Here is a 57671-nt window from a genome sequence, read left to right on the forward strand (position 1 = left end):
CCGCCGCCGCGTCGACGGTGATTTCCGCGGCCAGCCCCGGCGCGCCGTCGGGTTGCTGCTCGCCGCGCACCAGCATCGCGGCGCCGCGGACGTTGAGCTCGGCGACGGTGGTCGCGACGGTGTTGCGGGGGCTGCCGTGCGGCTGGTCGCGGTAGACGGACACCGCCGTCGGCGCGAAGACCGCGACGGTGCGCTGCCCCGGGGTCACCGGGCCCGGAGCGGCCGCGTGCCAGCGCTCGCCGGTCGAGGTGTGTAGCGCGCCGTCGTCGCCGAGGGTGCCCTGCACCAGGTTGACGCCGGCGATGCGCGCGCCGAACGGACTGCGCGGGGCGCTCAGGACGTCGGCGACCGGGCCGATCTCGGCGATGGACCCGGACTCGAGGATCAACACCCGGTCGGCCAGCGTCAACACGTCGAGGAGGTCGTGGGTGACGAGGATGACCGCGCAGCCGGTGTGGGCGACGACGCGGCGCAGCACCGCCCGGATTCCCGCCGCGGCGGCCACGTCGAGCCCGGCCAGCGGTTCGTCGAGCAGCAGCACGTCCGGTTCGGCGGCCAGCGCGCGCGCGATCGCCACCCGCTGGGCCTGACCGCCCGAGAGCTGCCGCGGCCGGCGACCGGCGAACTGCTCGGCGTCGACCTCTTTCAACCAGCGCAGCGACGCCTGAGACGAGGCGCGGGCGCGACGGAACCAACCGCGCCGGCTGCGCGGGCCGAACGCCACGTTGGCCGCCACGCTCAGGTGCGGGAACAGCAGCGGGTCCTGCAGCAGCAGGCCCACCCGGCGGTCATGGGTCGCCACGTGGACGCCGGCGTTGGTGTCGGTCAACACCCGATCCCCCAGCCGCACCAGCCCACGGTCAGGCCGGATCAACCCCGCGACGACGTGCAGGGCCGTCGACTTGCCCGCGCCGTTGGGGCCCAGCACCGCGAGCACCTCGCCGGCCGACACCGAGAACGCGGCGTCCAGGCGGTCGGCGACGACCGCGCGCACCTGTAGGCCGCTCACCGGGTCTCGGTTCCCGTCAGCCGCGCGGCGCCCAGGCCCAACACCACCACCGCCGCGACCGCTATCAGCAGCACCGACAGCGCGACGGCGGCGTCGGCGTCGCTCACCCGCTGCACGTAGATCTCCAGCGGCAGCGTGCGGGTCACGCCCTGCCGGGAGCCCGCGAACGTCAACGTGGCACCGAACTCGCCGAGCGAGCGGGCGAACGCCAGCACCGCCCCCGACACCAGGCCCGGCAGCAGCAGCGGCAGCGTCACCCGCCACCACACCGCGCTGGGGCGTGCGCCCAGCGTGGCCGCCACGATCTCGAAGTCGCCGCCCGCGGTGCGCGCGGCGCCCTCCAGGGAGATCACCAGGAATGGCAGCGAAACGAAGGTCTGGGCCAGCACGACGGCGGTGGTGCTGAACGCGATGTGCAGCCCGGCCGCCTCCAGGTACCGGCCGAGCAGGCCGAACCGCCCGAAGGCGTAGAGCAGCGCGATCCCACCGACCACCGGGGGCAGGACCAGCGGCAGCAGGATCAACGGTCGCAGGAACCGTGCGGTCGGTCCCGCTCCGCGGGCCAGGACCAGGGCCATGGGCACGCCCAGCAGCACGCACAGCGCGGTGCTCGCCGCGGCGGTCTTCAGGCTCAGCAGCAGCGCCGTCCTCGACGACGAGCTGGTGATCAGCGACCAAAAGTTCGGCCAGTCGACCTTGACCGCGATCGCCAACAGCGGCAGCAGCACGAACAGCGTCCCCGCCACCGCGGGTAGGTACACCCAGCGCGGCAGCGGCGTGCGACGGCTCATGCCAGGCCGTCAGGGCTTGGCGAATCCGGCCTGGGCCAACACCCGCTGGCCGTCGGCGGACGTCACGAGGGCCACGAATTTCTGCGCCAACGCCGGCAGCGGCGCCCCCTTGAGGACCGCGATCGGATAGACGTTCGCCGCGCCGGCCGCCTCCGGAAACGGCACCGTGGTGACCTTGTTCCCCGCGCCCGTCGCGTCGGTGACGTAGACGAGCGCGGCGTCGGCCTGCCCGCTGGTGACCTTGTTGAGGACGTCGGTCACGCTGAGCTCCTCGCTGACCGGGTGCAGGTGGGTGCCGGTGCTGTCCTCGATGCGCTGCGTCGCCGAGCCGCACGGCACGGGCTGTTGGCAGACCACGACACTCAGCCCGGGCTTCGCGAGGTCGGCGAACGACCCGATGTTCTTCGGGTTGCCGGGCGCGGTGACGATCACCAGCGTGTTGGACGCGAAGTTGATGGCGTTGCCGGCCAGCAGGCCGGCCTTGGCGACGGTGTCCATCTGCGCGGTGTCCGCGGAGGCGAAGACGTCGGCCGTAGCGCCCTGGCGCAGCTGGGTCGCCAGTTCCGAGGAGCCGGCGAAGTCGAAGTCGACGCCGCTGCCCGGGTTGGCCGTCGTGAACTGGTGGCCGAGGGCGGTGAAGGTGGCCTTGAGCGAGGCCGCGGCGAAGACCACCACCTTGCCCGACGCCGGCGGCGACTGGGCGGGTCGCGCGGCGGGTGACCGCGAACCGCACCCCACCAGGCTCGTCACGAGCAGCGCCGACAAGACACCCGCCGCGATCCCGATCCGAGGCATGGCTGGACCCTATCGCCCGCGGCGACCGGCCCGCTCGCCGACGGGATCGCCGCGGGCCGGTCGCGGACGTCCGCGGGCCAGGACGGGAGGAAATCGTTACCGAAATGGCCCGCGCGTCGCAGCCCGAGGAAATTTCCCCGCCTAGCTACTGTCCAGTAACATCGACCGGGATCGTTGCCATTGCGCGCGGGGCAGGCCGGCGTTGCGGGGATGGGTTCGGCGCGGAACACGAGGAGGTCATGGCAGTGGAGGTGCTGGTTACCGGTGGTGACACCGAGTTGGGCCGCACGGTAGCCGAGGGCTTCCGCAACGACGGCCACAGCGTGACTCTGGTGGGCGCGGGCAAGAGCGACCTGGAGATCGCCGCCAAAGAGCTCGAGGCCGAGGCGATCGTCTGCGACACGACCGACGCGGCCAGCCTCGCGGAGGCGCGGCCGCAGTTCCCGCATCACCTCGACACCATCGTGCACGTGCCCGCCCCGACGTTCGACGCCGGCGACCCCCGCACCCACTCGATCGCCGACACGGCGGCGGCGTGGCGCCAGGCGCTGGACGCGACGGTGCTGTCCGCCGTCCTGACGGTGCAGAACGTCGGCGACCACCTGCGCTCCGGCGGCTCCATCATCAGCGTGGTGGCCGAGAACCCGGCGCCGGGCAGCGCGGACTCCGCCGCCAAGGCGGCCCTGTCGAGCTGGGTTGCCGGGCAGGCCACCATCTTTGGCACTCGCGGCATCACCGTCAACGCGGTGGCGAGCGGTCGCAGCGCCGAGGCCGGCTACGACGGCCTCTCGCGGACCAGCCCGCCGGTCGCGTCGGAGGTGGCGCGCTTGGCGCTGTTCCTGACCACGTCGGCGGCCCGCCACATCACCGGGCAGACGCTGCACGTGAGCCACGGCGCGCTGGCGCGTTTCGCTTAGAGCGTTTCTCGCGCCCTTCTTCGCCCGCCGGAGGATCGCTACGGTAACTACCGTGGCTATTCGACTCGGTTTGCAGATTCCCAACTTCTCCTACGGCACTGGGGTCGAGGAACTCTTCCCCACCGTCATCGCCCAGGCCCGTGAGGCCGAATCGGCTGGATTTGATTCGGTTTTCGTGATGGACCACTTCTACCAACTGCCCATGCTGGGCTCGCCCGATCAGCCGATGCTGGAGGCCTACACCGCGCTCGGCGCGCTGGCCACCGCCACCGAACGCGTGCAGCTGGGCACGCTGGTCACCGGCAACACCTACCGCAATCCCACCCTGCTGGCCAAGGTCATCACGACGCTCGACGTGGTGAGCCAAGGGCGGGCCATCCTGGGTATCGGCACCGGTTGGTTCGAGCTCGAACACGACCAATTGGGTTACGAATTCGGCACTTTCACCGACCGGTTCAACCGCCTCGACGAGGCCCTGCAGATCATCTTGCCCATGCTTGAGGGTGAGCGGCCCACCTTCTCCGGCACCTGGTATCACACCACCGAGGCGGTCGCCAATCCCCGCTTCCGCGACCACATTCCGTTGATGATCGGCGGCAGCGGTGAGAAGAAGACGATCCCGCTGGCCGTCCGCCACTTCGACCACCTCAACGTGATCGCCGGGTTCGACGAGCTGCCGCGCAAGGTGCAGGTGATCCGCGAACAGTGCGAGAAGATCGGGCGCGACCCGACCACGCTGGAGACCAGCGTCCTGGTCACGGTGCTGCTCGACGAGAACGCGCAAGCCGACCAGGTTCCGGCGGAGATGACGCAGCGCATGGCGGTCGGCAACGCCGACTCGGTCGCCGATCAACTCAAGACCAAGGTGATTGACGCCGGCATCGACAGCCTGATCATCAACATGCCGTTCTACACACCGGGTGCCGTCGACGCCGCCGGCCAGGCGCTGCGCCCGCTGGTCGGCCTGTAGCCCCCGACGTGGGCGGCATGACGAAAATCACCCTGCCCGAACAGGTGTGATGCAGCGGGTGTGGTTGATTACACACGCTTACCAGCTAGGTATCGGGGTACTCGCGTGACTAGCGTGGTTTGTAACTGCAGTCGCGCGTCCAAAAGCCCCCGTCAGGAGCAGCGGAAACATGAGCCCCCATCCAGAAGAAACAGCTGGACCGGAGCGTCGCCACCAGGTCGTCATCATCGGATCGGGATTCGGTGGTCTCAACGCGGCGAAGAAACTCAAGCACGCCAACGTCGACATCAAGCTGATCGCCCGCACGACCCATCACCTGTTCCAGCCGCTGCTCTACCAAGTGGCCACCGGGATCATCTCCGAGGGCGAGATCGCCCCCGCCACCCGGGTGGTGCTGCGGCACCAGCGCAACGTCCAGGTGCTGCTGGGCAACGTGACGCACATCGACCTGACGCGACGGGCGGTGGTCTCCGAGCTGCTGGGCCACACCTACGAAACCCCTTACGACAGCTTGATTGTCGCCGCGGGCGCCGGGCAGTCCTACTTTGGCAACGACCAGTTCGCCGAGTTCGCCCCCGGCATGAAGTCGATCGACGACGCGCTGGAGCTGCGCGGCCGGATCCTGAGCGCCTTCGAGCAGGCGGAGCGGTCTAGCGACCCGGAGCGACGGGCCAAGCTGCTGACGTTCACCGTCATCGGCGCCGGCCCCACCGGCGTCGAAATGGCCGGGCAGATAGCCGAATTGGCCACCTATACGCTGAAGGGCTCGTTCCGCGGCATCGACTCCACCAAGGCCCGGGTGATCCTGCTCGACGCCGCCCCCGCCGTGCTGCCACCGTTCGGTGACAAGCTGGGTCAGCGCGCGCGGGCGCGGTTGGAGAAGCTCGGCGTCGAGATTCAGCTGGGCGCCATGGTCACCGATGTGGACCGTAACGGCTTGACGGTCAAGGACCCCGACGGCAAGCTGCGCCGCATCGAATCGGCCTGCAAGGTGTGGTCGGCCGGCGTGCAGGCCAGCGGTCTGGGCCGGGACCTGGCCGAGCAGTCCGCCGTCGAGTTGGACCGGGCCGGCCGCGTCAAGGTGCTGCCCGACCTGTCGATTCCCGGTCACCCGAACGTGTTCGTCATCGGCGACATGGCCGCCGTCGAGGGCGTTCCCGGTGTGGCGCAGGGTGCGATCCAGGGCGCCAAGTACGTCGCCGGCATGATCAAAGCCGAGGTGGGCGGGGCGGACCCGGGCCAGCGCGAGCCGTTCCAGTACTTCGACAAGGGGTCGATGGCCACGGTGTCGCGGTTCTCCGCGGTGGCCAAGATCGGGCCGCTGGAGTTCAGCGGGTTCATCGCCTGGTTGATGTGGCTGGTGCTGCACCTGGTCTACCTCGTCGGTTTCAAGACGAAGATCAGCACGCTGCTGTCGTGGACCGTGACGTTCCTGAGCACCCGCCGCGGGCAGCTGACGATCACCGAGCAGCAGGCGTTCGCGCGAACCCGGATCGAGCAGCTCGCCGAGCTAGCGGCCGAGGCCCGCGGTTCCACGGGAACCGAACGCGTCGCCAGTTAAGGGGCCCCATCGGGGGCCAGTCAGCCCGCCAGGCGCTCGGCCTGCCACGTGCTGAGCAGCCCACCGCCGGCGAGGCACAGCGTGGTGGCCCCGTCGAGCAGCGGCGACGCGTCGAAAGCGGTTGCGGGGTAACGAAACTCGCTGATCGTGGCGCGCGGAGCCCCGAGGGCGTCGTCGGCCAGGGATCCGGGCCCCAGCTCCAGCCGGTGCCGCAGCACCGGGCGCCGAGCGCAGTCGGCGGTCATCGATCCCGACCAAAACCCTTGGCGCTCACCGCATCTTCCGATCTGCACCCGCTCGCGAAACCGCAGCCGGGCCTGGTCACCCAACGACACGGTGGCGCAGGACAAGTGCCGCGCGTCCGCGGCCACCACGGTCGGTTCCAGGTCGATATCGAGGCTGCCGGCGTTCTCGATCGCCCACAGCATTCGCGACGTCGGGGTGTCGGGGCCGGGCAGCGCGACCGTGGCCGCGGCGCTGCGCAGCGCCAGGCCGGCGCCCGGTTCGACGATCACGCGGATGTCGATGGTGTCGCCGCCCAGCGGCGTGGCGGCCGCCGACACCAGGTGCACCGTGTCCAAACCGGTGTAGCGGGCGGCGACGCCGCCGGTGCAACGGATGCGGGGCAGCCGATCGCGCGACGCGACCACCTCCACTCGCGACCGCATCACCCGGCCGCCCGAAGTTGGGCGCGCACCCAGCTCAACACCTCGCTGGCGGCCGGGTCTTCGGCCAGCGACTGCAGCACCGTCGGGCGTCCATCGCGCACCGCGGCGGCGTCGTCGGCCATCACCCGCAGGTCGGCACCGACCAGCGGCGCCAGGTCGGTCTTGTTGACCACCAACAGATCCGAGAACGTCACGCCCGGGCCGCCCTTGCGCGGCACCTTGTCGCCGCCGGCCACATCGATGACGAAGATCTGCGCGTCCACCAGGCCCGACGAGAACGTCGCGGTGAGGTTGTCGCCGCCGGATTCGACCAAGATCAGGTCGAGCTGGTCGTGCGCGGCGATGAGATCGTCGATCGCGTCCAGGTTCGCGGTGATGTCGTCGCGGATGGCGGTGTGCGGGCAGCCGCCGGTCTGCACGGCGGTGATCCGGTCGTCCGGGAGCACCGCGTGGCGGCGCAGGAAGTCGGCGTCCTCGGTGGTGTAGATGTCGTTGGTCAGCACCGCGACGGACAGCTCGTCGCGCAATTGCCGGCACAGCGCGGCGACCAGCGCCGTCTTCCCCGAGCCGACCGGGCCGCCGACCCCGATGCGCAGCGGCTCACCGGGCTGCCGGACCCGCCTGGGTCGGTCGGCATGGGTGTGCGGGTGGCTGTGGGTGTGCGGCAATTGCGTTGTCATCGTGAACCTTTCAGGAGACGAACAAGGGCCGCTCGCGTTCCGCATGGCGCTGCGCCAGCGTATCGAGCAACGGGTCGGACAGGTCGGCCAGACCGAGCGTCGCCTCGGCGGCGGTGCGCTCGCACAGATCGGCGAGCCTGAAGGTCAGGGCCGCCACGTCGGCCGGGTCCAGCGCCAGCAGCCGTTGGGCGGCGGTCGCCGACCCGGTCATCGTGGTGTAGACGACGGCCAGGGCGCCCTGGTGCGGCGCCAGGCCGCTGACCGCGCCGACGCGCCCCGCCGCGACGGCGAGGTGCGGGTGCGGGCCGAGGGCCTGCCACGGCTCCTGCGCCCACACCCGCCGCGCCAGCCGGGCCAACCCGCGGCCCTGGCTGCGCGACGCGTGCCGCGCGGCGGGCGCCGGTGTGCGGGCGTCGGTCTCGCGGTCGGCGTCGCCCACCGACAACTCGCCGCGGTGCACCGCGGCCGCGATCGACGCGGTCACCAGGCCGTGACTGCCAATCCTGCGGCGCAGGAAGGCGTCCAGCGTCGGCAGGTCCGTGACCAGCCCGCCGGTGACGGCCTCCTCGACGCCGCCGGAGTGCACGTGCCCCCCGGCGGGCAGCCGCGAGTCGGCCAGGGTAAGCAGCGTCGCCAGGGCGGTCATGCGTCCTCAGAACAGGAAATAACGTTGCGCCATGGGCAGTTCCGACGCCGGCTGCTCCTGCCACACCTCGCCGTCGACCCGCACGGTGAACGTGTCCGGGTCCACCTGGATGTCGGGCAGCGCGTCGTTGAGCGGCAGCGCCGCCTTGCCGAGCCCGCTGGTGTCGCGCACCGGCGCCAGGCGACGGTTGACGGCGAGCCGTTCGGCCAGCCCGGCCTCGATCGCGTGCGGGGCGACAAAGTGCACCGAGGTGGCCGCCGCCGCTGCCGGCGCCGCACCGAACATCGGCCGCGGCAGAACCGGCTGCGGGGTGGGGATGGAGGCGTTGGCGTCACCCATCGCGGCCCAGGCGATCATGCCGCCCTTGAGCACCGCGTGCGGCCGGACCCCGAAGAACGCCGGTTCCCACAGCACCAGGTCGGCCAGCTTGCCCACCTCCACCGAGCCGATCTCGCCGTCCAGGCCATGCGAGATCGCCGGGCAGATGGTGTATTTCGCGACGTAACGGCGCACCCGGGCGTTGTCTGCGGCGCCGTCGCCGGGCAGTGCGCCCCGGCGGCGTTTCATGACGTGCGCGGTCTGCCAGGTGCGCAACACCACCTCGCCGATCCGACCCATCGCCTGCGAGTCGCTGCCGATCATCGAGATGGCGCCGATGTCGTGCAATAGATCCTCGGCCGCCATGGTCGAGGGCCGGATCCGGCTCTCGGCGAAGGCCAGATCCTCGGGCACCCTGGGGTTGAGGTGGTGGCAGACCATCAGCATGTCCAGGTGCTCGTCGAGGGTGTTGACGGTGTGCGGACGCGTCGGATTCGTCGAACTGGGCAACACGTTGGGCTGGCCCGCGACCCTGATGATGTCGGGGGCGTGCCCGCCACCGGCCCCCTCGGTGTGGTAGGTGTGAATCGACCGGCCCGCGATCGCTGCCAGCGTGTCCTCGACGAAGCCGGTCTCGTTGAGCGTGTCGGTGTGCAGCGCCACCTGCACCCCGGCGGCGGCCGCCACGGTGAGGCACGCGTCGATGGCCGCCGGGGTCGATCCCCAGTCCTCGTGCAGCTTGAAACCCGAGGCGCCGCCGCGTAATTGCTCCCACAGCGCCTCACCGTTGACGGTGTTGCCCTTGCCTAGCAGCGCGAAGTTCACCGGCCATCCGTCGAGCGCTTCCAGCATCCGGGCGAGGTGCCACGCGCCCGGGGTGACCGTGGTGGCCTTGCTGCCCTCGGCGGGTCCGGTGCCGCCGCCGATGATCGTGGTGATCCCGGCGCCGAGCGCCTCGTGCATGAGCTGCGGGCAGATCAGGTGCACGTGACAGTCGACGGCGCCGGCGGTCAGGATCCGGCCGTTGCCACCGATCACCTCGGTGGACGGGCCCACCACCAGGTCCGGGTGCACGCCGTCCATGGTGTCCGGGTTACCGGCTTTGCCGATGGCCACGATGCGGCCATCGCGAATACCGATGTCGGCCTTGATGATTCCCCAGTGGTCGACGATCACCGCGCCGGTGATCACGGTGTCGGGCGCGCCGTCGGCCCGCGAGGCCCGGCCCTGGCCCATCGACTCGCGCAGCACCTTGCCGCCGCCGAACACCGCCTCGTCACCGGCCAATCCCGGGCCGCCGCTGCGGTCTTCGGTGATCTCGATCAGCAAGTCGGTGTCCGCCAACCGGATCCGGTCCCCGGTGGTAGGCCCGAACAGCGCCGCGTAGCGCGCCCGCGACAGCTGGGTCATCGGGCGTCGAGCCGTCCGGGCGGAGCCAGGCTCAGGCCATGCACCTCGCGGCGGCCGCGCAGCGGTACCAGGCGCACCCGCAGGGACACACCGGGTTCGAAGCGCACGGCGGTGGCCGCCGGGACGTCGAGGCGGTACCCATGGGCGGCCGCGCGGTCGAAGGACAGCGCCGCGTTTGCCTGCGGGAGGTGCACGTGGCTACCGACCTGCACCGGCCGGTCACCGGTGTTGAGGACGTCGACCTCGATGCGCTCGGCGCCCGCATTGATCTCGACATCGCCGCGGCCGTAGAGGATTTCGCCGGGAATCATGCGATCGGGTGGTGCACGGTGACCAACTTGGTGCCGTCCGGGAACGTCGCCTCCACCTGCACGTCGTCGAGCATCTCCGGCACCCCGTCCATGACGTCGTCGCGGCCGAGCACATCGCAGCCGCTGGCCATCAGCTCGGCGACGCTGCGCCCGTCGCGCGCGCCTTCGAGGATGTGATCGGTGATGAGGGCCACCGCTTCCGGGTGGTTGAGCCGGAGCCCGCGGGCCCGGCGGCGGCGAGCCAGCTCGGCGGCGTAGGACAGCAGCAACCGCTCCTGCTCGTGCGGCGTCAGGCGCATATCCCGAAATCCTGCCATGCCGGGGCGTGCGGCGCTGTGACGGCCGCCCTCTGTGCTCAGCCCCTGGGCTCGAGGTTTTGCAGGCGCACCTGGCCCCGGGCGATCACCCGGTCGTCGCTGTCGGTGATGGTCACCGACCACAGCTGCTGGCGGCGCCCGCGATGGATGGGCTCGGCCGCACCGAACACCTTCCCGGAGCCGATGGACCGCAGGAAATCGGTGTTGTTGTTGACGCCCACCACGTCGCCGCCGCCGTGTTCGGCGAGCCAGAGGTGCGCGGCGACGCTGGCCAGGCTCTCCACCATCGAGCAATAAACGCCACCGTGCACCAAACCCATCGGCTGCAGCAGCTTGGGTGACACCTCGAGTTCGGCGCGCACGCCGTCGGGACCGAGTTCGGTGTAGCGCAGCCCGATCTCGTCGTCGAACGGCGCGCTGAAATCCGGGGGGATGCTGGATTGCGGGGGCACTGACACGTTCCTGTGTCTACACCATCGGGCGGCGCCGACGGCCCCGGGCATCGGCGAAAAGGCCTGTCAGCCCCCGAGAAACGGCTGAGCCCCGTGCCACGAAGGCACGGGGCTCGCCGATCGAGTGGACCGGGGGTCTCAGCAGCCCTCTGGACACTCACGCGGTCCGTATCGCTCGACCCGTTCAATATAGGCAAGGCTGCCCTAACTTTGCAAGCGTATTGTTCACATTGCTTACTCGCGGCTTGCTCGCGCCGTTCTCGTCGGCGCCGAGCGGTCGGCCGGCGGCGTCGTTGGCCGATTTTCGGTACGACCGTCGGTAGTAAGCCGGAGTACGCTGGTTCCGACGCTCAGGAGATGAACGAACTATGGCCAAACTGACTCGGCTGGGAGACCTCGAACGGGCCGTGATGGACCACCTGTGGTCCGCGGCGGAGCCGCAGACCGTCCGCCAGGTCCACGAGGCGTTGGCGGCGCAGCGCGAGCTCGCGTACACGACGGTCATGACGGTCCTGCAGCGCTTGGCCAAGAAGAACCTCGTGTCGCAGATCCGCGACGACCGCGCGCACCGCTACGCGGCGGTGCACGGGCGCGACGAATTGGTGGCCGGCCTGATGGTCGACGCCCTGGCCCAGGCCGAGGACTCCGGCAGCCGGCAGGCCGCGCTGGTGCACTTCGTCGAACGGGTCGGCGCCGACGAGGCGGCGGCCCTGCGCCGCGCGCTCTCTGAGTTGGAGGCCAATCAGCGCAAGAACACCCCGTCTGCTGGCGCGGCGCCGGAGGGCTGAGGGAGAATGACGGTGTGTCCGCGCTGGCCTTCACCATTCTTGCGGGGCTGCTAGCCGGCCCGGCGCCGGCGGTGTTGGCACGCAGCCGGTGGCCGATGCGGGCACCGCGGGCCGCTCTCGTCCTGTGGCAGGCCATCGCGCTGGCCGCGGTCCTCTCCGCGTTCAGCGCCGGCATCGCGATCGCCACCCGCCTGCTGATGCCCGGACCCGACGGCCGCCCCACCGCCAGCGTCGTCGGCGCCGCCGGCCGGCTCGGCTGGCCGCTGTGGGCGGCCTACATCACCGTGTTCGCGCTAACCGTGGTGGTCGGCGCCCGGCTCATGGTCGCCATCGTGCGCGTCGCCATCGCCAACCGGCGCCGCCGGGCGCACCACCGCATGGTGGTCGACCTCGTCGGGGTGGACCACGGCACGGCGCGGCAACCGTGCGCCAAGACCCGCGCCCTGCGGGTGCTGGATGTCGCGCAGCCGCTGGCCTACTGCCTGCCCGGGGTGCGCAGCCGCGTCGTGGTCAGCGAGGGCGCGTTGAGCACCCTGGCCGACGCCGAGGTCGACGCCATCCTCACCCACGAGCGGGCCCACCTGCGGGCGCGCCACGACCTGGTGCTCGAGGCGTTCACCGCCGTGCACGCCGCCTTCCCCCGGCTGGTGCGCAGCGCCAACGCGCTGGGCGCGGTGCAGTTGCTGGTCGAGCTGCTCGCCGACGACGCCGCGGTGCGCGCCGCTGGTCGCGCTCCCCTGGCCCGGGCGCTCGTCGCCTGCGCGACGGGGCGCGCGCCGTCGGGCGCGCTGGCCGTCGGCGGCCCGAGCACCGTGCTGCGCGTCCGGCGGCTGTCGGGACAGGGCAACAGCCTGCCGCTCGCGGCGGCCGCCTACGTGGCCGCGGTGGCGGTTTTCGTGGTGCCCACCATCGCCCTGGCCGTGCCGTGGCTCACCGAGCTGCGGCGGCTGTTCAACCTGTAGGCCAGCGGCGGACAAACACTTTGGCGGACCACCGCCGCCCTGTGTCAGAGTGTGTCGGCAAGCTTGTCGCAGCACTCCCCGCCGACCGAGAGGCGAAGACATGAGTTCGTCCGATGCACAACCTGGTTCCACGACCGGCACCGCGCAGATCGGCGTCACCGGCCTGGCCGTGATGGGCTCGAACCTCGCCCGCAACTTCGCCCGGCACGGGTACACCGTTGCGCTGCACAACCGCTCGGTCGCCAAGACCGACGCGCTGCTCAAAGAGCACGGCGACGACGGCAACTTCGTCCGCTCCGAGACCATCGAGGAATTCCTGGACGCGCTGGAGAAGCCGCGCCGGGTGATCATCATGGTCAAGGCCGGTGACCCCACCGACGCCGTCATCAACGAGCTCGCCGACGCCATGGAAGACGGTGACATCATCATCGACGGCGGCAACGCGCTCTACACCGACACCATCCGCCGCGAGAAGGCGATCCGCGAGCGCGGCCTGCACTTCGTCGGCGCCGGCATCTCCGGTGGCGAGGAGGGGGCGCTGAACGGGCCGTCGATCATGCCCGGCGGACCCGCCGAGTCCTACAAGTCGCTGGGCCCGCTGCTCGAGGAGATCTCCGCCCACGTCGACGGCGTGCCGTGCTGCACCCACATCGGCCCGGACGGGGCCGGGCACTTCGTCAAGATGGTGCACAACGGCATCGAGTACTCCGACATGCAGCTGATCGGCGAGGCCTACCAGCTGCTGCGCGACGGCCTGGGCAAGACCGCGCCCGAGATCGCCGACGTGTTCGCCGAATGGAACAACGGCGACCTGGACAGCTTCCTGATCGAGATCACCGCGCAGGTGCTGCGCCAGACCGACGCGAAGACCGGCAAGCCGCTCGTCGACGTCATCCTCGACGAGGCCGAGCAGAAGGGCACCGGCCGCTGGACCGTGAAGTCGGCGCTCGACCTCGGGGTGCCGGTGACCGGCATCGCCGAGGCGGTGTTCGCCCGCGCACTGTCCGGCTCGGTGGCCCAGCGCAAGGCGACCACCGGCCTGGCTTCGGGCAAGCTCGGCGAAAAGCCCAGCGACGCAGCGCAATTCATTGACGACGTGAGCAAGGCGCTGTACGCGTCGAAGATCATCGCCTACGCCCAGGGCTTCAACCAGATCCAGGCCGGCAGCGCCGAATACGACTGGGGCATCACCCCGGGCGACATGGCCACCATCTGGCGGGGCGGCTGCATCATCAGGGCCAAGTTCCTCAATCGGATCAAGGAGGCGTTCGACGAGAACCCCGACCTGCCGAGTTTGATCGTGGCGCCCTATTTCCGCAGCGCTATCGAGGACTCCATCGACAGCTGGCGCCGCGTCGTCGTCACGGCCACCGAGCTGGGCATCCCGATCCCGGGATTCTCCTCGGCGCTGTCCTACTACGACGCGCTGCGCACCGAGCGGCTGCCGGCGGCGCTGACGCAGGGCCTGCGCGACTTCTTCGGCGCGCACACCTACGGCCGCATCGACGCCGAGCCCGACAAGCGTTTCCACACGCTGTGGAGCGGCGACCGCAGCGAAGTGCCCGCCTAGCGGGTAGCACGACAGGACGCAACGGGGACGGGGAGTAGGCGGGGCGACGGCGATGAAGTTTCTCAACGGGCAGGCACCCGGCTACGACTTGACCTACAACGACGTCTTCGTGATGCCGAACCGCTCGGACGTGGCGTCGCGCTTCGACGTGGACCTGTCCACCGAGGACGGGTCGGGGACCACGATTCCCGTCGTCGTCGCCAACATGACCGCGGTGGCCGGGCGGCGGATGGCCGAGACGGTCGCGCGTCGAGGCGGCATCGTCATCCTGCCGCAGGATCTGCCGAGCACCGCCGTGCAGCAGACGGTGCACTTCGTCAAGAGCCGCGACCTGGTCCTGGACACCCCGGTGGTCCTGGAGCCCGATGACTCGGTGTCCGACGCCACCGCCCTGATCCACAAGCGCGCCCACGGCGTGGCCGTCGTCGCCTTCGAGGGCCGCCCCATCGGGCTGGTCAGCGAATCGTCGTGCCTGGGCGTGGACCGCTTCACCCGGGTGCGCGACGTCGCCATCACCGACTTCGTCACCGCGCCACTGGGAACCGAGCCGCGCAAGATCTTCGACCTGCTCGAGCACGCACCGACGGGCGTCGCGGTGGTGACCCACGGCGACGGCACGCTGGCCGGCGTGCTGACGCGCACCGGCGCCATCCGCACCGGGCTCTACACCCCCGCCACCGACGCCCGGGGCCGGCTGCGGGTGGGCGCGGCGGTGGGCATCAACGGTGACGTCGGCGCCAAGGCCCGGTCGCTGGTCGAGGCGGGTGTCGACGTGGTGGTCATCGACACCGCGCACGGCCACCAGGCCAAGACGCTCGAGGCCATCCGGACCGTGGCCTCGCTGGAGCTGGGCGTGCCGCTGGTCGCGGGCAACGTGGTCTCCGCCGAGGGCACCCGCGACCTGCTGAACGCCGGGGCCAGCATCGTCAAGGTCGGCGTGGGCCCCGGCGCCATGTGCACCACCCGGATGATGACCGGCGTCGGGCGCCCGCAGTTCTCCGCCGTCGTCGAATGTGCCGCAGCGGCAAGGGAAGAGGGCGGGCACGTGTGGGCCGACGGCGGCATCCGGCATCCGCGCGACGTGGCGCTGGCGCTGGCCGCCGGGGCCTCCAACGTCATGATCGGGTCCTGGTTCGCCGGCACCTACGAGTCACCCGGGGACTTGCTGCGCGACCGCGACGACCAGCCCTACAAGGAGAGCTACGGCATGGCGTCCAAGCGGGCGGTGGTGGCGCGCAGCGGCGCCGACACCGCCTTCGACCGCGCCCGCAAGGCCCTGTTCGAGGAGGGCATCTCGACGTCCCGGATGGGCCTGAACCCGGCCCGCGGGGGCGTCGAGGACCTGATCGACCACATCACCTCGGGCGTGCGCAGCACCTGCACCTACGTCGGCGCCGCAAACCTGGCCGAGCTGCACGACCTGGCCATCATCGGCGTGCAGTCGGCCGCCGGTTTCGCCGAAGGCCACCCGCTGCCGCAGGGCTGGTAACTTCGCGCCGCCCGGGTAGTAAGGCTAGCCTTGCCTAACGGGAGCTGTTAACGTACTGCGCCATGACCTCCTCGCCCTCGACCGCCGTCCACGACGCGGTGCTGAGCATCCTGCGTGATGAACTCAACGTCGACATGAGCCGTGTCACCCGCGACGCGCGGTTGGTCGACGACGTCGGCCTCGACTCCGTGGCGTTCGCCGTCGGCATGGTGGCCATCGAGGAGCGGCTGGGCGTGTCCCTGACCGAGGAGGAACTCCTGAACTGCGACACCGTGGGCGACTTGCAGGCCGCGGTCGCGTCCAGGTATCGCGATGAGTAAGCTCGCCGCCGCGCTGAGCGCGGCGATGCGCACGGCGCCCACCGACCTCGTGGTGCTGGACCGCGAATCGTCGACGTGGCGCCGCCACCCCTGGCCCGAGGTGCACGGCCTGGCCGAGGCCGTGGCCGCCTGGCTGCAGGACCGCGACCAGCCGCCCGCCGTCGGGCTGGTCGGCGAGCCCACCGTCGAATTCGTCGCCGCCCTGCAGGGTGCGTGGCTCGCGGGCGCGAGCGTGGCGATCCTGCCCGGGCCGGTGCGCGGCGCCGAGGCTCGGCGCTGGGCAGAGGCGACCTTGACCCGGTTCGTCGGCGTCGGCGTGCGCACGGTGCTGAGCCACGGCGGTTACCTGGACGGGTTGCAGGCGCTGCACCCCGACGGCCTGGGCGACGTGGTGGTCGAGGATCTCGCCGCCGCGACGCGGGGTGGTCGCTCGCCCGGCGCCCCCGCGCCGACGTCGAATCCGGCGATCCTGCAGGGCACGGCCGGCTCGACCGGCACACCCAAGACCGCGGCCCTGTCGCCCGGCGCCGTGCTGGCCAACCTGCGCGGCCTCAACCGGCGGTTGTCGGTGACCGCGGCGGACGTCGGCTGCTCGTGGTTGCCGCTGTACCACGACATGGGCCTGTCGTTCCTGCTGGCGTCGGCGTTGGGCCAGATGTCGCTGTGGCTGGCGCCCACCGCGGCGTTCACCGCCTCGCCGTTTCGGTGGCTGGGCTGGCTCGCCCAGAGCGGCGCCACGATCACCGCGGCGCCCAACTTCGCCTACAACATCGTCGGCAAGTACGCCCGGCGCGTCTCCGACGTCGACCTGGGCGCGGTGCGGGTGGCCATCAACGGCGGCGAACCCATCGACTGCGAGGGCTTTCAGCGCTTCGCCGACACCATGGCGCCGTTCGGCTTCGACGCGGGGGCGGCGACCCCCTCCTACGGGCTCGCCGAGTCGACCTGCGCGGTGGCCGTCCCGGCGCCCGGCACCGGGTTGCGCGTCGACGTCGTCACCGACGCCACCGGGACGCACCGGCGCGCGGCTCTGGGCGAAACGATCCCCGGCACCGAGATCCGCATCGCGCCGAGCGAGGACGGGATCGGCGAGATCGAGATCCGCGGCGCCTCGCTGATGGACGGCTACCTCGGCCACGACGCGCTCGACCCCGCGGCCTGGTTTCCCACGGGCGATCTCGGCTTTGTCGGCGACCACGGCGTGGTGGTTTGCGGCCGGGCCAAGGAGATCATCTCCATCGCGGGGCGCAACGTCTTCCCCACCGAGATCGAGTCGGTCGCCGCGCGGGTCCGCGGGGTGCGCGAGGGCGCGGTGGTGGCGCTGGGCACCGGCGCGCGGACGGCGCGGCCGGGGCTGGTGGTCGCCGCCGAATTCCGCGGACCCGATCAGGAGGGCGCCCGCGCCGAGGTCATTCAGCGCGTCGCCTCGGTGTGCGGGGTGGTGCCGTCCGACGTGGTGTTCCTGGCGCCGGGGTCGCTGCCCCGCACCTCATCGGGCAAACTGCGCCGCCTTGAGGTGCGGCGTTCGCTGGAGGCGGTGGACTGACATGACGCTCACCGATGCGGCCGGCGTCGGGCTCGCCGACTACCGCGCCCTGCTCGCCGACGCCTTCGATCAGCGCGTCGTCTCCTGGACCGCTGACGCCGAGGCGCGGCAACGATTCCCGCGCGAGGTGATCGAGCATCTGGGCGCGGCCGGGGTGTTCAGCGAGAAGTGGGCCGACGGCGCGCTGCCCGACGTCGGCAAACTGATCGAACTCGCCTTCGCCCTGGGCCGGCTGTCGTCGGCGGGCATCGGCGTGGGGGTCAGCCTGCACGATTCGGCGATCGCCATCCTGCGCCGCTTCGGCAAGTCCCCGTACTTGAAGGACGTCGGCGAGCGGGCGATCCGCGGCCAGGCCGTGTTGTGCATCGGCGCCTCCGAGGAGTCGGGGGGCTCCGATCTGCAGATCGTGCACACCGAAATGCGTTCTCGCGACGGTGGTTTCGACGTCCGCGGGATCAAGAAATTCGTGTCGCTGGCGCCGATCGCCGACCACATCATGGTGGTGGCGCGCAGCGTCGACCATGACCCGTCCAGCCGGCACGGCAACGTGGCCGTCATCGCCGTTCCGGCCGCGCAGGTGCGCGTGCAGGCGCCGTACGCCAAGGTCGGCGCCGGGCCGCTGGACACCGCCGCCGTGCACATCGACACCTGGGTGCCCGCCGAAGCGCTGGTCGCGCGGGCCGGCACCGGCCTGGCGGCCATCAGCTGGGGCTTGGCCCACGAACGGATGTCCATCGCCGGGCAGATCGCGGCGTCGTGCCAACGCGCCATCGGAATCACGTTGGCGCGCATGATGACTCGGCGACAGTTCGGGGCCACGCTGTTCGAGCACCAGGCGCTGCGGTTGCGGATGGCCGACCTGCAGGCGCGCGTCGACCTGCTGCGCCACGGGCTGCACGGCATCGCGGCCCAGGGCAGGCTGGACCTGCGCGCGGCCGCGGGCGTCAAGGTGACAGCCGCCCGCCTCGGCGAAGAGGTGATCTCCGAATGCATGCACATCTTCGGCGGCGCCGGCTATCTTGTCGATGAGACGCCGCTGGGCCGGTGGTGGCGCGACATGAAACTCGCCCGCGTCGGCGGCGGCACCGACGAGGTGCTCTGGGAACTGGTGGCAGCCGGGATGACGGCCGACCACGACGGCTACGCGTCGGTGCTCGGAGATTCCCAGGCGTAGAGCGCCATTCGCCGGTTCCCCGTGTCGTACTCCCCCAGGAACGTGCACCCGACGTACTCACACAGCCGCCGCGCGCTGCTGTTGCGGTGGTCGGGGTCGAACATGATCCGCCGGCAACGCGGTTCGACCGCGAAGGCGCTGGCCACGATGCGGGGCAACAGCATCGGCCCCAAGCCGCGGTTCACCAGGGTCAGGTCGGCGATGGCCGCGTGCAAGCCCAGGTCGTACGGGTCGGCGTCGTAGTACCGGGAGATCACATCCTTTGCGCCCCAATACAATTCGAGGTAGGCCCGGTCGACGCCGCGCCAGGCGCCGATCAGGGGCAGCGAGTACGCGCCATCCAGCTGGGCGCCCAGGTGCCGCTCCCAGCGCGGAACCGGCCAGTCGTACTCCCACGCCGACGCCAGGTGCGGGCGGTTCATCCACTCGGCCACCTGCGCCGCGTCGGCGCGCTGCGCGACGCGCAGTTCGAAGGGCGGCGCCAGCGACGGGGTCGGCGGCCGGCCGATGCGGAGCACCTCGTCGGGAATGTCGAAGCGCTCGCGGGGCAGAACGGGTGTGGGCGGGTTCTTCGGTGGAGCCTCGGCCATAGTGCGCCACAGCCTACCCGAGTAAGGTTAGCCAAACCATACTAGGGCCGCCCGGCCACGACCGGGCCGGGCCGCTGCGCCGGTCGCCGTCCGCGCCCCCGCCGCCGGGCCCCGGTTACCATAAGGCAGCAACGACAACCCGCTTCGGCAGCGAAAGGATCGACGTGCCTCAGGCACCCCCGCAGGCCTCCGGCTTCCGGGCGCACAGGCCGTCAGACGAGCCGGCCGACTCCGAGCCCCCCTCCCCGCCCCTGCCCGCGGACGCCGATGCGGTCTAGGCCATGAACGTCACCGTCACCGCGCTCAGCGTGTTGGCCATCGCGGTGCTGATCTTCGGCAACGCCGTGTTCGTCGCCGCCGAGTTCTCGCTGACGACCCTCGATCGCAGCGCCGTCGAGGCCAACGCCCGCGGCGGTGGGCGTCGCGACCGCTGGATTCGCCGGGCGCACCACAAGCTGTCCTTCCAGCTGTCGGGCGCCCAGCTGGGGATCTCCGCGACCACGCTGGCCGCCGGCTACCTCACCGACCCGATGGTCGAGGACCTGCCGCACCCCTGGCTGGACGCGCTCGGCGTGCCCGACCGGGTGGGCGACGCGATCATGGCCGCGCTGGTGCTGGCCATCGTGACGTCGGTCTCGATGGTGTTCGGCGAGCTGGTGCCGAAATACCTGGCGGTGGCGCGGCCGCTCGCCGCGGCCCGCAGCGTCGTGGGCGCGCAGCTGCTGTTCTCGCTGTTGTTCACCCCCGCGATCCGGCTGACCAACGGGGCGGCGAACTGGATCGTGCGCCGGCTGGGCATCGAACCGGCCGAGGAGTTGCGGTCGGCCCGGTCGCCGCAGGAGCTGCTGTCGCTGGTGCGGTCGTCGGCGCGCAGCGGCTCGCTGGACGCCGCCACCGCGTCGCTGGTGCGCCGCTCCCTGCAATTCGGGACGCTGAGCGCCGAGGAACTGATGACCCCGCGCTCCAAGATCGTGGCGCTACAGACCGACGACACGGTCGCCGACCTCGTCGCGGTGGCCGCCGAGTCCGGGTACTCCCGCTTCCCCATCGTCGACGGCGACCTCGACGAGACCGTCGGCATCGTGCACGTCAAGCAGGTGTTCTCCATCCCCCGGGCGGACCGGGCGCGCACCCTGCTGACCACCGTCGCGCAGCCCGTTCCGGTGGTGCCCTCCACGCTGGACGGCGACGCCGTGATGGCCGAGATCCGCGCCAACCCGCTGCAGACCGCGCTGGTCGTCGACGAGTACGGCGGCACCGCCGGCATGGTGACCGTCGAGGACCTGATCGAGGAGATCGTCGGCGACGTCCGCGACGAGCACGACGACGCCACCCCCGACGTCGTCGCCGCCGGCTCGGGCTGGCGGGTGTCCGGCCTGCTGCGCATCGACGAGGTGGCGACCGCGACCGGATTCCGGGCGCCGGAGGGGCCCTACGAGACCATCGGCGGGCTGGTGCTGCGCGAGATCGGCCACATTCCCGCGGCGGGTGAGACGGTCAAGCTGCCCGCGCTGACCGAGGACGGCCTGCCGGACACGTCGCTGCGCTGGCAGGCCAGCGTCATCCGGATGGACGGCCGCCGGATCGACCTGCTCGAGTTGACGGAGCTGACCGGGCACGGCGACACCCCGGCCGTCGGGGGCGTCCGATGAGCGACCCGGTGGGGGTGCTGCTGGCGGTCGCGCTGATCGCGGTCAACGCGTTCTTCGTCGGCGCGGAGTTCTCCCTGATCTCGGCGCGGCGCGACCGCCTCGAAGCGCTGGCCGAGCAGGGCAAGGCGGCCGCGGTGACGGTGATTCGCGCCGGCGAGCAGCTGCCGGCCATGCTGGCCGGGGCCCAGCTCGGCGTGACGGCGGCGTCGCTGCTGCTCGGGCGGATCGGCGAGTCGGCCGTCGCCAATCTGCTGGACTCGGCCCTGGACGTCAGCGGCCTGCACTCGGCGTTGCTGCACACGGTGTCCTTCGCGATCGCGCTGGCGATCGTGGTCACCCTGCACGTGCTGCTGGGCGAGATGGTGCCGAAGAACATCGCGCTGGCCGGTCCGGAACGCACCGCCATGCTGCTGGTCCCGGCCTACCTGGCCTACGTCCGGGCCGCCCGGCCGTTCATCGGGTTCTACAACCGGTGCGCCAACGTGGTGGTGCGCGCGCTGGGTGTCGAACCCAGGGAGGAGCTCGAGATCGCCGTCTCGCCCGTCGAGCTGAGCGAGCTGATCGCGGAGTCGGCGTCCGAGGGGCTGCTCGATCGCGAGGAGCGCACCCGCCTGACCCGGGCGCTGCAGATCCGCAACCGCGTCGTCGCCGACGTCGCCGTGCCGCTGGCCGACGTGCACGCGGTGCCGGTCGTGGGGTCGGGCTCCGGGCCGACGGTCGGCGCGCTGGAGCGGGCGCTGGTCCAGACCGGTTACTCCCGCTTCCCGGTGGCCAGCGTCAACGGGGACTTCATCGGCTACCTGCACATCAAAGACGTGCTGACCCTCGGTGACGACCCGGACACGGTGATCGACCTGGCGATGGTGCGGCCCCTGCCGCGGTTGCCCCGCGCCTTGCCGCTCGCCGACGCGTTGTCGCGGATGCGGCGCAGCAACAGCCACCTGGCGCTGGTGACCAGCGAGGGCGGCGTCGTGGTGGCCATGGTGGCGATGGAAGACCTGGTGGAGGACCTCGTCGGGACGATGCGCGAGGCGTGACCCTGCCGGGCGGGGCCGCGCGCCGGGCCGGGCGTGGGGCAGCCCGTAGAATCTTCCGCGGCTGCCGGTCGAGAACGCGCCGGCACGTCGGAGGTTGCAGGCGCGCGTGATCCGCGTCGCCGCCCGCCGACACCGGGCCCGCCGGTGCAGCCGTGCAGGGCCGCTACCTGCGGGTCGGGCGGCTGACGCCCACCGGCCCGCGCTCGGTAGGCTGAACACATCGCCGAGCTGGACAGCTGCCGGCTCAGTGCGGCACTTGACGGAGGAGAAAAATGACTGATCGCGTGTCGGCAGGGAACTTGCGGGTTGCCCGAGTGCTCTACGACTTCGTGAACAACGAAGCGTTGCCCGGCACCGACATCGACCCGGACAGCTTCTGGGCGGGCGTCGACAAGGTCGTCACCGACCTCACGCCGAAAAACCAGGACCTGCTGCGCCGCCGCGACGAGCTGCAGGCGCAGATCGACAGGTGGCACCGCCAGCGCGTCATCGAGCCCCTCGACATCGACGCCTACCGCGAGTTCCTCACCGAAATCGGTTACCTGCTGCCCGAACCCGCCGATTTCACGATCACCACCTCCGGGGTGGACGACGAGATCACCAGCACCGCCGGCCCCCAGCTGGTGGTGCCCGTGCTCAACGCCCGCTTCGCGCTCAACGCCGCCAACGCCCGGTGGGGCTCGCTGTACGACGCGCTGTACGGCACGGACGTCATCCCCGAGGACGACGGCGCCGAGAAGGGCACCAGCTACAACAAGGTCCGCGGCGACAAGGTGATCGCCTACGCGCGCAAGTTCCTCGACGAGGCCGTCCCGCTGGAATCCGGGTCGTGGTCCGACGCGACCGGCGTGAGCGTCGAGGACGGCCAGCTCAAGGTCGCGACCGCCGACGGCTCCGTCGGCCTGGCCAGCCGCGAGAAGTTCGCGGGCTACACGGGCGAGCTCGGCTCCCCGTCGTGGTCGGTGCTGCTGGCCAACCACGGCCTGCACATCGAGATCCTGATCGACCCGCAGTCCCCGGTCGGCAAGACCGACGCCGCCGGGATCAAGGACGTCGTCCTCGAGTCGGCCATCACCACGATCATGGACTTCGAGGACTCGGTGGCCGCCGTCGACGCCGACGACAAGGTGCTCGGTTACCGCAACTGGCTGGGGCTCAACAAGGGTGACCTGTCCGAAGAGGTCGCCAAGGACGGCAAGACCTTCACCCGCGTGCTCAACCAGGACCGCACCTACCGCACCCCGGACGGCGAGGGCGAGTTGACCCTGCCCGGCCGCAGCCTGCTGTTCGTCCGCAACGTCGGTCACCTGATGACCAACGACGCGATCGTGTGGACCGAAGGCGACGAGGAAAAAGAGGTGTTCGAGGGCATCCTCGACGCCCTGTTCACCGGCCTGACCGCCATTCACGGCCTCAAGACCGGCGAGGCGAACGGCCCGCTGGCCAACAGCCGCACCGGGTCCATTTACATCGTCAAGCCCAAGATGCACGGCCCCGACGAGGTTGCCTACACCTGCGAGCTGTTCAGCCGCGTCGAGGACGTGCTGGGCCTGCCGCAGGGCACGCTGAAGGTCGGCATCATGGACGAGGAGCGCCGCACCACCGTCAACCTGAAGGCCTGCATCAAGGCCGCGGCCGACCGCGTCGTGTTCATCAACACCGGATTCCTCGACCGCACGGGCGACGAAATCCACACCTCGATGGAAGCCGGCCCGATGATCCGCAAGGGCGCGATGAAGAGCACCGCGTGGATCAAGGCCTACGAGGACGCCAACGTCGACATCGGCCTGGCCGCCGGGTTCAAGGGCAGGGCCCAGATCGGCAAGGGCATGTGGGCCATGACCGAGCTGATGGCCGACATGGTCGAGCAGAAGATCGGCCAGCCCAAGGCCGGCGCCACCACGGCGTGGGTCCCCTCGCCGACGGCGGCCACCCTGCACGCCATGCATTACCACTACGTGGACGTGGCCGCCGTGCAGGAGGAGCTGGCGGGCAAGAAGCGGACCACGATCGACGAGCTGCTCACCATCCCGCTGGCCAAGGAACTGGCCTGGGCGCCCGAGGAGATCCGCGAGGAGGTCGACAACAACTGCCAGTCGATCCTGGGCTACGTGGTCCGCTGGATCGACGAGGGCGTCGGCTGCTCCAAGGTCCCCGACATCCACGACGTGGCGCTCATGGAAGACCGTGCCACTTTGCGGATCTCGAGCCAATTGCTGGCGAACTGGCTGCGCCACGGCGTGATCACCGAGGAGGACGTGCGCGCCAGCCTGGAACGGATGGCCCCGCTGGTCGACGAGCAGAACGCCGGCGACAGCCGGTACCGCCGGATGGCGCCCAACTTCGACGACAGCATCGCTTTCCTGGCCGCTCAGGACCTGATCCTGACCGGGACGCAGCAGCCGAACGGCTACACCGAGCCGATCCTGCACCGTCGCCGGCGCGAGGCCAAGGCGCGCTCGGCGCAATCCAATTGAGCTCGCGCCGTAACCGGGTGCGAACGGGTGGTGGCGCCGCCGTTGGTTAAGATCGGCGCCGAACTGGCAGTATTTCGGCCGATGAATCGACGGAAAGGCGACGGACACCGCTATGGGTAGGCACAGTGCGCCCGACCCTGAGGACTCCGCCGACGAGCCGTTCGACCACGGCGACGCCCAGAGCGCTCTCGACGACGACGCCGAGTTCGACGGCGACGAAGGCTTTTACCCCGGCGACTCCGCGGCTGACCACCTGGCGGAGGCGGATTACGACGACTTCTCGCCCCGCGACGACCGTTACGACGACGCCGACTTCCTCGACGGCGCCGCCGACGACTACCCGGAGTTCCCGCCCCGCCAGCCTGGCCCCGCGAACGCGGAGCCGTCGACGTCGCCGGCCTCTCTGTTCCGCCGCGGGCACCGCGGGCTCGGCGAGTGGCGCGGCGGCCACCGCAGCGAGGGCGGCCGGCGCGGGGTCAGCATCGGCGTCATCGTCGCGCTGATCACCGTCGTGGTCGTGGTCGGGGCGATCATCCTGTGGAGCTTCTTCGGTGACGCGCTGTCGCAGCGTTCGCACAAGGTTGCCGCCCGCTGCGCCGGCGGCAACGAGACGGTCCCGGTGGTCGCCGACCCGTCGATCGCCGATGCGCTGCAGCACTTCGCGGAGAGCTTCAACTCCTCGGCCGGCCCGGTCGGCGACCACTGCATGGTGGTCGGCGTCAAGGCCGCCGGCTCCGACGCCGTGCTCAACGGGTTCATCGGCAAGTGGCCCGCGGACCTGGGCGGCCAGCCGGCGCTGTGGATTCCGGGCAGCTCGATCTCCGCGGCGCGCCTCGCCGGCGCCACGGCCCAGAAGACCATCACGGAAAGTCACTCGCTGGTCACCTCGCCCGTGGTGGTGGCCCTGCGCCCCGAGCTGCAGCCGGCGTTGGCCAACCAGAACTGGGGCGCGCTGCCGGGCCTGCAGACCAACCCGAACTCACTGGCGGCCCTGAACCTGCCGGCGTGGGGCTCGCTGCGGTTGGCCCTGCCGCTGACCGGCAACGGCGACGCGACCTTCCTGGCCGGCGAGGCCATCGCGGCGGCGTCGGCGCCCCCCGGCGCGCCCGCGACGCAGGGCCTCGGCGCGGTGCGCGGCGTGCTCGGCGCCCAGCCCAAACTCGCCGACGCCTCGCTCAACGAAGCCCTGAACACGCTGCTCAAGCCGGGCGACGTCGCGACGGCACCCGTGCACGCCGTGGTCACCACCGAGCAACAGCTGTTCCAGCGCGCCCAGTCGCTGCCGGATGCCAAGGCGGCGTTGGGGTTCTGGCTGCCGCCCGGCCCGGCGGCCGTGGCCGACTACCCCACCGTGCTGCTGACCGGCAAGTGGCTCACCCAGGAACAGACCGCGGCCGCCAGCGAGTTCGCGCGTTTCCTGCACAAGCCGGACCAGCTGGCCAAGCTGGCCAAGGCCGGGTTCCGGGTCAACGGCGACAAGCCGCCGAGCAGCCCGGTGACGACCTTCCCGGCGCTGCCGTCGACGCTGTCGATCGGTGACGACCCGATGCGCGCCACGCTCGCCGAGGCCATGGCCACGCCGTCCAGCGGGCTGGCCGCCACCATCATGCTCGACCAGTCAATGCCCGGCCAGGAGGGCGGAAAGACGCGGCTGGCCAACGTGATCGCCGCCCTGGAGGACAAGATCAAGGCCCTGCCGCCCACTTCCGTCCTGGGCCTGTGGACGTTCGACGGCCACGAGGGCCGCTCCGAGGTGACCAGCGGACCGCTCGCCGACCCGGTCAACGGCCAGCCCCGCTCGGCGGCGCTGATCGCGGCGCTGGAAAAGCAGTACTCGTCGGGCGGCGGTGCGGTGTCGTTCACCACGCTGCGCATGATCTACCAGGACATCCAGGCCAATTACCATGCCGGGCAGACCAATTCGATCCTGCTCATCACGGCCGGGCCGCACACCGACCAGTCCCTCGACGGCCCGGGCTTGCAGGACTTCGTGCGCAAGAGCGCGGACCCGGCCAAGCCCATCGCGGTCAACGTCATCGACTTCGGCGCCGATCCGGACCGGGCGACGTGGGAGGCGGTCGCCCAGCTCAGCGGCGGCAGCTACCAGAACCTGGCCACGTCGGCCGGCCCCGAGCTCGCGACGGCGGTCAACGCCTTCCTGAGCTGACGCTGGGCCGCTTAGGCGTAGGCCTCCACGGGCGGGCAGGAGCACACCAGGTTGCGGTCCCCGTAGGCGCCGTCGATGCGGCGCACCGGCGGCCACACCTTGGGCCGGAAGCTCTTACCCAGCGGGTAGGCGGCCTCCTCGCGGGTGTACGGGTGGTCCCAATCGGTGACCAGCAGGCTCTCGGCGGTGTGCGGCGCGCCGCGCAGCGGGTTGTCGTCCACCGGCCACTCCCCCGAGCCGACCCGGTCGATCTCGCGGCGAATGGCGATCATGGCCTCGCAGAAGGCGTCCACCTCGTTGAGCGTCTCACTCTCGGTGGGCTCGACCATCAGCGTGCCGGCCACCGGGAAGCTCATGGTCGGCGCGTGAAACCCGAAGTCGGCCAATCGCTTTGCCACATCGTCGACCGTCACCCCGGTCGCCTTGGTGATGCCGCGCAGGTCCAGGATGCATTCATGCGCGACCATGCCGTTCTCGCCGGTGTAGAGGACCGGGAAGTATTCGTCGAGACGTCGCGCGATGTAGTTGGCCGAGGCGATCGCCGTCAGCGACGCCGCGCGCAGGCCGTCGGCCCCCATCATGCGGATGTAGGCCCAGCTGATCGGCAGGATCGAGGCCGACCCGTAGGGCGCCGCGGACACCGGGTGACCCTGGGGAAGTTCGGGGGCGTAGGGGTGCCCCGGCAGGAACGGCGCCAGGTGTGCGCGCACCGCGACCGGCCCCACCCCCGGACCGCCGCCGCCGTGCGGGATGCAGAACGTCTTGTGCAGGTTCAGGTGGCTGACGTCGCCGCCGAACTTGCCGGGCCGGGCCAGGCCGACCAGCGCGTTGAGGTTCGCGCCGTCGACGTACACCTGCCCGCCGGCGTCGTGCACGGCGGCGCAGATGTCGGCGATGTCGTGCTCGTAGACGCCGTGCGTCGACGGGTAGGTCACCATCAGGGCCGACAGCTGCTCGCGGTGCTGATCGACCTTGGCGCGCAAGTCGTCCAGGTCGACGTCGCCGTTGTCGTGGCAGGCCACCACGACCACCCGCATGCCGGCCAGCGCCGCGGACGCCGCGTTGGTGCCGTGCGCACTGGACGGGATGAGGCAGATGTTGCGGTGCGGCTCCCCGCGGCTGACGTGGTAGTCGTGGATCGCCAGCAGGCCGGCGTACTCGCCCTGCGAGCCGGCGTTGGGTTGCAGCGAGACGGCGTCGTAGCCGGTGATGGCGACCAGCCAGTTCTCCACGTCGGCGATCAGGCGCCGCAGCCCCGCGCTGTCGGCCGGCGGCGCGAACGGATGCTGGCGGGCGAATTCCGGCCAGGTGATGGGCTCCATCTCCGCGGCGGCGTTCAGCTTCATCGTGCACGAGCCGAGCGGAATCATGCTGCGGTCCAATGCGATATCCCTGTCGGCCAGGGTGCGCAGGTAGCGCATCATCGCGGTCTCGGTGCGGTACTGGGTGAAGGCGGGGTGCGTCAGGAAGTCCGAGCTGCGCGTCCCGATGTCCGCGCCGGCGGCCTCGGCGGGTTGCGCGCCGAAGGCCTCGAGCACCGCGGCGACGTGCGCGTCGGTGGTCACCTCGTCGCACGCCACGGACACGTGGTCGCCGTCGACCCGCCACAGGTTGATGCCGTGGGACTTGGCCGCGGCGACGATCTCGTCGGCGCGCCCGGGCACCCGCGCGAGCACCGTGTCGAAGAACCGGTCGTGCACGACGGCCTCGCCCAGCGCGGCGGCGATCGCCGCGGCGTGCCGGTGCACGCGCCGCGCGATCGCGGTGAGCCCCTCGGCGCCGTGGTAGCTGGCGTACATGGCGGCCATGACGGCCAGCAGCACCTGGGCGGTACAGATGTTGCTGGTGGCCTTGTCGCGGCGGATGTGCTGCTCGCGGGTCTGCAGCGCCAACCGATAGGCCGGTGATCCGTCGGCGTCCAGCGACACCCCGACCAGCCGGCCGGGCAGCTGGCGGGCGTGGTTGGCGTGCACCGCCAGGTATCCGGCGTGGGGGCCGCCGAATCCCATTGGCACGCCGAATCTTTGGGTGGTGCCGAACGCGGCGTCGGCACCGATCTCCCGCGGCGGGGTGAGCAGGGTCAGGCTCAGCAGGTCGGCCCCGAGTGCGACCAGGGCGCCCCGGTCATGGGCCTGCGCCACCAGGTCGGCCCAGTCGGTGACGCGACCGCTGGCGCCGGGCAGCTGCGCGACGACCCCGAAGAAGTCCCCGTCCGGCAGCCCGTCGCGCAGGTCGGCCGTGACGATTTCGATGCCCAGCGGCTCGGCCCGGGTGGCCAGGATCGCGGCCGTCTGGGGGAAGAGGTCGGAGTCGACGGCCAGCCGGTTGGCCTTGCCGCGCGCGGCCCGGTGCATCAACGTCATGGCCTCGGCGGCGGCGGTGCCCTCGTCGAGCATCGACGAGTTCGCCACTTCGAGGCCGGTGAGGTCGGCAACCATGGTCTGGAAGTTCAGCAGCGCCTCCAGCCGGCCCTGGCTGATCTCCGGCTGGTACGGGGTGTAGGCGGTGTACCAGGCGGGGTTTTCCAAGACGTTGCGCAGCAATACCGGCGGGGTGAGCGTGTCGTAGTACCCCTGCCCGATCATCGACACGGCCACGGTGTTGGCGTCGGCCAGGCCCCGCAACTCGGCCAGGGCCTCGGCCTCGCTGACGGGGGCCGGCAGGGCGTCCAGACCCGGCGCGGCGCCGCTCTCGGTGAGCCGGTCCAGGATGCCCGCGGGAACCGCCTTGGCGGCCAGCGCGTCTAACGAGTCGACACCGATGACCCCAAGCATGGCCGCGACGGCCTGGGCGTCAGGGCCGATGTGGCGGGCGGCGAACGTGGCTTGATCGGGCACTGGACACTCCTGGGGTCGGCGCGCTGAGGCAGAGGACGATCGGCCCTCTCCCTCTGTCTTCACCCGACCACCGGGCGCCTGAGAGATTCGGCGCGTGGAACGAGAACGCCTTTCCCCATCGGCGGGCGGGGCCGTTGCAAGGCCCACGCCGCTTTCCAGAGGCATCGGTTATTCGCGCGGTCCGGGTGCCTGAGAGGTTGACGGAGAGGTGTTGCTCCTTCGGCGTCCGTGACTGGTGGCCACGAAACTCTCCCGCTCGAAAGCGATGCGCAGTCCAGCTTACTCGGCCCCTCGGGGCGTGACCCGGTCCGCTGTGCGGGCGCGTCGGGTCAGCCGATTTTGCGGGCGCGGTCCTTGCGGCGCGACGCCAGCTCGTCCTCCGGCGCGGCGATGGATTCGCCGCCGTCGGCGCGCTCGCCGGGGAAGTCCGCGATGACGCCGGTCAGCTCGCGCATGGCGCCGGACACCGCGATCCCGAACACGCCCTGGCCGCCCTGCAGCAGGTCGACGACCTCCTCGGCGGAGGTGCACTCGTACACGGTGGTGCCGTCGGAAAACAGGGTGATGTTGGCCAGATCCTGGACGCCGCGCTGGCGCAGGTGGTCGACGGCCACGCGGATGTTGTGCAGCGAGATGCCGGTGTCGAGGAGCCGCTTGACGATCTTGAGGACCAGGATGTCCTTGAACGAGTAGAGCCGCTGGCTGCCCGAGCCGGCCGCGCCGCGGATCGAGGGCACCACCAGCGAGGTGCGCGCCCAGTAGTCGAGCTGGCGGTAGGTGATGCCAGCGATCTGGCAGGCGCTGGGGCCGCGGTAGCCGACCAGCTCGTCGGGGACCGAGTCGTCGGGGAACAATCCGGGCTGGACGGGCTCGCTGACCGCGGCGACGCTGCGGTCACTGCCCGCGCTGTTGCCCTGCTCGGTTAGCTCCAGCTGCTCTTGGCGTGGCTGCTCGCTCACGGTGGTTCCTCTCCGCGATCGTGCTTCGGTCGTTGGCTGCATCTCCGGCTGCACCGCAGCCACGTTCGCTCAGGCCCGAGTGCTAGAGAGCTTACGCTTATCGATAGCCGCCGCGCCTGATGTCGTGACTGAAGTATGGCCGCCCCAGCGCCAAGTGGGCGCGCTATCCGTCAGCGTGTCGACATCGGGGCGCCAGATGAGATGCATCCGTGATGTCTGCCTTCAGCCTAACGGTTACCTGCCTGAGGTTCGGCACAACGGCCGCATCGCCAGGGTCAGGTCGCCTTGAAGTCGTCCGGCGACACGCTGTCGAGGAACTCCTTGAACTTCTCCACCTCGTCCTCGCGGACCGCGGTGCCGCCCTCCTCGTCGCTCTCGTCGGGGATCAGCAGGCCGGCCTGGGCGAGCACGGCCTCCTCGACGTAGATCGGAACACCGACGCGCAGCGCGATGGCCACCGAGTCCGAGGGGCGCGCCGAGACGGTGATGTTGCGGTCGAAGATCAGGTCGGCGTAGAAGGTGCCCTCCTGCAGATCGACGATCCGCACCTCTTTGAGCGAATGTCCAAGCGCAGCAATGACATCCCTGATCAGATCGTGGGTGAGCGGGCGGGGCGGCTCGACGCCCTGCTGCTCCAGCGCGATGGCCGCGGCCTCGGACTGGCCGATCCAGATCGGCAGGTAACGGTCACCGGTGGTCTCCCGCAACAACAGCACGGGCTGGTTCTGCGGCTGCTCCACGCGAATGCCGACAACACGAACTTCACCCATTTGTGTCTGCCCTCCGCATTGACGGTGCCGTGTCGGATCCGGTTAACGAAAGCGACGGCGGTGTCGAAGAAATCGCCATGCTGCCGTAACCAAGCTGTCGACCGAAAGTCTAGTCCTCAGCGATGCAGAACGTCGCGAACGGCGGATTTGATCAGCGAAGTGTGCAGGGTGATCGCGAGGGCCGCGACCTCGCGAGCAAGGTCGTCGGCGCGGTCCCGCGCGCCGGCCTTATCGGCTTTCACCAACGGCCCGGCGATCTGGGCGATGAGGTCGGACTGCCGGTCGGCCGCCGAGCGAAACGCGCGCAGATGGCGCGGTTCGACCCCGTAGTCCGACAGCGCCCGCGCGCACTGCAGGATGACCACCGCGTGCTCGTCGAAGAAACCGCCGGGGCCGGTGGTGATCACCCCGGCCTTGAGCAGCGCCGTCAGCAGCTCCCCGTCGACCCCTGAACGTTCCAGCAGGTCTTCGCGACTGAGCCGCACGCGGGGCGGGGCCACCGCCGCGGCGTCCGAGCCGTCCCCGGCGGGGACCGACACCAGGCGCGGGGCGGAGTACGGCGAGGGCGAACCGACGGTGGGCAGCTCCCCGTCGGGCTGGGCGTCGAGCTGGGCCCGGATGACCTTGAGCGGCAGGTAGTGATCGCGTTGGGCGGTGAGGATGAACCGCAACCGCGCGCAGTCGTATGCGGTGAACCTTCGATAGCCCGACGCGGCGCGCTGCGGCGTCACCAACCCCTCGGCCTCCAGGAAGCGAATCTTGGAGATGGTGACATCGGGGAAGTCCGGCCTCAGCAGTTCCAGGACCGCCCCAATCGACATCCCGGCAAGCGCCGAGCTATCGGGTGCGCTCACTAGCCTGAAGATCCTCCGTCCTCACCCTGCTTGGGCCCGGTCAGAAACACCAAGCGGAACTTGCCGATCTGCACTTCGTCGCCGTTGGCCAGCACCGCGGAATCCACGGGCTCCCGGTTGACGTAGGTGCCGTTCAGACTACCAACGTCGACGACGCTGAATTCGTTGTTTTCCAGCCTGAATTCGGCGTGCCGGCGGCTGACCGTCACGTCGTCGAGGAAGATGTCGCTGTCGGGGTGCCGACCGGCGGACGTGGTGGGCTGGTCGAGCAGGAAGCGCGATCCGGCGTTCGGACCGCGCTTGACGACCAGCAGCGCCGACCCCGCCGGAAGTCCCTCGACTCCGGAGACGGCGCTCTCGGCGCCGCTCTGGGCGGGAGCGTCCAGTTCGTTCAGGAAGTCGGCACGGAAGACGGACGTCGTCTCCACCGTGACTTCGTCAGAATCCTGGTCGTTGTCCATGTCCGTCACGCGCTGCTCCTCACTGGCCGCTGTGGCGTTGTCTGACCGGGCCGCTCGGGGCCGGCTTCCCATTCGGTTCGTTCGCCCGGTATGCCGATCAGGGGGTCCTCGTGCTTTCGAATGCCGATCTGTCGACGGTACCGCGCACCGTTCGACGATGCGCCCACCACCCGACGATCCGAAGTCCGATTCCCCCCGTTGGCCGGCTGCACCGCTGGGTTCGCTGTGCGGGCTGGCAGGGACATTAGCACCGTCACTCGGTCAGTGTGCCGCGGTAGGCCTCGGCATCCAGCAGCGACGAAATGGTCGACTCCAATTCCGCGGCATCCGGCACCTGCACTTCGAGCAGCCAGCCCGCGCCGTAGGGATCGGAGTTGACCAGCTGCGGGCTGCCCTCCAGGTCGCCGTTGACCGCCGACACGGTGCCCGACACCGGGGCGTAGAGGTCCGAGACCGACTTCGTCGACTCGACCTCACCGAACGATTCCCCCGCGGTCAGCTCGGTACCCACGTCGGGCAGCTGCACGTAGACCACGTCGCCCAGCGCCGACTGCGCGAAGTCGGTGATGCCCACCCGCGCCGTGTCATCCGCGCTGCGGCGGACCCACTCGTGCTCAACGGTGTAGTGCAGATCCGGCGGGATTTCGCTCACGGGTGATCCTGTTCTGTTCTTCCGATGGTGCTCACTTGACCGGCTGAGCGTATTGGTGCGGTTTTGGTTGCCGCAAGGTGGTGATGTCCACCCGGTCGGCCTGCTGGACCGACATCCGCGCACCGACGCGCTTGACGCTGTCCTCCGCGCCGCCCGGGATGTTCATCGCCGCGGCCAGGGTGGGCGGATCACCAATCGCCAGAATGGAATACGGCGGCGATAGCGTCCTGGTGTCGATGATCAGCGACCCGGGCGCGCCCACCACCCAGGTGTCGACGCCGACTCGCACGGACTGGTGCGCGTCGTTGACCTCGATCGCCTCGGCGCCCGCGGCGCGCAGCTCGTTGATCACGTCGAGCATCGTCTCGGGCGAAACGCCCGGCCCCGGGTCGTCGATCGCGACGGTGGCGCCCGGGCCGGTCGCCCCCACCGCGCCCACCAGGATGGACAGCGCCGCCAGCCGCGCCCGCGCGGCCGCCACGGCCGCCTGATCGTTGTTGCCGGAGGCCTGCAACGCGTTCAGCGTGTTCTGCAGCTCGTCCACTTCGGTGTTCAGGGTGCCCTCACGCTGGCGCAGGGAGTCCAGCAACACCAATAGGTCTGCGGGACGGGCGGTTTCCAGCGAGTCGCCGGATTCGGTCTGCCGCACCTGCGTGACGATGGCGATGCCGAGCAGCAGGCACAGCAGCACGGCAAGCGCCCCGAAGCCCAGGCGGGAGCGGCCGCCGCGCAGCGCGCCCGAAAAGCCCGTCCGGCGTAGCGGCCCGATCTGCGGGCGGGGACTCTTCGCGGGCAGCTCGTGGCGGCCGTGTCGGGTTGCGCCGTCCACGGATTCGGCGCCCTCGGCGGTGTCGCCGGCGTCGGGGTCCGACGGGTCGCGGCTCACCTCGCGCTCACCTCCTTGTCGCTTCGCGGCGCATCGCGGGTCACGCCCCGAACAACCGTCGCCGCAGTGCGGCGGCGTTGCCGAAGATCCGGATGCCCAACACGACGATGATGGCCGTCGAAAGCTGCGTGCCCACGCCCAGTTGGTCACCGACGTAGACGATCAGCGCCGCGACGAAAACGTTGAACACGAACGAGATCACGAAGACCTTGGGGTCGAAGATGCGCTCCAGGTAGGCCCGCAATCCCCCGAACACCGCGTCCAGCGCCGCGACCACGGCGATCGGCAGATACGGCTGGACGACCTCGGGCACCGCGGGATGAAAGACCAGACCGAGCACGATGCCGATCGCCAGCGCCGCGACACCGATCATGCCCGCCGCCCCGCCCGCGGATCCCCGGCCGCGCCTGCACGGCGCATCCTCACCCCCGTTGTCCAACCGCTCACGATGGCCCAATCTCCCTGGCGAACTTGACATCTCGCACCGAACCGGCGGGCAGCGTCAGGCCGTCGGCGGTGTCCACCGTGACCACCACGCCGTAGGAGATCTGCAGCAGCCGCAGCCGCTGCAGGCCGGGGCTCTGGTCGAAGACGTCGCGCATCGCGCGTGGCGGGCCGACCGCCAGGATGGCGTACGGGCTGCCGGTCGGGTTGTTGTCCACCAGGATCGCTCCCCCGGCCTGCCGGATGGTCACGTTCGGTCCCACCCGCACGCCGCCGACCGAGATGGCTTCGGCGCCGCTGGCCCACAGCGAGTTGACGACCAGCTGCAGGTCGCGGTCGAGGATGATCTGGCGGCTGCCGCCGACACGCTGCTTGGAGACGTCGGACAGGTTCGGGCCGGCGCCGGGGTCGGTGACGGTCACCTTGAGCCCGGGCCCGATGACCGCGGTGCTGGCCGCCGCGAGGCCCAGCGCGTCGAGGCGGGCCAGCAGCCGTTGCCCCTCGGCGTTGTCGGCCAGCGCGTGCCGCTGCACGTCGTCGACCCGGCTGGTCAACTCGCCGCGTCGCTGCGCCAGTTTGGCCGCGGTGTCCTCGCTGGACCGCACGTTGCCCAGCAGCAGCTGCTGGGCGCTGCGCACACCGGGCGCCACCGACCGGGCCTGCGCGACCGCCGCGGCGAACACGGCGGCGATCAGCACCGCCGCCAACGCCTGCCAGCCCCAGGCGCCGAGGCGGCCGCGCGCACCGCGGGGCGCCGGCGCGTCGGCGCGCCTGGCGGCGGCCGCGGCGTAACCGGGATCGAGGTGCTCGGAAAGCAGGGCGCGCAGCAGCGAGGGCACGGGAATGAGCTGCGGTCGCGCCGCGAGGTGCGCGCTTCGTCCCGCGTTGGGGTCGTAACCGCCGAGCAGTCGGTCGGTGTCAGCCATTCTCGACCGCTTCCGACATGGCCTGGCGGCGGGCGGCGCGGTCCACCTTGGGCAGGCGGCGCACCACCAGGACCATCTGGAACACGTACTGGGCGAACGCCCACAGGTAGGCGTACATGCCCCAGACGAGGAAGGCCCAGCCGCAGGCGCCGACCACCCGGCTCCACAACGCGTCCCAGGTGCCGAGCAGCACCAGCGGGAACCCCGACATCAGCGCGAACGTCGCGCCCTTACCGATGTAGGTGACCGGCAACGCCGACAGCCCGCGACCCCACAGCACCGGCAGCGTCGCGGCCAGCAGCCCGTCGCGGGCCAGCAGGACGATGACGAACCACCAGGGCACGATCCCCGCCCAAGCGAGGATGACGGGTACGGCCACCATGTAGAGGCGGTCGACCGCCGGGTCCAGCAGGATGCCCAGCCGCGAGGACTGGTCGAGCAGGCGAGCGATCTTGCCGTCGGCCCAGTCCGAGGCGCCGCTGAACATCAGGATCGCCACGGCCCAGCCGTGGGCGTGTGCGACCAGCAGCGCGTAGGCGAACACCGGGATGAGCACCAAGCGGATGACGCTCAACGCGTTGGGGACCGTCAGCACCCGGTTGGGCGGAAGCACCGGCTCCATGAGCCGAGACACTAGCCCGGCGACGACGCGGTCCGCAGCGCGGACCGCCGAGGAGGCGGGCAATCGGGCACTCGAGTCCGACGCCGGGTGACGTCGGCCCCCCTAGCGGAACACCCCGGGCAGGCTCAGCGTGGACAGCGTGTCGTCGGACAGCGGGTTGTCGTTGACCATGTAGGTCCACGTCGAGGTCGGCCGCGCCAGCTTGGACAGGTCCAGCCCGGGCTCGTCTTCCAGGACGTTCGCGGTCTCGAAGGTCTGCTGGGCGGCCTCGATGGCGTCGGCGGCCAGCGACGCGAAGGCGTCGACCGCCAGCCGGTGAAACTCGTCCAGCGGGTTCTGGCGGCCCAGCGCCCGCAGGTGGATGCTCTCGCGGATGTCGGCCAGGTAGGCCAGGTGGTCGGCCCAGCCACGGTCGAGGTGGTAGAGCATGATCAACCGGCAGATCGTTTCCAGCCGGTCCTCGGAGACGTCCTCCGCCAGCTCCTTGTAGCGCTTGGGCGCCAGCTCGGCCAGCTCTTCGCGGGCGGTGGGCGTGCGCAGCAACGTGTTGCGCCGATCGACGATGATGGCGCGCTGCTGGGCGATCAGCTGGTTGTAGCGCCAGGTGTTGGCGTGCACGTCCAGCATCCGGCCCTCGGCGACGCGCTGCGCGTGGTCGAGCAGCCCGGCGGCCTTGGCACTGAGAATCCGCCCGTCCTCGTCGGTCTCCATCGGCAGCTTGTTGTGGTCCAGGTTGGCGCTGACGACCTCGTCCTCCCAGCTGGAGAAGAACACCGACGAGCCGGGGTCACCCTGGCGCCCGGCGCGACCGCGCAGCTGGTTGTCCAGCCGCTCGGTGTGGTGCCGCCCGGTGCCCACCACGTGCAACCCGCCCAGCTCGGCGACCCGCTCGTGATCCGCCTCGTCCGAGCCGCCCAGCCGGATGTCGGTGCCGCGCCCGGCCATCTGCGTGGAGACCGTGACCACGCCGAACTTGCCGGCCTCCGCGATGACCTGCGCCTCCTCGGCGTCGTTCTTCGCGTTGAGCACCACCGCGGGCACGTCGCGGCGCAGCAGCCGCTCGTGCAGGTCCTCGGACTCGGCCACGTCCCGGGTGCCCACCAACACCGGCTGTCCGGTCTCGTGCACCTCGGCGATGTGCGCGACGATCGCGTCGTTCTTGGCGGCGGCCGTGATGTAGACGCGGTCGGATTCATCCTCGCGAATGTTGGGTTCATTCGGCGGGATCGGCGACACCCCGAGCCGATAGAACTGGCGCAGCTGCTCGCCGGCGGCCAGCGCGGTGCCGGTCATGCCGCACACCGTCTTGTACCGGTTGATGAGCGCCTGCACGGTGATGGTGTCCAGCACCTCGCCCGTCTCGGTGGTCTCGATGCCTTCCTTGGCCTCCACCGCCGCCTGCAGGCCGTCGGGCCAGCGCTGCAACTGCGCGATGCGCCCGCGGGAGGCGTTGATCAGGTGCACCGCGCCGTCGCGGACGATGTAGTGGACGTCGCGCTGCAGCAGCACGTGCGCGTGCAGGGCGACGTTGACCTCGGTCAGCGTGGTGACCACGTGCTCCTCGGAGTACAGGTCGATGCCGCCGAGCGCCTTTTCGAGCCGACGCGCGCCGGCGTCGGTCAGGTGCACGTTGCGGCTGTCGGCGTCGGTGGCGAAGTACTTGTCGGCTTCGGGGTCGCTGACCAGCTCCCCGACCAGCTTGATGACCTCCAGCCGCGGCGTCTCCCGGTGGCTGGTGCCGGCCAGTACCAGCGGCACCAGCGCCTCGTCGACCAGCACGGAATCGGCCTCGTCGATGAGGGCCACGTCGGGGTTGGGCGAGACCAGGTCGTCGACGTCGGTCACCAGCTGGTCGCGCAGGACGTCGAAGCCGATCTCGTTGACCGAGGCGTAGGTGACGTCGCAGCCGTACGCGGTCTTGCGTTCCGCCCCCGTGGATTCGGCGGTGATCCAGCCGACCGTCAGCCCCATGGCCTCGATCAGCGGGGCCATCCACTCCGCGTCGCGGCGGGCCAGGTAGTCGTTGATGGTGACGACGTGCACGTGCCGCCCGGCCAGGGCGTAGCCCGCGGCGGCGATGGCCCCGGCCAGGGTCTTGCCCTCACCCGTCGCCATCTCGATCACGTCGCCGGCCAGCATCCGCAGCGCCCCCAGCAGCTGCACGTCGAAGGGGCGCAACCCGGTGGCCCGCTCCGCGGCCTCCCGCGCAATGGCGAGGAACTGCGGGATGTCCTCGGACTCCGCCAGCTCGTCGAGGTTGAGCAGCCCGGCGGCCTTGCGCAGCTGCTCATCGTTGAGGTCGGCCGCCTCCTTGTCGTAATCCGAGGCGTCGGTGACCTGGGACAGCGAGCGGTTGCGGTTCTTCTCGGTGCTGGCGCCGAGCAGCTTCCAGAATCGGCTGCTCAGCCGGCCGGGTTGGGCGCGGGTCGTCTTTGGCACAGGTCAACGGTACGCGGTGCGGCACCGTCGACCGGCGAGCCGGCCGCTCGTCGCGCCGCGCGTCAGGCCAGGTTGGATCGGCGCGGGTAGGCGACCGCCGGATCGGTGAGCACGTTGACCACCGCCGGCAGGCCGCTGGCGAACGCCCGTTCCAGCGCGGGTCGCAGCTCGCCCGGCGCCGCGACCAGCTCGCCGTGGCCGCCGAGCGCGCGAACCACCTCGTCGTAGCGGGTCTGCGGGCGCAGCTCGGCCACCACCGAGTAGCCGTAGAGGGCTTCCATGGGGTGCTTCTCCAGGCCCCAGATGCCGTTGTTGCCGATCACCGAGACCACCGGCACGTTGTGCCGCACCAGGGTGTCCCACTCCATGCCGCTGAACCCGAACGCGCCGTCGCCTTGCAGCAACACCACCTGCCGGTCGGGCCGGGCCAGCTTGGCGGCCAGCGCGTAGCCGGGGCCCGAGCCCAGGCAGCCGAAGGGCCCGCTGTCCAGCCAGCAGCCCGGCTGGAAGCTGTCGATCATGCGGCCGGCGTAGGAGCCGAAGTCGCCCGCGTCGATGACGACGATGGCGTTCCGGTCGAGCATCGGGGCCAGCTCGGCGTAGACGCGCATCGGGTGCAGCGGCGCCCGGTCGTCGCCCAGCTCCGCCTGCTCGCGTCCGCGTGCCGCGGTCTCCGCCTCGCGCAGCTCGTCGATCCAGTCCCGGTGGTCGGACCCCCGCCCCGGGGCCAGCCCCGCGAAGATCGACAACAGGTCCCCGTACAGCTCGGCCTCGACGGGCCGGGGATGCTTGCGTTCGGGTTCGGCCCGGTCGGCAACGATCAGCTTGGTCTGCGACCCGAACACCGCCCCGAATCCGAGGCGGAAATCCATCGGCACACCGACGATGAGCGCAACGTCGGCCTCTCCCAACGCCTTCCCGCGCACCCGCGAGAACGCCAGCGGATGGTCGGCCGGCACCGCGCCCCGGGCCATGCCGTTCATCAGCACCGGGATCTGCCGTTCCTCGGCCAGGCGCAGCAGCGCCGCCTCACCGTGGCCCCACCAGACGTTGGTGCCCGCCATGATGACGGGTCGGCGGGCGGCGGACAGCAGGGCCGCGGCCCGGCTCAGCGCTTCGCCGTCGGGCACCGGCCCGGCCGGCAGGTCGGCCAGGGCTCCGGGCCGACCGTCGTCGTCGGACGCCGAAAACACGTGGTCCATGGGGAAATCGACGAACCCGACGCCCGAGGGCGCGCCGACGGCCGCCCGCAGCGCGTCGTCGACCAGCCGGCCGGCAGCGTCCGCCGATTGCGCGGTGGCCGCGAACCGGGTCAGCGGCGCCACGAACGGCACGTGGTCGATCTCCTGCAGCGAGCCCATGCCCCAGCGCCCGGCGGGCGCGCGACCGCCCAGTACCACCAGGGGTGACTGGTTCTGCTGTGCGGCGGCCATGGCGCTCATGCCGTTGGTGACGCCGGGGCCCGCGGTCAACGCGGCCACCCCGGGCACCCGGGTCACCTTCGACCAGCCCTCGGCGGCGAAGGCCGCGGTCTGCTCATGGCGGGTGTCGATGAGCCGGATACCCTCGTCGCGGCAGCCGTCGTAGATAGAGAACAGGTGGCCCCCGGACAGCGTGAAGACGGTGTCCAGACCGCTGGCCTTGAGCCGGCGCGCGACCAGTCGGCCGGCGTGCACGGTCTGGGTGGGGGCGGCGTCGGTGCTCATCTGCGCAGCCTATCCACCGCTTCCGGTACCTTCGCCGGAGGATTACTGATGCGGACTACTCCGGCCACCAGCCTTTGGCTACCAGCATTCGAAGGAGAGGTCGACCTTGGGCCCCAAGCCGTTCACGCCGTCCATCGACTGGTCGGCGGCACTCGTGGACTCGTTGCGGTGGCTCGCCATAGCGTGGGCGATCGGCGCCATCAGCCTCGTCGTCGTGCTGTTCGCGCTCCGCTACTTCACCCCGTGGGGCCGCCAGTTCTGGCGGATCACCGGCGGGTACTTCGTCGGCCGACCCAGCGTCAAGGTGTGGGCCATGCTCGGCGTCTTGTTGCTGTCGGTCCTGATGTCGGTGCGCCTGACCGTGCTGCTCAGCTACCAGGGCAACGACCTGTTCACCGCCGTCCAGAAGGCGTTTCAGGGGACGGCCGCGGACAACGAGCAGGTCAGAAACTCTGGCATTCACGGCTTCTGGGTGTCGATCGCCATCTTCGTGCTCTTGGCGACCCTGTACGTCATGCGGTTCATGGCCGACATCTACCTGACGCAGCGGTTCATCATCGCGTGGCGCATCTGGCTGACCGCCCACCTGACCGACGATTGGCTCAGCGGCCGCGCCTACTACCGAGACCTGTTCATCGACAACACGATTGACAACCCCGACCAGCGTATTCAGCAGGACATCGACATCTTCACCGCCAACGCCGGCGGCACGCCCAACATCCCGTCCAACGGCACCGGAAGTACGCTGCTGTTCGGGGCCGTCAACGCCGTGGCGTCGGTCATCTCCTTCGCCGCGATCCTGTGGAACCTGTCGGGCAGCCTCACCATCTTCGGCGTGCAATTCCCCCGCGTCATGTTCTGGACGGTGGTGTTCTACGTCCTGATCGCCACCTTGGTGGCGGTGTGGCTGGGGCGGCCGCTGATCTGGCTCAGCTTCAACAACGAAAAGCTCAACGCCGCTTTCCGGTACGGCCTGGTGCGCCTGCGCGACGCCGCCGAAGCGGTCGGGTTCTACCGCGGCGAGCGCGTCGAGCGGGCGCAGCTGTGGCGCCGCTTCACCCCGATCATCGACAACTACCGCAAGTTCGTCCGCCGGAGCATCATCTTCAACGGCTGGAACTGGTCGGTGTCGCAGGCCATCGTGCCGTTGCCGTACATCATCCAGGCGCCCCGGCTGTTCGCCGGCAAGATCGACTTCGGTGACGTCAGCCAGACCTCGACGGCGTTCGGCAACATCAGCGACTCGCTGTCGTTCTTCCGGAACAACTACGACGCCTTCGCCGCCTTCCGAGCGGCCATCATCCGTCTGCACGGGCTGGTCGACGCCAACGCCAAGGGTCGCGCCCTGCCGGCGTTGCTGGTCAAGCCGAGCGAGGACACCGCCGTCGAGCTGGCCCACGTGGAGGTGCGCACGCCGGACGGCGACCAGCTGATCGACTCGCTCGACGTGCAGCTGGACACCGGTGACTCGCTGGTGATCACCGGGCGCTCCGGCACCGGCAAGACCACGTTGCTGCGCAGCCTGGCCGAGTTGTGGCCCTATGCCTCGGGAATCCTGTGCCGCCCGGACGGCGAGAACGCCACGATGTTCCTGTCGCAGTTGCCGTACGTGCCGCTCGGCAGCCTGCGCACCGTGGTCTGCTACCCGAATTCGCCCGACGGCGTCCCCGACGAGGCGTTACGGGAGACGCTGACCAAGGTGGCGCTGGCGCCCCTGATCGACCGGCTCGACGAAGAGCGCGACTGGGCCAAGGTGCTCTCCCCCGGCGAGCAGCAGCGCGTCGCCTTCGGGCGCATCCTGCTGACCAAGCCGAAGGCGGTGTTCCTCGACGAGGCGACCTCCGCGCTCGACGAGGGCCTGGAATACGCCTTGTACCAACTGCTGCGCAGCGAGTTGCCGGACTGCGTCGTCGTCAGCGTCAGCCACCGGCGGGCCATCGAGCAGCATCACTCGCAAGAGCTGCAACTGCTCGGCGGCGGTCAGTGGCGCCTCGGACCGGTCGGCTCGGAGCCCGCCAAGGTATAGCGCTCACCCGGCCCTGCGGGCCGCGTGCGCTCCGGCGCCCACATCGGATCCGCGCCTACCGCTTACCCGGCCCTGCGGGCCGCGTGCGCTCCGGCGCGGCGACCGAAGAACGAGCCCTCCCCCAGTTGCGTGCCGCTGGCATAGCCCTTGCCGTCCTGGGCGAGATTAGCCGCGCCCGCGCCCGCCGCGTAAAGCCCGGGCACGATGCTGCGGTCCTCGCGTTGCACCTCGCCGTCCACGGTGACCGACAGGCCGCCGATGGTGAACCCCGAGTACATGGCGCGCCCGAGCGACAGGTCGAACACCGCCCACGGCCCGTGGTCTTGAGGCGCGAGGTATTCCGGCTGCTTGTGGAAGTCCGGGTCTTCACCGGCGGCCGCGAGCTTGTTGTAGCGCTCCAGGGTCGCGGCGAGGTTGCCCGCCGGAATGCCCAGCGCCTCTTCGAGTTCTGCGATCGTCTCGTAGCCGTCGAGGAAGCGGATCAGCGGCATCGCGGGCATCTCGGTGTGCGCCTCGTCGACGATCAGGTACGCGGTCTGCTCCGGCTGCTCCAGCACGAACGCCGACGTGCGGGAGTGGTAGGAATCCTCGGCGACGAATCGCTTGCCGTCCTTGTTGACGATCACGCCGGTCAACAGGATTTCCGGCGGGTAGGCCGCCGCGGTGATGAACAGTTCATCCATGTGCCGGGTGGCCCCGCCGGCCGAGACGCCCAGCCGAATGCCCAGCCCGTCGTCGTTCGGATTGCCCAGGATGTAGGGCGCGACCAGGCCGTGGTGCTTGGTGCGCCGCGGCTGGCCCAGCGCGGGCGTGTGCTCGGCGACCATCTCGTCGTTCATCGCGAACCCGCCGGCCGCGATGATGACCGCCTTGGCTTTGACCGCGCCCGTCTCGGTGAAGTGTTTCCACGCGACACCGACCACCGTGCCGTCGTCCTCGACGACGAGGTTGGTGGCACCCGTCTCGTAGCGCACCTGCACCCCGAGGTCGTTGGCGCGTTTGACGAGTAACTCGATGACCATGGCGGCGCCCCCCAACTCCCCGGGAACGGGAACGGAATGCCCCCGCGGCGCGGGGACGGCCAGCTCGCAGAACGGCCACACCTTCTCGTTGCCCGTGTAGCTCAGCCCCTCGGTGCCCGGCGGCACCACCACCTTGCCGGGGTAGAAGCTGCGCTCGAACTGAAAACCCAAGTCCTCCAACCAGTTGAAGTGCTCGACGCTGCCCTCGCAGTAGGTGCGGATCTTGTCGAGCTCGGGCTCGCGGGACGCGGCGACCAGGTACTTGTACATCTCTTCCGCCGAGTCGGGGTGCCCGGTCGCCTCCTGCACGGCCGTCCCCCCGCCCAGATAGAAGTGGCCCCCCGCCAGCGAGGTGGTGCCCCCTGCCGCTGCCGCGCGCTCGAGCACCAGCACCCGCGCGCCGGCGGCGGCCGCGCTGACGGCGGCGCAGCCGCCGGCGATCCCGAAGCCGATCACCACCACGTCGACGTCCTCGGACCACGACGTCACGTCGCTCGCGCGGATCGTTGCGGGTATCTCCGTGCTCATCGGTGCCACTCCTTGTCCTCGCCGGCGTTTGCGGTGTCGCGATCGCTCACCGCTGCTCCTGTTTGATGTAGTCGTAGAACGCCCGCATTTCGGGCGCGATGTAGGCGATCTCGACGAACGGAACCCCGGCCTGGGGCGCCGCCACGTAGGCGAACTGGATGCCGCCGGCCATGACGCCCTGTTGCACTACCGGAGCGCCTCGGTCCGCGGCGTCGCTCAACGCCGCCTCGAACTGCTCGGGACTCTCGGCTTCCATGCAGATGTGGTGTAAGCCCGGCCCGCACGCAGCCAGGAAGTCACTATAGATGTTCTCCCCGCTGACCGGTTGGATCAGCTCCAACTGCATGTCGCCGAGGTAGCTCAGCGAGATGCTGGCAACGAAGTCCGCCGGGCGTCCGCGGTAGCTGCACGAATCCGGAGCAAAGTGGACCTCGGGGATACGGACCCACTTCTTAGCGCCTAATAGGCCGGTGAGGGCCCTTTCGGTGGCGTCCAGGTCTGCGGTAACCCAGGCGATCTGCGTCGGAGACTGAGCGGGAAGCGTCATCGTCTCGCAGGATAGTCCAGTCGTTCCCATGCCAGAAGGGGCCGGGAAAACTTTGCCGCACCCAGCCGCGCGAGGCGGCGCGATGTCGCATGAACACGTTCTAATTCGGTGTGACCCGACGCCCACTAGTGCTGGCCGAGCACACCGACCAACATCGACAGCTGCGCGTCGAACACCGACTCCGGGTCCGTCAGCGTGTTGGCGCCGTACTGGCCGAAGACCTCCATGCTGATGGCGCCGAGCACGCCCGCCCACAGCAGGAAGCACTTGGCGACCAGCTGATCGTCGCCGGGAAACCCGAATTCCCGGCGGAGGCGTTGGAAATCCGATGACATCGGCTGCGGTGCAACGACGTTGGTCAACCGAATGTCTCCGGTGGCGATCCCGGCAGCCATCGCGTCGAACAGCGCCACCACGACGCGCGTGCCGACGGCCACCGTGCGTTCCGGCGGCGCGTGGTACCCCGGCACGGGGCTGCCGTAGAGCAACGCCCAGCGGGCGGGGTGAGCGACAGCCCACCGCCGCGCCGCCCGCGCGATCGCGATGACGTCGTCGCTCCACAGGTCGCCCACGGATTCGCGGGCCCGGTCCACGGAGTCGGCAAGGTCGGTGTAGGCGTCGACGAGCAGCAAAGTCACCAGCTCGTCGCGACTCGACACGTAGCGGTACACCGCCGAGGACACCATGCCCAGCTCGCGGGCGATCGCGCGCACCGACAGCCCGGCCGCGCCGCGCTCCACCAGTTGGCGCCGACCGAGCTCGACGATGCGCGCCTCGATCTGGTCCCGGGTCTCCTGGCGCTTGCCCACGCGGCCCAGTCTCGCACAACCGAGATCACCGCTCTTGTTTCCCCGCAACGTTTGTGGAACCGTTACCGCTAACGAGAGCACCGCTCTCACCAGCCCCCGGGAGGCATGTCATGACGACCCGATACGACGAACCGAATAGGGCCGCCCGCGCCGGTAACGCGGTGATCCGCTGGCTCGCCGAAGCCGGAATCAGCGTCGCCGGGACCCGCGCGCTGCGGGTCCGCGGCCGCAAGTCCGGCCGGCCCCGGTCCGTGGTGATCAACCTGTTGACCGTCGACGGCGTCGACTACCTGGTATCCCCGCGCGGCAACACGCAGTGGGCCCGCAACGTCAGGGCCGCGGGCGTCGTCGAACTGGGCCCCCGCTGGCGGCGCCGGCCCGCGCGGGTCACCGAGGTCGAGGACGCCCGCAAACCCGAGATCCTGCGGCGTTACCTGCGCCGGTGGTATTGGCAGGTCAAGGATTACGTCGGCGGCCTGACCCCCGACAGCGGCGACGACCAGATGCGCGCCGTCGCCCCCACCATCCCGGTGTTCGCGCTGACACCGGCCGGCACGTCCGGCTAGGCCGGGCCGCCGACGCCCATGTCCTCCCGAACCTCCTGGGAGGTGGCCGGCCACGACACCGCCGCGGGCAGGTCGCCCCAGACGCTGTTGAAGATGCCCACGATCTGCGTCGGACCGCCGCTGGCAGCGAGGTATACCGGCCCGCCGGAGTCCCCGTTGTGGCTTTGCACGCCGTGCGACATCGTGAACCAGCCGTTGTTGACGCTTTCCACCGTGCCGCAGGTCTCGCCGGTGCTGACGCCGAAATGGCAGACCGCTTGCCCGGGTGCCGGCGCCACGGACGGGCTCGACACCAGCGAACGGCCGCCCGGCAGCACGTTGTTGGCCGCCACGCCGTTGTCCAACACGATGGCCTCGTAGTCGGCGATGTTCTGGTCGGTGGTGACCGTGGTCCCGCTGGGAGTGTTGTCCCGGAAAGCGGCCAGGCGGCCGATCACCGCGCCGCCGCGGTCGGTGACGACGCCTCCGCCGCTGCGGCAGTGTCCCGCGGTGAAGGCGATCTTCAGACCGGGGTCGACGTAGCCCAGGGTGCAGACGCGGTTGTCTTGCCGGATCTCCATACCGGGATAGACCGCGACAGGGTCGGCCTTGGCGGGGGCCGGCGACACGGATTGGGCCAGCGCGGCAACCGTTATCGATACGGCGAATGCGCTCATTGCCAGGCGATGCACCATCAACTCCGATCCATCGAGCCGATACCGACGGGGGCCGAGGCTGTGTAACTCAACCTGGCGTAACGCCCCCACCTTCAGCTTTTCGCACCGGCCGGCGCCGATGTTACAGAACGGTCACGGCCGCCGCGGCGTCGTCGAGGCGGCGGGCTCCGCGGGGCGACCAGCCGGGCGGCCCGAACACGTAGCCCAGCCGATCGCGCAGCCGGGTCGCCGCGCGCCAATCGCGGCCGATAGCCGCGTATTCGTGGGTCTGCAGCTTCCAGACGTTGAAGGTGTCCACCGGTTTGGTCAGGCCGTAGTGCGGCCGGAAGACCTCCGCCTGGAAGCTGCCGAACAGGCGGTCCCACACGATGAGGATGCCGCCGTAGTTCTTGTCCAGGTAGAGCTGGTCTCTACCGTGGTGGACGCGATGGTGCGACGGCGTGTTGAAGATGAACTCGAAGGGCCGCGGCAGCTTGCCGATCCGTTCGGTGTGCACCCAGAACTGGTAGATGAGGCTGACCGAGAAGCTGAAGAACACCAGCCACGGCGGGATCCCCAACAGCGGTAGCGGAGTCCACATCAGGATCTCGCCGCTGTTGTTCCACTTCTGACGCAGCGCGGTGGCGAAGTTGAAGTACTCGCTGGAGTGGTGCGCCTGGTGGGTCGCCCAGATCAGCCGGACCCGGTGGGCGATCCGGTGATACGCGTAGTAGAGCAGGTCCACGCCCACGAGGGCGACGACCCACGTGTACCAGCGGGTGGCCGAGAGGTGCCAGGGCGCCACGTACGCGTAGAGCGCGGCGTAGCCCAGCAGGGCCAGGGTCTTCCAGGCGGCGGTGGTGGCGACGGAGACGAGCCCCATCGAGATGCTGGCGAGCGAGTCTCGCGTGAGGTACGCGCCGGCGGCCGGCCTGCCGGCGTCGTCTGCTTCGGCGACCAGGCGTTCCAGCTTGCGCGCCGCCATCCACTCGAGGATCAACAGCGTCAAAAAGAACGGGATGGCGAACAACACCGGGTCCCGCATCGGCGCGGGCAGCGCGGCGAGGAAACCGGTCAGGGCGCTCACGCAGCTAAGACTACGACCACCGCGGGCGCGGTCGGTCGCCTTCCGCCCGCAACGTCAGCTCCGGTCGTCGGACTGCGCCTGGTTGCCGGCGTACCACTGAACCGCGCGCACCCCGGGTTGCAGCGAGAGCTCCGCGACCAGCCGCTCCAGTCGGGCCGGCACGTCGCCACTCATCAGCAGATGCGCGGTCAGGGTGATCTCGTCGTTCGCCGGCTCGCCGGTGTGGACGCCGCGCAGCGTGATGTCGTTGCTGCCGGCGTGCTGGACGATCTGGGCGCGCGCGTACTTCTCGTGTTTGGGGCGGCAGATCACCTGGACCAGGTAGGGCTGCAGGCTCTCGTCCTCGTCGGCGGTGCCGTCGCGATCGATCAACCGGCCCAGGGGGCGGCCCAGGACGTGGATGCCGATGACCGTGCAGGTGCCGATCAGCGTGAACACGAGATGCCCGGACGCCGCCAGCACCCCGATCGCCGCCGAGCACCACAGGGTGGCCGCGGTGTTCAGGCCCCGTACGTTGACGCCCTCGCGCAGGATGACGCCACCGCCGAGGAAGCCGATGCCCGACACCACGTACGACGCGACGCGGGTGGGGCTGCTGTCGGTGGTCGCGGCGGCGTACAGCACGAACAGCGTGGCCCCGGCGGCGACGAGGGCGTTGGTGCGCAGGCCCGCCCGCCGCGCGCGCCATTGGCGTTCCAGCCCGATGAGCGCGCCGCAACCGACGCCGACGCCGAGCCGCAGCGCGAAGTCGAGCACGCTCAACGTCTCCACCGGCCCCCTCCTAACCCCCGAATTCGCGCGGAGCTAACCACGCCCAGGTGAACGGCAGATGACCCGGAGACAGACCGGGCGCCGGACGGCCACGCGGCCGCAACCTGCAAGGCGCCGCAGCCGGCGGCCGGCCGGCTACTGATGGTTGAGTTGCTGCGGGCAATAGTATTTCGCCGCGATCGCCACGAACGAGGTGGCGTGGTCGGTCGTGAGGCCTGGGTTCTGGTTCTTCAGGTCGTCGACCATCTGCGGACCGCGTTCGCCGCCGCCCATCGCCTGGCACACCGCCTTGGCGAATTGCACGGCGGCGTCCGGGGTCTTGTACGTGATACCCGCGGTGCTCAGCGACGCAAGGAAACCGGCCTGGTCGGCGTCGCCGGCATCCGGTTCGCCGCGAGCGGGCGCCGCGAGCGCCGCGGCGACTGCGAGGCAGCACAGCGCCGGCCACGGTCTCATAGCGGTCGATTGTCGCACGCCGCCGGTTCGTCCGTTGTGTTCACCCACCAATCCTTCGGCGACACAACGGTATTCGCGCCGCGGCTCAGGCCTTCGACAGGTGGTGCGGGCAGTAGTACTGCGCGGAGATGACGGCGAAGTTCGACGCCATCTCCATGTCCATGCCGGGGTTGTGCGTCTTCACGTCGTGCACCAGCTCCAGGCCGGACTCGCCGTTGTTCAGGCAGGAACACACCGCCCGGCCCGCGGCGACGGCCGATCCGGGGCTGGAATAGGTGAAACCGGCCTGCTGCAGCGCGGCGATGAAAGCCCCGTCGTCGCCGTCGGGTTCGGGCGGCGGGGCGGCCTGCGCGGGGGCCGCGAGCCCGATCATGGCGGCCGCGCTCACCAGCGCCAGCACTCGTTTCATTGTGGCTCTCCCTCGGATCGTTGTTGAGACAGCGAATCGCGTTCGGCGTCAGCCGATTTGCGCGTCGGCGGGCAGCACCTTGGACTTGTCGCCCTTCTTCAGGTGCACGGCATGGATCCCCGGCTTCTTCGCCAGCTGCTCGAGGAGCGCGTCGAGCCCCTCCTGGTCCACGCTGTGGTGTTGCACGGACTCCGGCTTCTCGGAGATCTGGGCGACCAGGCGCTTGAGCTGCTCGGGTGACTGCTTGCCCTCGTTGATCGGCTTCATGCGGCTGCGCACCCCGGCGCCCACCACGGTGGGGCCCCCGGCGCCCAGGGCGCTGCCCAACATGCCCGCCAACCCCATGGAGCTGAACAGGCTGCCCTCGCCGAGCGCGGCGGCGGGCACCGCCTCGGGTCCGGCGGCCGACAGCGCGGCGGCCACGGTACGGATCGCCGGGGTGGCCGACGCCCAGCTCGGCGGCACGGTCAGCTTCCCCACCAGGGTGCCGCGCGCGAACCCGGCCGTCGGGCTGATGGCGTCGAACAGCGTGCCGCGCGTGAAACCGAGCGCGCCCAACCCCGCGCCCAGCGCGTCCTTCGGCAGCGCGCCGTAGGCGAGGGGCGGGGCGAACTTCAGCCATTGGGACACCGGGAAGTTGATCAACAACCCGATGTCGTTGAATTGCGTCGTCAACCCCAGTGGAACCTTCACCGCGTTGTAGAAGGCGGTATAGAAGTTGGCGCCGCCCGGGACCGTGTTGAGCAGGTTGGTCCAAAACGTCTGGTAATCCGTCGCGAGTTGCGCCAACCAGGCCAGCGGCCCGGTGAACCCGCTTGGCGTGGTGGCCGCCTGAGCCACGGTGCCGGCCACGTTGCCGGCCGCCGCGTTGGTGCTCTGGGTCAGGGCGGCGGCCTGCATCGGCTGGGCCGCGTCGTTGGTGGTCTGCGGGGCCGGGCTGAAGGTCGTCAGGTTGTTGGTGGCAGTCGCCGAGGTGGCGAAGTAGGTGTCCATCGCCTCGGCGTCCTGGGCCCAAAAACCGCCGTATTCGGCCTCGTTCGCCGCAATCGCCGCGGTGTTCTGCCCGAACAGGTTGGTCGCCACCAATTGCGCCAGCAGGACGCGATTCTCCGCGATCACCGGCGGCGGCACATGGGCGGCGAAGGCCGTCTCGTAGGCGGTCACCGCCTGGGTGGCCTGCGCGGCGGTCTCGGCGGCCTGCGCGGCGGTCTGCTGCAGCCACGCGACGTAGGGCGCGGCCGCCGACACCATCGCGACCGACGACGGCCCGACCCAGGGGCCGGACGTCAGGCCCGACACCACCGACTGATACGACGTTGCGGTCGACTGCAATTCGGTGGCGAGGCTTTCCCACGCCGCGGCCGCCGCCACCAGCGACTCGGCCCCGGGCCCGCTGTACATCCGGGCCGAATTGAACTCCGGCGGAAAGGCTCCGTAGATCATCGCTGTCCCCTCGTCCCCTGGCGTGCGCGTCGCCGCACGGTGCTCGATCGGATGGTCATCGCGCTCACTCCTCGAGGCACGGAATGACGATGATGGTGGCGGCGGCGGGATCGGCCTCGGTGACGGCGCCGCCCAGGGCCGCCACCGACGCGGGCCCGGCGGAGCGGACTGCGCTGGCGGCGACCGCGCGCCCGGCCAGGCTGGACAACCCCATCTGGCTGAAGACGCCCTCCTCGCCGGCGAGCGCGGCCGGGGCCGCCGCCAGGTTGGTGGGGAACACCTGCGCGATGGTCCGGATGGCCGGTGCGGCCTCGGTCCAGCCCTGCGGCACCGATATGCTGCCGACCAGCGCCGCTTTGCCCATGGACCCCGACACCCCGACTGCGGAACTCAGCGCCGGCTTGGCCAGACCCGTCCCACCGGCCAGCGGCGCCAGCGCTCCGGTGATGGCCTTCGGCCCGGCCAGGTAGGCGGCGGCGCTCTGCCCGTTCTGTCCCCAGGAGTAGGCCTGCCCGAACGACAGGAAGGGACCACCGGGAATGCTCGTCCACGACTGCGGGGAGTAGACACCGGTGATCGCCGACCAGATGGTGTTCCAGTTCGTGATGGCCGGCGGCACCGTCAGCGACGGTTCGGAAGCCGCCGCGGACGTGCTGCCGGTGGCGTCCAGCGTCTGCAGCATCGGTTGCATCGCCGAACCGAGCTGCGACGCGGTGTTCGAACCGGACTGTGCGGCGGCCTGGCTGACCGCACTGCCCTGCGATTGCCCGGCCGTGTCGGTCGTGGTTTGCGGCGGTTCGGTGAACGGCGTCATCTGCGCGGCCGCGGACGACGCCGCCGCGTAGCCGTACATCGCGGCCGCATCCTGTGCCCACATCTGCATGTAGTCGGCTTCGGTCGCGGCGATCGCCGGGGTGTTCTGCCCGAGGATGTTGGTGGCGATCAAGGTCGCGAGCAGGGCCCGGTTGGTGGCGATCACCGGCGGTGGCACCGTGGCCGCGAACGCCGCCTCGTAGGCGCCCGCCGCGAGTTTGGCCTGACTGCTCGCCTCCTCGGCCTGGGCGCCGGTGGCGTGAATCCATGCCACGTACGGCGCGGCGGCGGCCGCCATGGCGATCGACGACGGGCCCGTCCACGGGCCCGAGGTCAGCGACTCGACGGCCGACCCGTACGCCGTTCCGGCCGCCTGCAACTCTGCGGCCAACTCATCCCACGCCGCCGCGGCCGCCAGCAGCGGCCCCGATCCGGCACCTACGTACATCCGCCCCGAGTTGAACTCCGGCGGGAATGCCCCGAAATCCAGCATTTCTTCTCCCGCTCCCTCCGATGCGGCCATGCTAAATGCGACAAAGCGGCGTCTGCCGCAGTCTGTCCACAGCTCAGTTCGAATTCATGTAATCGCCGTCCGGCGCGCCTTCGTGTGCGCGCGGCAACGGTGACAACGCCCACTTTCCGCGATCGCGCCCCACCAATAGCCCGGCGGCAGGCGCGTACGGAACATTAACTCCATGGTGATCGGAAAAAATTCAGTCACGGTTCCGGGAAGGTAAAACCGCGTTAACGATCAATGTCTTCGCACAGGCTCACGCTGTGAGATGTGCGAATATGCGGCTGGTGACACGTGGCTGTTTAGCCCGTTCAGAGCCATATCTACCGCGAATGCGCCTTTCTTTCGCACGACAGCATTCCTTTCGATCGAAGGCGGTGACGGAACGTCGGGGGGAAATTACGCGGGGATCCCACGGTTCATGTCGCCGTATGTGAAACGCACATTGCGAAGTGAATTATTATTGCGACATTTCAGCAACGGCTCGCTATGAACACATATTTATGCGTTCATAGAATTGAGAAAAACGCAGGTGAAACGGGTCGTCGCCTATGGCTTTATGTGGATGGCCGACTGCATTGTCGGCGCCGACGGGTTAGCCTCGGCAGTAAAACCCATTTGTCGACACAATGGGCTCCGATAAATGCGGGCTTGCGACAGCGCGTCACACGTCCGCGGTGCCGGCAGGCTTCGACGATGAAGGCCCGAGCCGGCGGCCCCGGGTGACACGGCTCCCCGCCACCGACCACGAGGATAGGCCGAAGCGGCAGCGGAGCCGCTGCTTAGCTACTGGATATCGGCTGTGAGGTTAGCTCACAGGTCAGGGCCCGATGATGTGAGGCATCACAACGACGCGAGGTTTGCTGTGAAGCCGTTGGAGCGCGCGGCGCGACGGCCGGGTGGCCGCGTCAGCCAGCGGCGGGTGGGTGCGTCACGAAGAGGGGGCGGAAGCCGTACTGGGGCAGCGCGCGTCCATATCCCGGTTGGGCCTGCCCCATGAGGGGCACACCGGGCATCCCGGGCATGCCCGCCGCCGCTGCCGGTGACGATGCCGATGCGGCGGCCGACGGGGCGATCATCGGCGTGCCGCCCAGCGTCGAGGGCAGCGCGCTGGACAGCGGGGCCGGGGCGGCCCAACCGGGTGGCACCGACAGCGGGCCGACCAGGTGGGACTCGGCGAGGCTTGCCGACACCGCGGAGCCGAGGCCGCCGACGCCGCTGACGGGCACGGCGACCGCCTGACCGAGGCCCTCCGCCGCGGGTGCCGCGACGTCACCCGTGGCGCTGGTCCCCAGCAACGTCGAGCTGGTGACCGCCTGCACCACCTGCACGGGGTTGAACGCGCCGGTCGAAGCCAGCGTGTTGAGGAAATTGCTGTTCAGGAAGTCGGAGAACCCCGTCCCGGTGGAGCTTGTCGTCATCGCGTCCGCCGGCGAGGCCAGACTCTGCAACGCCGACGGCAGCGTGGCCATCAGGCGCGACAACGTGGCCTGTTGAGTTCCAGCCGACGTGCCGGCCGCCTGGCTGACCGCCGCGGCCTGGCGCGTCAGCGCGCCCGGCGCCGCGGTCTGCTGCGGCCCGATGAAGCCCGCGAGTCGGGTGGCGGCGGCCGACGACCCGGCGTAGCCGTACATCGCGGCGGCGTCCTGCGACCACATCTCGGCGTACTGGGCCTCGGTGGCCGCGATGGCCGCAGTGTTCTGTCCCAGCACATTCGTGGCGACCAGCGCCGCCAACTGCGCGCGGTTCGCCGCGACGATCGGCGGCGGCACGGTCGCGGAGAAGGCGGCCTCGTAGGCGGCGACGGCGGCCTCGGCCTGCGCGGCGGTCTGCTCGGCCAGCTCGGCCGTCGCGCCCAGCCAGGCCGCGTACGGCATCGCCGCGGCGGCCATCGCGGTCGAAGCAGGACCGAGCCACTCCTCGCCCGTGAGGGACGCCAGCACCGAGCTGTATGAGCTTGCGGTGCAACGCAATTCAGCGGCCAATGCATTCCACGCCGCAGCGGCGGCCAGCATCGATCCGGATCCGGCGCCGGAATACATGAGCGCGGAATTGATTTCGGGCGGACGCGCGCCGAAGTCCAGTGGTGCGGTCATGATCAGCCTCCTCCCCCGGCACCTGACGGTCGGGTTCGCTGCGCGGCCGCCGACGCATCAGCGGACACGGAAGATGTGAATTCGATTGCAGAGCGCGGTGTTCAGCTGCGCAGCTCGACACCTCGGCTACCCGGGCACGCGGAATCGTCACAGCGATCGACATCGCAGGTCCTCTCCGCAGCAGTCAGGGGCGGTTGGAAAGCCCGTCGTGCAACGACTTTCCGCGCACCGCTGCGACAAACCCGCGAAGGGATGACGCCTGGTTAAAGCGCAGGAGTTGCGGCGATGACGAACGCGCGAACGCGGCCGGGGCCGGATCGAGACGAAACGGTCTCGGGTTCGGGATACGGACTGTCGCCGGACTTCATTTCGCTCTCACCTCCTCACAGCCAGGGCGCGCGGGGGCGCCACGGTGCACGCGGGGCAAGAGGCCGAGACGAACGCTCGGACACCGCACCCCTCTCGTCCAAGCTTCAGCACCGCACGACGTATCCGGTCGATCTCCCGGAAGCCACTTGGGCTCAACCCTTAAGCCGGGAAGAGCTGTCCTGACCTTGGGCGTCTCTCGACGTTCGAGGTCAGTGGCCTGTGTCCGTGCGGACGCCTCACCTAACGAGGTGCTCACCGGCCATGGTGACATCGGATCCCGGGTGCGTCAAACGCGTGCCCCTTCTGGCCGGCGGGTCGACGCTCAGCCCGCGGCGGGCGGTCGCGGCATGACGGTGACGTGGAATCCGTAGCGCGGCCCGTTGCCGAAGTTGCGGCCCGGCACGTTGACCGCGGGGACCCCGGGCATGCCCGGCGCTCCCGCCGGCGTGCCCTGGGGCAGCGGCGTGCTGTTCCAGCCACCGCCCGGAAGGGCCGCTCCCGCATGATTTTCCACCTGGGCGGCCACCGTCCACGTCTGCGGCACGGACAACCGGCCGACCGTCGCCGCCTGGTTGGTGCCGGCCGAGACCCATCCGGTATCCGTCGCGGGTACGCCCGTGGCGCCGAGCGGGGGGTCACCGAACGGCACTCCGGTGGCACCGGGCGCAACGGCGCCCGGCTGTCCCACCGGTGTCCAGCCGGCATTTCCCGAGCCAGACCCCATGGGCGGGATGGCTTGCGTGTTGGGCGACCCGCCGAGCGTCACGGCGTTGATGTCGGCCATCGACGCGGTGACGGCCGGTTCGACGATCGCGGGGTTGATGTAGCCACCCGAGATGATGCCGTTGAGGAAGTTGGAATTCAGCAGGTCCCACAGTGAGCCGGTGGTCAGCGACGAGGACGCCAGCGCCGATGAGCTCGACGACGACACGGGCGAGGCGAACGATTGCAGAGCGCCCGGGATCTGCGACGTCAACTGCGTCAGCGTCTCTTGGGCGCCGGAGGCCGCCGACGTGCTGGTCGCCTGCGTGACGGCGGTGGCCTGGTCGGCCTGACCGCTGGGGTTCGTGGTCTGCGGCGGCGGCGGGAACGGCGTCAGCGCCGCCGCGGACGCCGAACTGGACGCGTAGCCGTACATAGCCGCGGCGTCCTGCGCCCACATCTCGCCGTACTCCTCTTCGGTCACCGCGATCGCCGGGGTGTTCTGCCCGAGGATGTTCGTCGCCACCAGGGCCGCCAGCAGGGCCCGGTTGGCGGCAACCACCGGCGGGGGCACCGTCATCGCGAAGGCGGTGTCGTAGGCACCCGCTGCGGCGGCAGCCTGCGCGCCGGCGTTCTCCGCTTGCACACCGGTCAATCCCATCCAGGTCAGGTACGGCGCGACGGCGGCAGCCATCGCCGCCGACGCCGGCCCCAACCATTCCTCGCTACTCAGACCCTCGATCACCGACTGGTACAGCGCGGCCGTGGAGTGCAGCTCGGTGGCCAGTGAGTCCCAGGCCGCCGCCGCGGACAGCAGCGGCGCGGAGCCCGGTCCGAGGTAAAGGCGCCCGGAGTTGATTTCCGGCGGTAGCGCTCCGTAATCCATGTCAACGCACCCGGCGATCGCGAGGCGTCGTCACTCGCGGTGCCCGACGCGCGGCAGGCAGCTCCGGATGCGTGACAGCGGAAGACATCGGACCTCTCCTATCGGAAAACACTCAGCCCGCTACCGGCGCTGCGAAGGTTTGCCGGGCATGGCAATCCCTGAGCCGACGCATGGATCGGCAAACGCACGTGCAGGCATTGCGACCTGGTAAATGACTCAAGCAAAACACATCGATGAAACAACTAAAGCACGCCAAGTGGCGCGTGTCCGCGCTCGATGTGAAGAGCGTGTTTCGCGCGATAACACCATGTAACGGCTGATATCAGGACCGGATGCTCGCCGCCCAGCACGGCGCTCGGCGTGGGCGGCGACCGCCCGCAATTCGATGCGAAAAAGGCCCGTTAATGCCCCCGCTGGCCGCGTCGACGCCCGCTAATCGGAGGGCCGAGGGAGGGATTACGCAATTTGCTGGGCAGTGCATTTCCCGCGCCGAATAAGCGCGGGAGAGCGTTAGTCGGTTTTCTCCGCTACCGCCGCGCTGAGGCCGTCGGCGAGATCCTCGGCGGTCAGCTCCTTGAACCGCAACAACTGGCGCTCGCTGAACTCCGTGACGTCGCTGGACAGCACCGCGTCCAGATCCTCGTCGTCCAGGCGGAAGCTGCGGTGATCGCGGGCCTTCTCCACCACGTTGCGCACGAAGCCGGCGTTACCCAGCGTGTCGATGCCGCGAATCAGGTCGCCGTCCTCCGAATAGCTCTCGTCGAGGTAGAACCGCGTGTAGGACGGCAGCAGCGACTGCGCCGCCTCCTCGGTGATGACGTCCTCGTTTTCCTGGCCCATCAGCCGGGTCAGGTCGACCAGCTCCTGCGGGGTGTAGCTGAAGAACTCGATGACGGTCGAGAACCGGCGGCGCAGACCCTGGTTCACGTCGAGCATCTTTTCCATCGCCTTGGCGTAGCCGGCGCCGAACACCACCAGCTCGTCGCGGTGGTTCTCCATGTAGAGCAGCAAGGTGTTGATGATGGCGTTGCCGTAGGGGTCACCTTGCTGGTAACCCTTCTCGTGCAGCGTGTGCATCTCGTCGAAGAAGACCGCCCCACCCAGCGCGCCCTCGAGCATTTCCTCGGTGTTCTTTTCCGCGTCGGCCATGTAGCGGCCGAGCAGCTTGGTGCGGCTGGTCTCCACCACCAACGGCTTGCGCAGCACGGTCAGGCCGCACAGTTGCTTGGCGAACGCCCGCGCCACCGACGTCTTACCGGTGCCCGGCGGCCCCAGCAGCAACGTGTGGCGTGACGTGACGGGAACCGGCAAGCCCATCTTGGCGCGCGCCAGGTTGACCTTGGTGGTGGCCTTGATCAGCTTGATCTCGCGCTTGGCCCGCTCCATGCCCAGCATCGCGTTGAGCTCTTCGTCGCCCTCGGCCAGGTACTTCGCGGCCTCCTCGGCGTGGCGCGCGGCCTCGGCCTGGGCGCGCGTGGGGGCGCTGTCGGGATCCCACGGGTCGGTGCGGGCCTCAATGGTCTCCGGGTCGGTCAGCACCAACCGGAAGTTCGGATTGTCCAGCGCCTCGCGGGCGGGGGTGAACTTCGGGTCGCGCGAGTACACGCGGCGCAGCAGCTCGACCGCCTCTTCCTCGCGGCCGAGATGCCGCTGGCACATGCCCTGCGTGTAGAGCGCGATGTTGGCGGCGCCGGGCACCCGGTCACCCTCGATGGCGTCCTGTCCGCGCCGCAGGGCCTCCTCGAAGACGCCAAGCGAGGCCAGGGCCGTCGTCGCCATCGCGGCGCCGGCGGCCTTGAGTTCGGCCAGGCGCCAGACC

At 70.2% G+C, this 57671-nt stretch carries 52 protein-coding genes and 2 riboswitches (1 of these 54 running past the window's edge); of the genes, 16 read left to right on the forward strand and 36 right to left on the reverse strand.

Features of this window, described 5'->3' with window-relative positions; genetic code table 11:
* The 3 genes from A5700_RS13690 to modA form a co-directional block, all read right to left on the reverse strand.
* The coding region (locus A5700_RS13690) for a sulfate/molybdate ABC transporter ATP-binding protein (protein ID WP_068204798.1) at nt 1–1009 on the reverse strand (1009 nt) is incomplete at its 3' end.
* Nucleotides 1006–1800 carry an ABC transporter permease gene (locus A5700_RS13695; protein WP_068075170.1) on the reverse strand — a complete coding sequence of 265 codons (795 nt, stop codon included), beginning with the start codon at nt 1798–1800 and terminating at the stop codon, nt 1006–1008. The genes A5700_RS13690 and A5700_RS13695, both read right to left, overlap by 4 nt.
* A gap of 9 nt (nt 1801–1809) precedes the next feature.
* Complete coding sequence (gene modA, locus A5700_RS13700; protein WP_068075167.1) at nt 1810–2595, reverse strand: molybdate ABC transporter substrate-binding protein; 786 nt, start codon at nt 2593–2595, stop codon at nt 1810–1812.
* 239 nt (nt 2596–2834) lie between these two features.
* Between modA and A5700_RS13705 the strand changes: the two genes are divergently transcribed.
* From A5700_RS13705 to A5700_RS13715, 3 genes are all read left to right on the forward strand, one after another.
* Nucleotides 2835–3512, forward strand: coding sequence for an SDR family oxidoreductase (locus A5700_RS13705; protein WP_068075164.1), 678 nt, complete (start codon nt 2835–2837; stop codon nt 3510–3512).
* 52 nt (nt 3513–3564) lie between these two features.
* Nucleotides 3565–4482: an LLM class F420-dependent oxidoreductase gene (locus tag A5700_RS13710; protein ID WP_068075162.1), complete on the forward strand. Its 918-nt coding sequence runs from the start codon at nt 3565–3567 to the stop codon at nt 4480–4482.
* 169 nt (nt 4483–4651) lie between these two features.
* On the forward strand, nt 4652–6043 hold the full coding sequence (locus A5700_RS13715) for an NAD(P)/FAD-dependent oxidoreductase (protein WP_068075159.1): 1392 nt from the start codon (nt 4652–4654) through the stop codon (nt 6041–6043).
* 20 nt (nt 6044–6063) lie between these two features.
* Here the strand turns inward: A5700_RS13715 and A5700_RS13720 are convergent, their stop codons facing one another.
* Genes A5700_RS13720 through A5700_RS13750 form a run of 7 tightly spaced genes read right to left on the reverse strand, consistent with a single transcriptional unit; the run spans nt 6064 to nt 10851 of the window.
* A complete protein-coding gene (locus A5700_RS13720) occupies nt 6064–6711 on the reverse strand; it encodes an urease accessory protein UreD (RefSeq protein ID WP_068075180.1) in 648 nt (215 codons plus the stop codon).
* Entirely contained in the window at nt 6711–7391 is a 681-nt protein-coding gene (ureG, locus tag A5700_RS13725) for an urease accessory protein UreG (RefSeq protein ID WP_068075156.1), read from the reverse strand. Before ureG ends, A5700_RS13720 begins: the two co-directional genes overlap by 1 nt.
* Before the next feature lie 10 nt (nt 7392–7401).
* A complete protein-coding gene (locus A5700_RS13730; RefSeq protein ID WP_068075152.1) occupies nt 7402–8037 on the reverse strand; it encodes an urease accessory protein UreF in 636 nt (211 codons plus the stop codon).
* Nucleotides 8038–8043: 6 nt separating this feature from the next.
* Entirely contained in the window at nt 8044–9765 is a 1722-nt protein-coding gene (locus A5700_RS13735) for an urease subunit alpha (RefSeq protein ID WP_068075148.1), read from the reverse strand.
* Nucleotides 9762–10076 carry an urease subunit beta gene (locus A5700_RS13740; RefSeq protein WP_068075145.1) on the reverse strand — a complete coding sequence of 105 codons (315 nt, stop codon included), beginning with the start codon at nt 10074–10076 and terminating at the stop codon, nt 9762–9764. Before A5700_RS13740 ends, A5700_RS13735 begins: the two co-directional genes overlap by 4 nt.
* Nucleotides 10073–10375 (reverse strand): urease subunit gamma, encoded by a 303-nt coding sequence (locus A5700_RS13745; RefSeq protein WP_068075142.1) that lies wholly within the window; start codon nt 10373–10375, stop codon nt 10073–10075. Before A5700_RS13745 ends, A5700_RS13740 begins: the two co-directional genes overlap by 4 nt.
* Before the next feature lie 56 nt (nt 10376–10431).
* Nucleotides 10432–10851, reverse strand: coding sequence for a PaaI family thioesterase (locus tag A5700_RS13750; protein ID WP_231973932.1), 420 nt, complete (start codon nt 10849–10851; stop codon nt 10432–10434).
* Nucleotides 10852–11213: 362 nt separating this feature from the next.
* Between A5700_RS13750 and A5700_RS13755 the strand changes: the two genes are divergently transcribed.
* The 7 genes from A5700_RS13755 (at nt 11214) to mbtN (ending at nt 18694) form a co-directional block, all read left to right on the forward strand.
* Nucleotides 11214–11633 (forward strand): BlaI/MecI/CopY family transcriptional regulator, encoded by a 420-nt coding sequence (locus tag A5700_RS13755; protein ID WP_068075137.1) that lies wholly within the window; start codon nt 11214–11216, stop codon nt 11631–11633.
* A gap of 14 nt (nt 11634–11647) precedes the next feature.
* Complete coding sequence (locus A5700_RS13760; RefSeq protein WP_068075134.1) at nt 11648–12595, forward strand: M56 family metallopeptidase; 948 nt, start codon at nt 11648–11650, stop codon at nt 12593–12595.
* Nucleotides 12596–12695: 100 nt separating this feature from the next.
* The gene (gndA, locus tag A5700_RS13765) at nt 12696–14165 is read left to right on the forward strand and encodes an NADP-dependent phosphogluconate dehydrogenase (protein WP_068075131.1); all 1470 of its coding nucleotides are present in this window, start codon (nt 12696–12698) and stop codon (nt 14163–14165) included.
* A gap of 52 nt (nt 14166–14217) precedes the next feature.
* On the forward strand, nt 14218–15654 hold the full coding sequence (locus tag A5700_RS13770; protein ID WP_068075127.1) for a GuaB1 family IMP dehydrogenase-related protein: 1437 nt from the start codon (nt 14218–14220) through the stop codon (nt 15652–15654).
* Between the two features lie 62 nt (nt 15655–15716).
* A complete protein-coding gene (locus tag A5700_RS13775; RefSeq protein ID WP_068075124.1) occupies nt 15717–15974 on the forward strand; it encodes an acyl carrier protein in 258 nt (85 codons plus the stop codon).
* Nucleotides 15967–17520, forward strand: a complete 1554-nt coding sequence (gene mbtM, locus A5700_RS13780) for a long-chain-fatty acid--ACP ligase MbtM (RefSeq protein ID WP_068075121.1) — start codon at nt 15967–15969, stop codon at nt 17518–17520. The genes A5700_RS13775 and mbtM overlap by 8 nt, the downstream gene beginning before the upstream one ends.
* 1 nt (nt 17521) lies before the next feature.
* Nucleotides 17522–18694: a mycobactin biosynthesis acyl-ACP dehydrogenase MbtN gene (gene mbtN, locus A5700_RS13785; protein WP_068075118.1), complete on the forward strand. Its 1173-nt coding sequence runs from the start codon at nt 17522–17524 to the stop codon at nt 18692–18694.
* On the opposite strand, the gene A5700_RS13790 is transcribed toward mbtN, so the two are convergent.
* On the reverse strand, nt 18661–19284 hold the full coding sequence (locus A5700_RS13790) for a GNAT family N-acetyltransferase (protein WP_068075115.1): 624 nt from the start codon (nt 19282–19284) through the stop codon (nt 18661–18663). The genes mbtN and A5700_RS13790 overlap by 34 nt on opposite strands.
* A gap of 281 nt (nt 19285–19565) precedes the next feature.
* Between A5700_RS13790 and A5700_RS13795 the strand changes: the two genes are divergently transcribed.
* The 4 genes from A5700_RS13795 to A5700_RS13810 all read left to right on the forward strand — a co-directional run bounded on the left by A5700_RS13795 (nt 19566) and on the right by A5700_RS13810 (nt 26617).
* Entirely contained in the window at nt 19566–20936 is a 1371-nt protein-coding gene (locus A5700_RS13795) for a hemolysin family protein (protein ID WP_068075112.1), read from the forward strand.
* On the forward strand, nt 20933–21973 hold the full coding sequence (locus A5700_RS13800; RefSeq protein ID WP_068075109.1) for a hemolysin family protein: 1041 nt from the start codon (nt 20933–20935) through the stop codon (nt 21971–21973). The genes A5700_RS13795 and A5700_RS13800 overlap by 4 nt, the downstream gene beginning before the upstream one ends.
* Before the next feature lie 272 nt (nt 21974–22245).
* Nucleotides 22246–24450, forward strand: a complete 2205-nt coding sequence (locus tag A5700_RS13805; RefSeq protein ID WP_068075107.1) for a malate synthase G — start codon at nt 22246–22248, stop codon at nt 24448–24450.
* A 112-nt stretch (nt 24451–24562) separates the two neighbouring features.
* Complete coding sequence (locus A5700_RS13810) at nt 24563–26617, forward strand: substrate-binding domain-containing protein (RefSeq protein WP_068075104.1); 2055 nt, start codon at nt 24563–24565, stop codon at nt 26615–26617.
* An 11-nt stretch (nt 26618–26628) separates the two neighbouring features.
* On the opposite strand, the gene gcvP is transcribed toward A5700_RS13810, so the two are convergent.
* The 12 genes from gcvP to A5700_RS13870 form a co-directional block, all read right to left on the reverse strand.
* Nucleotides 26629–29454 carry an aminomethyl-transferring glycine dehydrogenase gene (gene gcvP, locus A5700_RS13815; RefSeq protein ID WP_068204800.1) on the reverse strand — a complete coding sequence of 942 codons (2826 nt, stop codon included), beginning with the start codon at nt 29452–29454 and terminating at the stop codon, nt 26629–26631.
* A gap of 167 nt (nt 29455–29621) precedes the next feature.
* Nucleotides 29622–29719: riboswitch (glycine riboswitch) on the reverse strand.
* Between the two features lie 64 nt (nt 29720–29783).
* Nucleotides 29784–30413, reverse strand: coding sequence for a MerR family transcriptional regulator (locus A5700_RS13820; protein ID WP_068075098.1), 630 nt, complete (start codon nt 30411–30413; stop codon nt 29784–29786).
* Between the two features lie 275 nt (nt 30414–30688).
* The gene (locus A5700_RS13825; protein ID WP_068075095.1) at nt 30689–31183 is read right to left on the reverse strand and encodes a bifunctional nuclease family protein; all 495 of its coding nucleotides are present in this window, start codon (nt 31181–31183) and stop codon (nt 30689–30691) included.
* A 116-nt stretch (nt 31184–31299) separates the two neighbouring features.
* Entirely contained in the window at nt 31300–32037 is a 738-nt protein-coding gene (locus A5700_RS13830; protein WP_068075092.1) for a MerR family transcriptional regulator, read from the reverse strand.
* Complete coding sequence (gene garA / locus A5700_RS13835) at nt 32037–32498, reverse strand: glycogen accumulation regulator GarA (RefSeq protein WP_369828272.1); 462 nt, start codon at nt 32496–32498, stop codon at nt 32037–32039. The genes A5700_RS13830 and garA overlap by 1 nt, the downstream gene beginning before the upstream one ends.
* A 253-nt stretch (nt 32499–32751) precedes the next feature.
* The gene (gene gcvH / locus A5700_RS13840; RefSeq protein ID WP_068075086.1) at nt 32752–33150 is read right to left on the reverse strand and encodes a glycine cleavage system protein GcvH; all 399 of its coding nucleotides are present in this window, start codon (nt 33148–33150) and stop codon (nt 32752–32754) included.
* 31 nt (nt 33151–33181) lie between these two features.
* Nucleotides 33182–33979, reverse strand: coding sequence for a DUF881 domain-containing protein (locus A5700_RS13845; RefSeq protein WP_231973934.1), 798 nt, complete (start codon nt 33977–33979; stop codon nt 33182–33184).
* 97 nt (nt 33980–34076) lie between these two features.
* Nucleotides 34077–34409 carry a small basic family protein gene (locus A5700_RS13850; protein ID WP_068075079.1) on the reverse strand — a complete coding sequence of 111 codons (333 nt, stop codon included), beginning with the start codon at nt 34407–34409 and terminating at the stop codon, nt 34077–34079.
* 70 nt (nt 34410–34479) lie between these two features.
* Nucleotides 34480–35406, reverse strand: coding sequence for a DUF881 domain-containing protein (locus tag A5700_RS13855; protein ID WP_068075077.1), 927 nt, complete (start codon nt 35404–35406; stop codon nt 34480–34482).
* The gene (locus A5700_RS13860; protein ID WP_068075074.1) at nt 35399–36028 is read right to left on the reverse strand and encodes a CDP-alcohol phosphatidyltransferase family protein; all 630 of its coding nucleotides are present in this window, start codon (nt 36026–36028) and stop codon (nt 35399–35401) included. Before A5700_RS13860 ends, A5700_RS13855 begins: the two co-directional genes overlap by 8 nt.
* 102 nt (nt 36029–36130) lie before the next feature.
* Nucleotides 36131–38467 carry an accessory Sec system translocase SecA2 gene (gene secA2 / locus A5700_RS13865; RefSeq protein WP_068075071.1) on the reverse strand — a complete coding sequence of 779 codons (2337 nt, stop codon included), beginning with the start codon at nt 38465–38467 and terminating at the stop codon, nt 36131–36133.
* A gap of 62 nt (nt 38468–38529) precedes the next feature.
* Nucleotides 38530–40173 (reverse strand): acetolactate synthase, encoded by a 1644-nt coding sequence (locus A5700_RS13870; RefSeq protein WP_068075069.1) that lies wholly within the window; start codon nt 40171–40173, stop codon nt 38530–38532.
* 106 nt (nt 40174–40279) lie between these two features.
* Between A5700_RS13870 and A5700_RS13875 the strand changes: the two genes are divergently transcribed.
* On the forward strand, nt 40280–42199 hold the full coding sequence (locus tag A5700_RS13875) for an ABC transporter ATP-binding protein/permease (RefSeq protein WP_068075066.1): 1920 nt from the start codon (nt 40280–40282) through the stop codon (nt 42197–42199).
* Nucleotides 42200–42261: 62 nt separating this feature from the next.
* On the opposite strand, the gene A5700_RS13880 is transcribed toward A5700_RS13875, so the two are convergent.
* The 3 genes from A5700_RS13880 to A5700_RS13890 form a co-directional block, all read right to left on the reverse strand.
* Complete coding sequence (locus tag A5700_RS13880) at nt 42262–43749, reverse strand: FAD-binding protein (RefSeq protein WP_068075178.1); 1488 nt, start codon at nt 43747–43749, stop codon at nt 42262–42264.
* 46 nt (nt 43750–43795) lie between these two features.
* Nucleotides 43796–44296 (reverse strand): VOC family protein, encoded by a 501-nt coding sequence (locus A5700_RS13885; protein WP_068075063.1) that lies wholly within the window; start codon nt 44294–44296, stop codon nt 43796–43798.
* Nucleotides 44297–44421: 125 nt separating this feature from the next.
* Entirely contained in the window at nt 44422–45105 is a 684-nt protein-coding gene (locus tag A5700_RS13890) for a TetR/AcrR family transcriptional regulator (RefSeq protein ID WP_068075059.1), read from the reverse strand.
* A 110-nt stretch (nt 45106–45215) separates the two neighbouring features.
* Between A5700_RS13890 and A5700_RS13895 the strand changes: the two genes are divergently transcribed.
* Nucleotides 45216–45671, forward strand: a complete 456-nt coding sequence (locus A5700_RS13895) for a nitroreductase family deazaflavin-dependent oxidoreductase (protein WP_068075056.1) — start codon at nt 45216–45218, stop codon at nt 45669–45671.
* Here A5700_RS13895 and A5700_RS13900 read toward each other — a convergent pair.
* The 10 genes from A5700_RS13900 to eccA form a co-directional block, all read right to left on the reverse strand.
* Complete coding sequence (locus tag A5700_RS13900; protein WP_068075054.1) at nt 45668–46345, reverse strand: hypothetical protein; 678 nt, start codon at nt 46343–46345, stop codon at nt 45668–45670. The two genes, A5700_RS13895 and A5700_RS13900, sit on opposite strands and share 4 nt — an antisense overlap.
* Nucleotides 46346–46448: 103 nt before the next feature.
* Complete coding sequence (locus A5700_RS13905) at nt 46449–47393, reverse strand: sterol desaturase family protein (RefSeq protein WP_068075051.1); 945 nt, start codon at nt 47391–47393, stop codon at nt 46449–46451.
* Between the two features lie 54 nt (nt 47394–47447).
* Nucleotides 47448–48164, reverse strand: coding sequence for an MgtC/SapB family protein (locus A5700_RS13910; RefSeq protein ID WP_068075049.1), 717 nt, complete (start codon nt 48162–48164; stop codon nt 47448–47450).
* 135 nt (nt 48165–48299) lie between these two features.
* Nucleotides 48300–48620 (reverse strand): DUF732 domain-containing protein, encoded by a 321-nt coding sequence (locus A5700_RS13915; protein WP_068075046.1) that lies wholly within the window; start codon nt 48618–48620, stop codon nt 48300–48302.
* 85 nt (nt 48621–48705) lie between these two features.
* Nucleotides 48706–49029 carry a DUF732 domain-containing protein gene (locus A5700_RS13920; RefSeq protein WP_068075043.1) on the reverse strand — a complete coding sequence of 108 codons (324 nt, stop codon included), beginning with the start codon at nt 49027–49029 and terminating at the stop codon, nt 48706–48708.
* A 48-nt stretch (nt 49030–49077) separates the two neighbouring features.
* On the reverse strand, nt 49078–50472 hold the full coding sequence (locus A5700_RS13925; protein ID WP_068075040.1) for a PPE family protein: 1395 nt from the start codon (nt 50470–50472) through the stop codon (nt 49078–49080).
* A 64-nt stretch (nt 50473–50536) separates the two neighbouring features.
* Nucleotides 50537–51778 carry a PPE family protein gene (locus tag A5700_RS13930; protein WP_068075036.1) on the reverse strand — a complete coding sequence of 414 codons (1242 nt, stop codon included), beginning with the start codon at nt 51776–51778 and terminating at the stop codon, nt 50537–50539.
* Between the two features lie 929 nt (nt 51779–52707).
* Nucleotides 52708–53895, reverse strand: a complete 1188-nt coding sequence (locus A5700_RS13935) for a PPE family protein (RefSeq protein WP_068075034.1) — start codon at nt 53893–53895, stop codon at nt 52708–52710.
* Nucleotides 53896–54345: 450 nt separating this feature from the next.
* Nucleotides 54346–54519: riboswitch (M-box (ykoK) riboswitch) on the reverse strand.
* A gap of 67 nt (nt 54520–54586) precedes the next feature.
* Entirely contained in the window at nt 54587–55852 is a 1266-nt protein-coding gene (locus A5700_RS13940) for a PPE family protein (RefSeq protein WP_068075031.1), read from the reverse strand.
* 510 nt (nt 55853–56362) lie between these two features.
* Nucleotides 56363–57671 carry the 3' portion of a type VII secretion AAA-ATPase EccA gene (gene eccA, locus A5700_RS13945; RefSeq protein ID WP_068075028.1) on the reverse strand. 521 nt of this gene lie beyond the right edge of the window, so the window shows 1309 of its 1830 coding nt (coding positions 522–1830); its start codon lies beyond the right edge, outside the window; the stop codon is at nt 56363–56365.

Source organism: Mycobacterium sp. E1214 (assembly GCF_001666755.1).
In the GTDB taxonomy this organism is placed as follows: Bacteria; Actinomycetota; Actinomycetes; order Mycobacteriales; family Mycobacteriaceae; genus Mycobacterium.

Excerpts from the sequence above, each read along its gene's own strand:
- gndA (WP_068075131.1), top strand. The coding sequence starts at position 12,696 with ATGAGTTCGTCCGATGCACAACCTGGTTCCACGACCGGCACCGCGCAG.
- A5700_RS13695 (WP_068075170.1), bottom strand. The coding sequence starts at position 1,800 with ATGAGCCGTCGCACGCCGCTGCCGCGCTGGGTGTACCTACCCGCGGTG.
- modA (WP_068075167.1), bottom strand. The coding sequence starts at position 2,595 with ATGCCTCGGATCGGGATCGCGGCGGGTGTCTTGTCGGCGCTGCTCGTG.
- A5700_RS13795 (WP_068075112.1), top strand. The coding sequence starts at position 19,566 with ATGAACGTCACCGTCACCGCGCTCAGCGTGTTGGCCATCGCGGTGCTG.
- A5700_RS13705 (WP_068075164.1), top strand. The coding sequence starts at position 2,835 with ATGGCAGTGGAGGTGCTGGTTACCGGTGGTGACACCGAGTTGGGCCGC.
- A5700_RS13880 (WP_068075178.1), bottom strand. The coding sequence starts at position 43,749 with ATGAGCACGGAGATACCCGCAACGATCCGCGCGAGCGACGTGACGTCG.
- A5700_RS13850 (WP_068075079.1), bottom strand. The coding sequence starts at position 34,409 with ATGATCGGTGTCGCGGCGCTGGCGATCGGCATCGTGCTCGGTCTGGTC.
- A5700_RS13800 (WP_068075109.1), top strand. The coding sequence starts at position 20,933 with ATGAGCGACCCGGTGGGGGTGCTGCTGGCGGTCGCGCTGATCGCGGTC.
- A5700_RS13805 (WP_068075107.1), top strand. The coding sequence starts at position 22,246 with ATGACTGATCGCGTGTCGGCAGGGAACTTGCGGGTTGCCCGAGTGCTC.
- A5700_RS13720 (WP_068075180.1), bottom strand. The coding sequence starts at position 6,711 with ATGCGGTCGCGAGTGGAGGTGGTCGCGTCGCGCGATCGGCTGCCCCGC.
- A5700_RS13885 (WP_068075063.1), bottom strand. The coding sequence starts at position 44,296 with ATGACGCTTCCCGCTCAGTCTCCGACGCAGATCGCCTGGGTTACCGCA.
- A5700_RS13790 (WP_068075115.1), bottom strand. The coding sequence starts at position 19,284 with ATGGCCGAGGCTCCACCGAAGAACCCGCCCACACCCGTTCTGCCCCGC.
- A5700_RS13915 (WP_068075046.1), bottom strand. The coding sequence starts at position 48,620 with ATGAGACCGTGGCCGGCGCTGTGCTGCCTCGCAGTCGCCGCGGCGCTC.
- mbtM (WP_068075121.1), top strand. The coding sequence starts at position 15,967 with ATGAGTAAGCTCGCCGCCGCGCTGAGCGCGGCGATGCGCACGGCGCCC.
- A5700_RS13920 (WP_068075043.1), bottom strand. The coding sequence starts at position 49,029 with ATGAAACGAGTGCTGGCGCTGGTGAGCGCGGCCGCCATGATCGGGCTC.
- A5700_RS13745 (WP_068075142.1), bottom strand. The coding sequence starts at position 10,375 with ATGCGCCTGACGCCGCACGAGCAGGAGCGGTTGCTGCTGTCCTACGCC.
- A5700_RS13895 (WP_068075056.1), top strand. The coding sequence starts at position 45,216 with ATGACGACCCGATACGACGAACCGAATAGGGCCGCCCGCGCCGGTAAC.
- A5700_RS13900 (WP_068075054.1), bottom strand. The coding sequence starts at position 46,345 with ATGGTGCATCGCCTGGCAATGAGCGCATTCGCCGTATCGATAACGGTT.
- mbtN (WP_068075118.1), top strand. The coding sequence starts at position 17,522 with ATGACGCTCACCGATGCGGCCGGCGTCGGGCTCGCCGACTACCGCGCC.
- A5700_RS13940 (WP_068075031.1), bottom strand. The coding sequence starts at position 55,852 with ATGGATTACGGAGCGCTACCGCCGGAAATCAACTCCGGGCGCCTTTAC.
- A5700_RS13715 (WP_068075159.1), top strand. The coding sequence starts at position 4,652 with ATGAGCCCCCATCCAGAAGAAACAGCTGGACCGGAGCGTCGCCACCAG.
- A5700_RS13735 (WP_068075148.1), bottom strand. The coding sequence starts at position 9,765 with ATGACCCAGCTGTCGCGGGCGCGCTACGCGGCGCTGTTCGGGCCTACC.
- A5700_RS13810 (WP_068075104.1), top strand. The coding sequence starts at position 24,563 with ATGGGTAGGCACAGTGCGCCCGACCCTGAGGACTCCGCCGACGAGCCG.
- ureG (WP_068075156.1), bottom strand. The coding sequence starts at position 7,391 with ATGACAACGCAATTGCCGCACACCCACAGCCACCCGCACACCCATGCC.
- garA (WP_369828272.1), bottom strand. The coding sequence starts at position 32,498 with ATGGACAACGACCAGGATTCTGACGAAGTCACGGTGGAGACGACGTCC.
- A5700_RS13775 (WP_068075124.1), top strand. The coding sequence starts at position 15,717 with ATGACCTCCTCGCCCTCGACCGCCGTCCACGACGCGGTGCTGAGCATC.
- A5700_RS13825 (WP_068075095.1), bottom strand. The coding sequence starts at position 31,183 with ATGGGTGAAGTTCGTGTTGTCGGCATTCGCGTGGAGCAGCCGCAGAAC.
- A5700_RS13925 (WP_068075040.1), bottom strand. The coding sequence starts at position 50,472 with ATGATCTACGGAGCCTTTCCGCCGGAGTTCAATTCGGCCCGGATGTAC.
- A5700_RS13770 (WP_068075127.1), top strand. The coding sequence starts at position 14,218 with ATGAAGTTTCTCAACGGGCAGGCACCCGGCTACGACTTGACCTACAAC.
- A5700_RS13930 (WP_068075036.1), bottom strand. The coding sequence starts at position 51,778 with ATGCTGGATTTCGGGGCATTCCCGCCGGAGTTCAACTCGGGGCGGATG.
- A5700_RS13755 (WP_068075137.1), top strand. The coding sequence starts at position 11,214 with ATGGCCAAACTGACTCGGCTGGGAGACCTCGAACGGGCCGTGATGGAC.
- A5700_RS13860 (WP_068075074.1), bottom strand. The coding sequence starts at position 36,028 with ATGGAGCCGGTGCTTCCGCCCAACCGGGTGCTGACGGTCCCCAACGCG.
- A5700_RS13730 (WP_068075152.1), bottom strand. The coding sequence starts at position 8,037 with ATGACCGCCCTGGCGACGCTGCTTACCCTGGCCGACTCGCGGCTGCCC.
- A5700_RS13935 (WP_068075034.1), bottom strand. The coding sequence starts at position 53,895 with ATGACCGCACCACTGGACTTCGGCGCGCGTCCGCCCGAAATCAATTCC.
- A5700_RS13740 (WP_068075145.1), bottom strand. The coding sequence starts at position 10,076 with ATGATTCCCGGCGAAATCCTCTACGGCCGCGGCGATGTCGAGATCAAT.
- A5700_RS13870 (WP_068075069.1), bottom strand. The coding sequence starts at position 40,173 with ATGAGCACCGACGCCGCCCCCACCCAGACCGTGCACGCCGGCCGACTG.
- A5700_RS13855 (WP_068075077.1), bottom strand. The coding sequence starts at position 35,406 with ATGGCTGACACCGACCGACTGCTCGGCGGTTACGACCCCAACGCGGGA.